Below are 55889 nucleotides of genomic sequence, written 5' to 3'. Positions count from 1 at the left end.
GCGATGTGGGCCCTTGGCGGTGTCTGGCGCGTGCCGGCGCTGTGCCGGTTCCTGCCGGGGCCGCTCAAGCACCCGCTCTATCACCTCATCGCCCGCAACCGCTATCGTATCTTTGGCCGCTACGACGCCTGCATGATCCCCGACGACCACGTGAAATCCCGCTTTCTGCCTACGGGGTGGGGATGACTGCAACGGGCGATCCTTTCCTGCGGGCGGTCGAGGCCCGTGGCTTGACCCTGCCGGGACCGCTTGCCGATTTCCATTCCGGGGCGGCGGCGCGCAGCTTTTCCGGTGAATGCTCCATCACCCGCGGACGGGGCGCGTTGATCGGCTTGCTGCTGCGCCTTGGCGGCTTCCCCCCGGCGGGGGAGGGCGTTGCGATCCACCTCGAATTGCGCACCGGTTCCGCCGGCCAGACGCAATGGCGCCGGAATTTCGGCGGCCATGAGACCGTTTCCAGCCTGCGCTTTGACGCGCGGCGCAGGGCGGTGGTCGAACGCTTCGGTCCGTTCCGCATCACCATGGTGCCGGAAACCGAGGATCAGAGCCTGGACCTGGCGATCAGCCGCATCGCCGTGCTTGGCCTGCCGCTGCCGCGATGGATCGCTCCGAAAAGCAGTACGCGCGAAAGCGTCGACGCGGCGGGCCGTATCCGCTTCGATGTTTCCGCCTCGCTTCCTTTCCTGGGGATGCTGATCCGCTATCAGGGCTGGCTCGTGCCGGAATAGAGGGGCGCGCCCCCTTGCCCCCAACCGCTGCAGCCCGCACACTGGTGCCCGAACGGAACCAACGGGATCACCTTATGTCACTGCTTTCCAAACTCTTCGGCGCCGGACGGTCGGAGCCCAAGACCAAACCCGCACCGCAGCCAGAGGATTACAAAGGCTTCCTCATCTTCCCCGATCCGATGCCGGGCGAGGGCGGGTTTCGCATCGCCGCCCGGATCGAGAAGGAGGTCGGGGGCGAGTTGAAGACCCACAAGATGATCCGCGCCGACACCGTGCAGTCTGAAGACGAGGCGAAGAAAATGAGCCTGCGCAAGGCGCAGGTTTTCATCGACCAGATGGGCGAGGGCGTTTTCCGCTGATCCTCACCTAGGCCCGCCACCCCGTGCGCGGCTGCGCGGGATGGCGGGGGCCGGTTATTCCAGAACGAAGGTCACCAGCATGTTGACCCGGTATTCGCTGATCCCGCCGGCATCGTCGACCGCAACCGATTGCTCCTTGATCCAGGCGCTCTTGACGTTGCGCAGAGTCTTCGTGGCCCGTGCAACACCTTGGTTGATCGCATCCTCGAAGCTCTTCGACGAGGTGGACGAAATTTCACTAACGCGTGCAACTGACATCTTTTCCTCCTATTGATTACTTGAGAATAGAAACACGAGCCTAGCAAGTCGCGCCGATGGCGCCACGATCCAGATCAAAGACGTGCAAATCACCTTCACACTTCAGACCCGCGGCCAGGGGCTTTACGAATTCACCCGGCAGGTGACGTGTTGGGTGTCGGGGCAGGGCGTCGATGCCGGCCTGCTGACGCTTTTCGTGCGCCACACCTCCTGTTCGCTGCTGATCCAGGAAAACGCCGACCCGGAGGTGCAGACCGACCTGCGCAATTTCTTCCACCGGCTGGTGCCGCCCACCAGCGATCCGTCGATGTCCTACCTGACCCACACCTATGAAGGCCCCGACGACATGCCCGCCCATATCAAGGTGGCGATGATGCCGGTGTCGCTGTCGATCCCGATCAGTAATGGCCGGCCCGTGCTGGGCACCTGGCAGGGCATCTACCTGTTCGAACACCGCGACGCGCCGCATCAGCGGCAGGTGGCGGCGCACATTTCGTCCTGACAATTCGGTGAACGCGGGTATCAAGCCCTTCGCGCCTGGCGGATTTGCGCCATATTGACCGGTATCTGACCAAGGAACGTATCATGAAATCGGAACGCCTCACCTTCACCGGACATGACGGCAGCACGCTTGCGGCACGGCTCGACCTGCCCGAGGGCAAGGTCTGCGCCACCGCTTTGTTCGCCCACTGTTTCACCTGCTCCAAGGACATTCCCGCCGCGCGCCGCATATCCTCGCGGCTGGCGGCACAGGGCATCGCTGTCCTGCGCTTCGATTTCACCGGTCTGGGCCATTCCGAGGGCGAATTCGCCAATACCAATTTCACCACCAACGTGGCCGACCTGATCCTCGCCGCGCGGGCGCTGGAGGACAGGCTGATGGCACCGCAATTGCTGATCGGCCATTCGCTGGGTGGCGCGGCTGTGCTGAAGGCGGCGGGTGATATTCCCGGCGCGCGCGCCGTCGCCACCATCGGCGCGCCGTTCGATCCCGCCCACGTGGCGGAAAATTTCGGCGCCAAGGTCGATGAAATCCGCCAGCAGGGCAGGGCGCAGGTAAAACTGGTGGGGCGCGAATTCACCATCTGCGACCATTTCCTCGACGATATCGCGGCGCAGAAGATGGGACCGGCGATCCGGGCGATGAAGAAGGCCCTGCTGGTCATGCATGCGCCGCGCGACACCGTCGTCGGCATCGAAAACGCGGCCGAGATCTTCGCCGCCGCCATGCATCCCAAATCCTTCGTCACGCTGGATGATGCCGATCACCTGATCACCCGCGAAGCGGATGCCGAATATGCCGCCGACACCATCGCGACCTGGGCCGGGCGCTATATCGACATGGTGGAGGAAGATTTCCCCGAACACGCCCCCGACGGCGTGATCCGGGTGTCCGAGGCAGATGCCTCGGGGTTTCTGCAGGACGTCAATATCGCCGGCAAGCATCACATGCTGGCTGACGAACCGCAGGCGATGGGCGGCACCGATCTGGGCCCCAATCCCTATCAGTTTCTCGCCGCCGGTCTGGGCGCCTGTACCGCCATGACGCTCAGGATCTATGCCCGCCACAAGAATCTGCCGCTGGAACATGTGTCGGTCGAGATTACCCACGACAAGCGCCACGGTGAAGAAATCGATCCCGACAAGGGCGCCGGAAAGGTCGATGTCTTCCGCCGTGAAATCCGGCTGGTAGGAGAGCTGAGCGACACTGAACGGCAGTCGCTGTTGCGCATCGCCGACAAGTGCCCGGTGCACAAGACATTGCACAACGCCTCGGTCATCGAAACGGTGCTGCGTCGGAACGACGGCTGATCCCCCATGTCAGCACGCGCAAGGTAGGGGTATCTAGGCGAGACAGTCTGTCGGAATATTCACTCACTGGATGAAAATATACGACTTATTGATGTGACCGCGCTAATCATTGCGCATGACGGGACCGATATAACGGATCGGTTCGGAAAAATACCGTGCGCCCGCGCCGTTGCCTTTCCTGACGCCACAGGTGTTGAGTGATTAGAGTGTATGGGTGATCGTCCGCGTTTTCGATCCGGTGCGCCTCGCAGCGAGGGGGGCGCATTGGCAGGTTTGCACCGGATCTTGCCTCTGATCCTCCCAATCGGAAGCAGGAGGTATTCGATGCGCTTCACATTAAAGACCCGACTGGCCGCGACGTTCGGTGCAGTCTTTATTATTTTCAGCGGCAGCATGTTTATCGCGCTGAAGGAGCTCGATACGGCGCGCCAGAAGCTGGGCCACATTGTGCAGGATGAAGTCGATCACCTGATGGATGCGGAACTTCTGATGCTCCTGTCGCGGGACATGCAGCTGAACGTGGCCAATATCCTGATCGGCTGGGAAGGCGGTGAGGACGATCCCGAGCGAATCCCGAACCTGCAAAAAGCCCTCGCCGAAAACGGGGCACAGTTGACGGAACTCGTCGAGCACATGGAAGCGGAGGCCTATGATCAGGCTAAGGGCAGCCTGCAGGCGATTGGCAGTCACCTGGAAAGCTTCAAGAAGGATACCGAGGCGGCGATCGCCTACGAACTGGCCGGCGACGGGCGCGCGAACGAGGTTTATCATCACAAGGCGAACCCCGCGATGGCGCAGATTTCGGATCTCGCGCAAGAGGTGGAACTCGTCTACGTGGCCAAGATGGAAGAAGCCGTCGAGGTCGCCAACGCGGAATTCCTGGTCACGCGCCGCAATCTGTTCCTGGCGATGGGCGCTGCGGTTGTCCTGATGCTGGTGTCGTCCGTCCTGATCATCCGCAAGCTGTCGTCGGGGCTGAACAGTTCGATCGCGCTGGCGCGGCGAGTGGCGTCGGGTGATCTGCGCGCCACGGCCGAGGTCAAGGGCCGGGATGAAATCAGCGATTTGCAGACCGCGCTGAACGACATGGTGCTGCGGCTGCGCGAAACCGTCGACAACGTGTCGGCGGCGGTGAGCAACCTCGTCGCCGGGGCCAACCAGGTGTCGGGCACATCGGAAACCCTTTCGGAAGGCGCCTCGGTGCAGGCCGGCTCGACCGAGGAAGTGTCTTCGGCTGTGGAACAGATGTCGGCCAATATCAGCGCGACCTCGGACAACGCGATCGAGACCGACGAGATCTCGGCCAAGGCGGCCAAGGATGCGCAGGTGTCGGGTGAAGCGGTGTCCGACGCGGTGGCGGCGATGAAGAATATCGGCGAGCGGATCATGATCCTGCAGGAAATCGCCCGCCAGACCGATCTTCTGGCGCTGAACGCGGCGGTGGAGGCGGCGCGTGCCGGCGACCACGGTCGCGGCTTCGCGGTGGTGGCTGCCGAGGTGCGCAAGCTGGCCGAGAACAGTCAGCAGGCGGCGGCCGAGATCTCGGCGCTGTCGAACAACACGGTGTCGACCGCGACCAAGGCCGGCGAGATGCTGAACGATCTGGTGCCGAATATCCAGCGCACGTCGTCGCTGGTCAGCGACATCACCTCGGCGTCGCGTGAGCTGGCGATCGGGTCGACCCAGATCAACGAGTCGGTACAGCGTCTGGACAGCGTGACCCAGTCGAACACCTCGGCGTCCGAGGAACTGTCGGCGGCGGCGACCGAACTGCTGGGCCAGGCCGAACACCTGGCTGAGGTGATCGGCTTCTTCCGCACCGAGGGCGCGGCGCTCAAGGCGCCGAGCGCGGCCCCGGCCGTGAAGCCAGAGGATGACGAGGCGCCGATGATCGACTTGAACAGCCCCGAGGACGAGGCAGAGGTCGACTTCAAGGCCGCCTGATCCGGCGGGCAAGCTCCGGCAAATTCCAAGGCAGCCGCGGCATCGCCCGCGGCTGCCGTTGTTTCTCACCGCGATGAAAGACATAGTCGCCCGGCGCGGGAAACGGTGCTGCGGACCGAAGGCGACTGATCGGGCTTCGGAAAAGGGGCGTGTCGCGGGGCATCGCGCGGAACTATCTGCGCGATGAAGTGGGTGCGCACATGCCCGGAAAACGCGAAGAAATACCTCCTTTTGGTGTGGTCGCGGATATCATTGCGCATAGAAATCAGGTTTATCAGGCCGTTTTCATAAAATACCGCCTCCCCCGTCGTTCTCTTCTTATGACGCCACAGGTGTTGAGTGATTAGAGTGATTGGGCGAATGCCCACGTTTTGGATCCGGTGCCCGTCCCTGGGGGGCAGCCTCAGGCTGTTGGGGGGAAGTGCCGGACTTTGCCTCTGATCCTCCCAACAGGAAGCAGGAGGATAATCGATGCGCTTCACGTTAAAGACCCGGTTGGTCGCGACCTTCGCGGCAGTATTCCTAATTTTCGCAGGCAGCATGTTCCTGGCAATCACTGCCCTGGAAAAGGCCAACGCGAAGATGGAAGATATCGTGCAGGTGCAAACCGACCATCTGCTGGCTGCCGAAGGGCTTCTGGTCCTGACGCGGGACATGCAGATCGATGCGGCTAACATCCTGATCGGCTGGGCCGGCGGAGCAGAAGATCCCGACCGCATCCCGAAGCTGGAGAAAAGCCTCAAGGCCAACGAGAACGAACTGATCGAGTCCCTCGAGGAGATGAAGTCCTATGCCAGCGAGGAGATGCAGAAGACCTTGAAACGGCTGGGCAGCCAAGTGAAGCGGTTCGCTCAGTACACCCGTGCGGCCGTCGCCTATGAACTGGACGGCGATGGCAGGGCGAACGAGGTGTACCATTACGGCGTCAACCCGACGATGATCAAAGTGAACGAATTGGCCGCCAAGGTCGAAGAATCCTATGCCGCCGAGATGGAACAGGCCGTTCAACAGGCACAGGCGGAATACCTCGAGGTGCGCCGCAATCTGTTCCTGGCGATGGGCGTGGCGGTGGTTCTGATGCTGCTGTCTTCGGCGCTGATCATCCGCAACCTGTCGACCGGCCTGAATCGCGCGATCGAACTGGCACGCCAGGTGGCGTCCGGCGATCTGCGGTCCACCGCGAAAGTGTCGGGCAACAACGAACTCAGCGATCTGCTGAAGGCGCAGAACGACATGGTGGTGCGCCTGCGTGACACCGTCGAAAACGTGTCCTCCGCCGTGAACAACCTCGTTGCCGGGGCCAACCAGGTGTCGGGGACCTCCGAAACCCTGTCCGAAGGCGCCTCGGTGCAGGCTGGATCGACCGAGGAAGTCTCCTCGGCGGTTGAACAGATGTCGGCCAACATCTCGGCCAGCTCGGACAACGCGACCACGACCGACGAAATCGCCACCAAGGCGGCGCAGGATGCCAAGGTTTCCGGCGAAGCGGTCACCGAAGCGGTCGAAGCGATGAAGACGATCGGCGAACGGATCATGATCCTGCAGGAAATCGCCCGTCAGACCGACTTGCTGGCGCTGAACGCGGCAGTCGAAGCGGCGCGCGCCGGCGAACATGGCCGCGGGTTCGCGGTGGTGGCGTCTGAAGTCCGCAAACTGGCCGAAAACAGCCAGCACGCGGCGGCCGAGATTTCGGCGCTGTCATCCAGCACCGTCACCTCGGCAACCAAGGCCGGCGACATGCTGCAGGATCTGGTTCCGAATATCGAAAAGACCTCTGCTCTGGTCAGCGATATCACCGCCGCATCGCGGGAACTGGCCATCGGTTCGACCCAGATCAACGAGTCGGTGCAGCGTCTGGATGGCGTGACCCAGTCGAACACCTCGGCTTCCGAGCAACTGTCGTCTGCCGCGACCGAGCTGTTGGGACAGGCCGAACAGTTGGCCGAGGCGATCGGGTTCTTCCAGCTCGACGACACACCGAGGCGTTCTGACGTGGACGAAGCCAGCGCTGCCGATGACGCGGGCCACGAGAAAGACCTGCCGCCGATGATCGATCTGGAAACCCCGGCTGATGACGACGAAGAGGTCGATTTCAAGGTCGCGTCCTGATCCGGCGCTGCGACTGAAAGAAAGACAGCCGCGGTTGATGCCGCGGCTGTTTCCTTTTCGCCCCGTTTCATCGGCCGTTAATTCAGCCGGGCCGCCTGTACCGCGGCGCCGATCTTGTCCCGGTTCAGGTGCAGCCGGATCGCGCTGATCCGCCCGTCGCGCAGTTCAAGCGACGCCAGGCAGATGGGTTGACCGTTCTGATGAAGCAGCAGCGCGGGCGCGCCGTTGGCCTCGACCGGCGCAGGGGCGAGGCTGCCTTCCAGCTTGCCGACAAGGCCCAGCAGGAACCGGGCGACCGGGGTCCGCGCGAAAATGGGGTTCGGCGCGGTCTTCACGTCGCTGCCACCGTCGCTGGTCAGGACGATATCGGCGGTCAGCAGCGATTCCAGCGCCGGCAGGTCGCCGGTTTCGCAGGTGTCGACCAGGTCCTGCAGCAGCCGCCGATGCGCTGCGCCGTCGACATCGGACCGCCGCCCGGGATCGCCGATCCTGCTGCGCGCCCGGCTGAAGATCTGGCGGCAGGCCGCTTCGTTCTTTTCCACTACCGCGGCGATTTCGCGATAGCTGTAATCGAAGGCCTCGCGCAGGACATAGACGGCCCGTTCGGTCGGCGAAAGCCGTTCCAGCAGGACCAGGAAGGCCATCGACAGCATGTCCCGTGCCTCGGCCCTGCGTTCCGGTGTCGCCAGATCGGCGGTGGGCAGGGGCTCGGGCAGCCACTTGCCCGCATAGGCGCGCCTGACCGTCTGTGCTCGCCGCAGGTGGTCGATGCAAAGCCGGGTCAGCGTCGTCATCAGGTAGGCTTCGGGGCAGTCGATCATCGACGCATCGGCAAGCGATATGCGCAGATAGGTGTCCTGAACCAGGTCCTCCGCATCCGAAACCGATCCCGTCATCCGGTAGGCGGTCAGGAACAGTTTCTCTCTGTGGGATTCGAAATCCATTTCTCGATCTATCCTCCGGGGCGCCGGTCAACGTTGCAACAGGAAGGCGCGGACATCGCGGGCGGTCCGTTCCGGATCCTCTTCCATCGGGGCATGGCCCAGCCCGTCATACAGCCGCAGGGTGCTGTTTTCGATATCCTGCAAAAAGCGGGTTGCGTATTTCGGCAAAATCCAGCTGTCATCGGTTCCCCACAGGATCAGGGTCGGCGCGGTGATGGTGCCGATGCGGGGCAGCAGCCGATCGTTCGACGGCACCGACAACCGTTCCCGTGTCGCTTCGCGATTGCCCGCGCGCAACGTCAGGTCATGGTATTGGGTCACCAGTTCGGCATCGACCTTGTCCGGGTCGCCATAGACCTTGCGCAGGCTTGACGCGATTGCCGCGCGCGGCGTGACACGGGTCAGCAGGTGCCCGACGACCGGCGTGGCATAGGCCTTGAATATGGCCGGCATCGGTTCCTCGCTGGGATAGCCGCGACTGTCGATCAGGATCAGCTTCTCGATCTTGTCGGGATGCATCACGGCATAGTTCCACGCCACCGCGCCGCCCATCGAATTGCCGGCGAGCGAGAAGGTATCGAGCTTCAGCCGCTGGACCAGCTGGTCAACCAGCGTCGCCATGGATATCCAGTCATAGCGCCCCTGGGGATCGGGGCCGGTCAACCCGTGACCGGGAAGGTCCAGCGATATCACCCTGAAGTCTTCCGAAAGCCGCTCCACCCAGCCTTCCCAGGTCTGCAACGAGGCATTCGATCCGTGCACCAGCACCAGCGCCGGCCCCTGTCCCTGGTCGCGGTAGTGCACGCGCAGTCCGTCGATCTCGACGAAGCGCGACTCGGGTGTGGCATATTTCTGTTCCACCTGCGCGGCCGGCAATTCGGGCGTGTAGGCCGCCATGCCTGCGCCCAGTACCAGCGCGAGGCTGATCACTATCGCTCGTTTCGTTTTCTTTCCCATGACGCGGAAATCCTCTGAATGTCTCTTGGCTTCGGGTTCTGAAATGGAGACCGGTTGCGCGGTCTTCGGACAATAAGACGGGGAGCAAGCAGGTTTCGTGACAGGATGTCGGAAAATGCGGTCAATTTTCCGGTTTTCATATGTGTCCCGCCATCATGTTGCGGTGCAAATTCCCCTCTACCCAAACCCTAGAGGCTGTCCTATAGTGCCTGTGGATAAGTGGGGAAAAACCCACAGGATGAGGCGGTAATTTAAAAGGGGGCCGGTGATGCGTTGTCCGTTTTGCGGAAATATAGATACCCAGGTCAAGGATTCACGGCCTGCCGAAGACCACGTGGCGATCCGGCGCCGGCGCTTCTGTCCGGCTTGCGGTGGCCGTTTCACCACCTATGAACGGGTGCAGTTGCGCGATCTGGTGGTGATCAAGTCGAACGGGCGGCGCGAAGATTTCGACCGCGACAAGCTGGAACGCTCGATCCGCATCTCGATGCAGAAACGTCCGGTCGAACCGGAACGGATCGACCAGATGATTTCGGGCATCGTGCGACGGCTGGAAAGCATGGGCGAAAGCGATATCCCGTCGAAAACCATCGGCGAAATCGTGATGGAGGCCCTGGCGCGGATCGACACCGTCGCCTATGTGCGCTTTGCCAGCGTCTACAAGAATTTCCAGGCGGCGGATGATTTCGACAAATTCGTTTCCGAACTGCGCCCAAATCCGGCACCCGACGAAACGTGAACGACGATACCCGTTACATGGCGCTGGGCCTGTCGCTGGGACGGCGCGGCCAGGGCAATACCTGGCCCAACCCGGCGGTGGGCTGCGTCATCGTGCGCGACGGTTGCATCGTCGGGCGCGGCTGGACCGCGCCGGGGGGCAGGCCCCATGCCGAACCCCGCGCGCTGCAACAGGCCGGCGACCTGGCGCGCGGCGCCACCGCCTATGTCAGCCTTGAACCCTGCGCGCATCACGGGGCGACGCCGCCCTGCGCCGAGGCGCTGATCGCGGCGGGGGTCGCCCGCGTGGTGTCGCCGCTGGCCGACAGCGATCCGCGCGTCGCGGGCCGCGGTTTCGCGATGCTGCGCGAGGCCGGGATCGAAGTCACCACCGGCGTGCTGGCCGAGCAAGCCGCGCGCGACCACGCCGGTTTCTTCCTGCGCACCGAACAGGGCCGTCCCTTCTTGACGCTGAAACTGGCCAGCAGCTTCGATGGTCGCATCGCCACCGCCACTGGCGAAAGCAAATGGATCACGGGGCCGCAGGCGCGGCGTTGGGTGCACGGGTTGCGCGCCAGTCACGATGCGGTGATGGTGGGGGCGGGCACGGCGCGGGCCGACGATCCGTCTCTCACCGTGCGCGATTTCGGCGTTGACCGGCAACCGTTGCGCATCGTGGTGTCGCGCCGGCTCGACGTGCCGCTGATGGGCAACCTGGCGAAAACCGCCCGCGAGGTGCCGGTCTGGATCTGCCACGGTCCCGATCCAGACCCGGTGCTGGAACGGACATGGACCGATCTCGGCGCAACGCTCATCCCCTGCGATGTGGCGCGCGGACAGATCGACCCGGGCGCGCTGTTGCGTGCGCTTGGCGACAAGGGGCTGACCCGGGTCTTCTGCGAAGGCGGCGGCGCGCTGGCGGCCTCGCTTCTGTCGCATGACATGGTGGACGAGCTGATCGGCTTCACCGCCGGTCTTGCCATCGGCGCCGAGGGCCTGCCCGCGATCGGCGCGATGGGGCTGGAACGTCTGGCCGATGCGCCGCGTTTCCAGCTCGCGGAAACTCGCGCCCTCGGTCCCGACATCCTGCACCGCTGGACCCGGCGCGCCTGATCTCTTTTTTCTTGGCAGAAATACCCGAAATCCGCCGCAGGCGGTCAGGCTTGAAATTTTCCGCAGGACAATTTCAAGCGAAATATGCGCGCGCCTTGGCGCGCACAGTCGGATCACGCTAGCGCCACAGATGCGCCCAGCCCGCGAAGATGCCCTGCAGCTTCGCCAGCGCCTTCAACTTACGCCCTTGACCGGTCTCGCCTGCCGCTAGCCGCGCGACGATCACCTCGGCGGGGCAGGGCAGGCCGCTCACCGGGTCGCGGTAGCGCGGGTAATCGATCAGGGCGGCATGGACCAGCCCATCAAGGCTCACCCGCGCCTGCCGCCGCTCCGGCACCTGGCCCAAGTCCGTTGTCAGCCCCCAGCCGGCATAGAAGGGCGCGCCGAGAGTGGTGACCTTCACCCCGCGCAGCAGCGCCTCGAAGCCCAGTAGCGAGGTCATGGTCCAGACCTCGTTCACCTCGCCAAGCAGGGCCACCGGGTCCGCATTTTCCAGCACCTGATCGGCCAGTTCCAGAGCCGCCTCGCGCGGCACAGCGCCGGGGCGCAGCCCGGCCTCGACATCCGGGTGCAGCTTGTAGAGCAGCACCGCGTCCGGGTTGGCCGCCCGCGCCGCGCGCAGCAGGTCCAGGTTGGTCCGCACCTCGCCCGCGCCAAGCCGGATCGAGGCGTCGTTTTCGACCTGTCCCGGCACCAGGATGCGGTGGCCTTCGGGCAGGTCGGGCGCGTCGCCGCCGAGGTTGTACTTGCTCAGCCCCGCCCTGATCAGGCTGCGGCGCAGGGTGTCGGCGCGCACCGCCTGATCGGGGCGCAGCGTGGCGCGCGCGGCGATCAGCCGTTCCAGACGGCTTTCGCGGGACGGATCGTAATAGATGCCCAGATCGTCACACACGAGCGACAGCGGCGGCACCAGTTCCGCCCCCAGCCCGCGCGAGCGCAGGAACCCGTCCTCGACCCGTACCAGCCCGTCCATGTCCAGCCCCTCGGCCTTCCCGGCCCAGATCATCTGACGCCGCGCCATGCCTTCAACGGGCGCGTCCCGGAACCGCACCGCCTTTTCGCCGCCGAAGAATCCGTCGATGGCGCGGCGCTTCCAAAGTCGCATGCCGCTCGCATCCCATCCCTTGCGGTCCTCGCGCCAGGCCCGCACCTGCGTCTCGACCCCGTCGATGGCATCCTCCAGCGGACACAGCCGGTCGCGGCAGGGATCGTACCAGACCGGGTAAAGCATCATCGCCCCGGCAAACAATTGCGCCCGCGTCAGGTTGCGGCGGCGGCGCGGCACCGGCCTGTGATCCGTCGTAAGCCCCCACCCGGCATAGAAGGGCAGGCCGAAAACCCGTGGTCTGTGCCCGGCGAGGATCGCTTCGAACCCCAGCTGCGAGGTGACGGTATAGACCGCCGTGGCCCCCTCCAGCAGCGCCCAGGGGCTTACGGGGCGGTCGTAAAACGTGATCCGTCCGGTCGCGTTTTCTTCGCTGAAGTAGCCGCTTCGAAATCCCTGCTGGCTTTCGGGGTGGGTCTTGATCAGGATCCGCGCGCCGGGGTTTTCCTCCTGCGCGTAATAAAGCATTTCGCGGAACGAATTGGCGTCGGCCCCGCCGAGCTTGACCGAAGCGTCGCCGCGGGTCTGGTCGATGACCAGGACATAACCCGGCTCGGGCGGTTCCTCATCGGGATCGAAGCCGGCATATTTCGTCAGCTCCGCCTCCCGCAGCCGCGCCATGCAGCCGCGGGCACGGTTCAAAAGCGCGCTATCGTCGAGCGGGTGATCGCTGAGGATGCATTCCAGATCGGACGGTTTCGACGCGTCGAAATGCATCCCCTCGCGGCAGATCGCCAGCCCCATCGGTGGTTCGCCCGCCCGGCCGGGATGGATCGATCGCAGGAAAGCGTCCTCGACGCGAATGATCCCGGCGCCGGTCTTTTCCGCCATTGCCTCGCCGCGCGCGGCATAGGGCGAATGGCCCCAGACCGCGATCAGGTCCTCGGACCCGGGGCGGAACAGCTTCAGCTCATACCCGGCCAGTTCGCAGATCCGCCGCACCCGGCGCTGGCGCAGGAATCCCGCGTTGAAATAAGCAACCCGCCGGGGCGGGGCCCCGGCGGGTTCATGCCCGATCCAGTCGGGGTTAAGCATCAGCCGCCGGTCAGCGTGCCGATCGAGCTCGCGGTGGTCAGCGATCCGGTCAGCGACGAAATGGTCTTGTTCCACTGGGTGAACGGCGCCTCGGTCACGTAAAGCGTATCCTTGTCGCGCACGGCGAAATCGCGCGCCAGGAACAGCCCGTTCGGCTTGGTCAGGTCAAGCACGTACACCATCCGCTGCGCGCCGATCAGGTCGGTGCGGCCCAGCACCGCGTTGGCGATCTCGGCCGGTTCATTGCGCATGATGAAGACGCCGGTCGGATCGGCCGCGGTGGGGACCAGGCCGCCGACCTGGGCGATCGCCTCGACCGCCGAAACGGTCTTGCTTTCGAACCCGACGCGGGTCTGGGTGCCGGTGGCGCCAAGCGCGGTGAAGGTGCGGGTGTCGCCTTCGACCAGGATCCGGTCGCCGCTGCGCAGCGCGATGTCGAGCTCGGGATTTTCGTACAGGTCCTGCAGCCAGATCTGGCCCTTTTCGCCGCCCCGGAACAGGGTGACCTGGGCGATTTCGGGGTCGATGCTGATGCCGCCGGCCCGCGCCAGCATCGCCGTCAGGGTGCGGGTGGGCCGTTCGATCGCGAACACGCCCTGGGCGCCGACATTGCCGACCAGCGACACGGTCGATCCGTCGCCGGCGGTGCGGCGGACCTCGACCTGCGGATCGGGGGTCTGTTCTTCCAGCTTGCGGGTGATGATGCTGCGCAGCGCCTCGGGGGTGTTGCCCGCGGCGCGGATGCGGCCGGCGTAGGGCACGAAGATGAAACCGGCGCCGTCGACCTGGACCTCGGTCAGGGTGGTGGCCGAACTCGCCGAGCTGGCCAGAAGGCCGTCTTCGACATTTTCCCACACCGTCAGCGACAGCGTGTCGCCGGGGCGGATGATATCGGAACCCAGCTTGCCCGCCTTGGTGAACTTGTCGGGAAAGCCAAGCGCCGGCGTCACCGCGGTGGCCCGCGTCACCCGGTCATTGACCGACACGATGAAGGCGTCGCCCTGACGCTGCACCGATCCGGCGAAAATTTCGCGTTTGGTTGGGCCGGTACGTGGCAGGCCGCACGAGGCGACAATTGCCACGGCGGCCAGAAGGGCGACGGATTTCGCCCGCCGGGATGCTGGGAATTTCACTGCTCGGTCTCCTCGACCTGTTGTTTTCTGCCTCAAGTCTTTGCGGCAACCTAACGGAATCCGGAACAAAAATCCAGCGCTAGAGCTTGTGGCTCTCAGGTCACCACACGCAACTGTTGCCGCGGCGCCGCGGTGCCCGACTTCAGCGCGTCATAGGGGTCTTCGTCGCTCAGCATCATGTCGACCACGTGGCGCAGCAGCTGCTTGCGCCCGCGCGCGGAGTAAAACCCGCCCGGCACCTGGCTGGTTTCCAGCAGGAATCGGCGGTAATCGCGATAGGCGGGCAGGTCGGGGCGCTGCGCCGCCTTGAAAAACGCAGTCAAGGGCTGGTCGGACACGAATTCCGGCTTGGCATAGACCGCGTCGCCGAACACTTTCAACGGGATGCCGCGCCACAGCACCTGCTGCCCGGCGGTGGAATTCACCGTCACCGCGCTGCGGGTGTCGTTGAGCAGTTGCGCCAGCTTGCCGCCGCGCACGAAATGAACCCGATCGGCAACCCCCGCCCGCCGCGCGATGCGGCGGATTTCGCGCCGCAGCGGTACCTGGCCGTTTTCTAGCGGATGCGCCTTGATCACCAGGTGATGATGCCGCGGTGCCCCCTGCGCGAAGCCGTCGATGGCCAGTTCCAGGAATTCGGTCATCGTCGAAAACGGGGAATGTTTCTGGAACGAACTGTCATGCGCCAGCTGCAGCAGCGCTACATGGTAGGGGAAGCCGCCATGCCGGATCCGGTAGGTGGCCAGGCCGCGTTCCGCGATCACCAGCGGCGTCATCAGCAGCCGGGTGAAATACAGGTGGAATTCTCGCGCCACCGACAGGTCGCGATGGGCCCTGAAATTGCGGTATTCGCGGTTCCGGAACAGCACGAACCAATGGTACAGCGCGCCGTAGAACACGTGCTGGCGGGTGTCGCCCCAATGGCCCGGCGGCAACACGGCATCGAGGTCGGAACGTTCCAGCGCCGCGCGCATGTCTTCCACGCTCAGCCGCATCAGCCGCGAATGGCCGTTGGAGCCGTCGCGCTCATAGGTCACCCAGTAGGGGCGCAGGTAGCCTTCCTCGAACACATGCACCCGCAGCCCGGCCTTGCGCGCGCGCGCCACCGCCTCGGCATGGATCGGGCGGGTGTCGCCGTAGAGCACGATATCGGTGATGCCCTTTTCGGCCACCAGCGCCTCGAACCTCTCGGGCCAGTCGTCGCCGGTGCCGCGATAGGGGATATAGCGCGCCGCGTCGAACCAGAACGCCCGGTCGCCGGCATTGAAGCCGACGCGCCAAACCTCGGCCCCGGCCCGGCGCAGCATCTTGCCGAGCTGGTGAAAGAACGGTCCGTGCGGTCCCTGCAGGCACAGGAAGACCCGGTTTTGTCCGCTGTCGCTGCTCATTCCGATAAGGTGATCCTGACGGTCGTTTACATTGTTCTAACCTGTTTCGAGGGCGAAAATAAGGCGCAAATTGAAACCAAATTGGGTTGTTTCCAATAAGTTCAACGGCTAGGTGATGGGGCAGTTTAGAACGCAGGCGCATCAGGGGGCGGACATGTTTACCGGCATCATCACCGATATTGGCGAGGTTCAGGCGCTGGAACAGCGCGGCGATCTGCGCGCGCGGATCGGCACCGGCTATGACATGGACAGTGTCGATCTTGGCGCCTCGATCGCCTGCGACGGGGTCTGCCTGACGGTGGTCGCCAAGGGCGAGGGCTGGTTCGATGTCGATGTGTCAGCCGAAACGGTGTCGAAGACCAACCTCGGTGGCTGGGCGTTGGGCCGCAAGCTGAACCTTGAGCGCGCGTTGAAGGTGGGTGACGAACTGGGCGGCCATATCGTGTCGGGCCATGTCGATGGGCTGGCCGAGATCGTGGCGATGCAGGAAGAGGGCGACAGCACCCGCATCACCCTGCGCGCGCCCGAGGCGCTGGCGCGCTACATCGCGCCGAAAGGATCGGTGGCGCTGAACGGTACCTCGCTGACGGTGAACGAGGTCGAGGGCTGCGATTTCGGCATCAACGTGATCCCGCATACCCAGGAAATGACCACCTGGGGCCGGGCGCGGGTGGGGGACCGGATCAACCTGGAAATCGACACTCTGGCGCGCTACGTCGCCCGGCTGCGCGACTTCGGCTGACCGAATGGTGCGCCCGTGCCGGGCGCGCAGGTTTCGCTTCGCCCTTGGGCGAAGCGGTATGGGGGCGCTGCCCCCGTCGCCGCACGCGGCGACTCCCCCGGGATATTTTCCAAAAGAAGAAGACCTGTTGATTATACGCCTTCTTCTTTTCCCAAATATCCCCGCCGGAGGCGAATCCCGAAAGAAAAGGCCGCAGGCGTTTTCTTGAGATATCAGGCGCGCCCGGCACGGGCGCACCATTTAACAACATATTCGCAATCGATATTGTGTTCTCCGCGCGGGCGACTATCTTTGTCTCAAAAGGGAGACCTGCCATGTCGATCATCAAACCCAGCCGCCGCGACATCCTGAAACTGGCCGCGATCGCCCCCGGTTTCGCGCTGCCCGCCGCCGCGCGGGCGCAGCTTGCCGCGCCCAGCGGGGAACAGCCGGCGCATTTCCGGTTCACCCTGGGCGATATCAAGCTGACCGTGCTGTCGGACGGGTATTTCCAGGTGCCCACAAGCGGTCTGGGGGTGAATGCCGACCCCGAGGACGTGAAAGCCTTCCTGACCCGGTATTTCCTGCCCGCCGAAGCGGGCTATTCCCACACCAATCACCTGCTGATCGAAACCGACGAGGCGGTGGTGCTGGTCGATGTCGGGTCGGGCAACCGCTTCTTCGACACGGTGGGGCGGCTGAACGGCAACATGGAGGCGGCCGGGATCGACCCGTCCTCGATCACCCATGTGGTGGTCACCCATGCCCATCCGGATCACATCTGGGGTATCCGCGACGATTTCGACGAAGCGATTTTCCCCGGCGCCGAATATGTCTTGGGCGAGGCCGAGCATCGCTATTGGATGCAGGACGACCTGGTCAACAAGGTGGCGCCCGAGGATCAGCAATTCGTGCTGGGCGCGGTCAATTCGATCAATTGCGACGGGGTCGAATGGAACTTGGCCAAGGACGGGCACGAGGTGGTGCCGGGGGTCCGGCTGATCGACACGCCGGGGCACACGCCGGGGCACATGAGCGTCGTGCTGGAAAGCGGCGGCGAACAGCTGATCGCGCTTGGCGACAGCATGACCCATGCCTACATGAGCTTCCGTCATCCCGAATGGTACAACGGCACCGATGCCGACGGCGAGACGACAGTGGCCACCCGCAAGCGACTGCTGGACATGGCCGCAGCCGACCGGATGGCGGTGCTGGGCTATCACTTCCCGTTCCCCGGCGTCGGTCACGTGATGCGCGAAGGCGAGCGGTTCAGCTTCGTTCCGGCGCTCTGGCAGTTCTGATCCCCCGTCGGTTCCCTGGTCTGATCCCCGGTCTGATCTCTGGCGCACACGCCCTGTGGAACGCCGCGTTGCCTCTGGCCAACGCGGCGCGCCTGCGGTATCTGCGGGGGGAAACCTGACAGGGGGTCCCATGCCCGAAAGCTCTGCCTTTGAAACACCCGGTCCCGTCGAAGCCGAACTGCGCGACGCGATCAGCCCGATCGAGGACATCATCGAGGACGCCCGCCAGGGCCGGATGTATATCCTGGTCGACCACGAGGACCGTGAAAACGAGGGCGATCTGATCATCGCCGCTGAATTCGCCGATGCCGACGCGGTCAATTTCATGGCCACCCACGGCCGCGGGTTGATCTGCCTGCCGATGACGGCCGACCGGATCGACCGGCTGGGCCTGCCGATGATGGCGGTGAACAATTCCTCGCGGCACGAAACCGCCTTCACCGTGTCGATCGAGGCGCGCGAAGGTGTCACCACCGGGATTTCCGCCGGCGACCGGGCGCTGACCATCGCCACCGCGATCGACGAACGGAATTCCATGGCGGCGCTGGCGACGCCGGGCCACGTGTTCCCGCTGCGCGCCCGGCGCGGCGGCGTCTTGGTGCGCGCCGGCCATACCGAGGCCTCGGTCGACATCTCGCGGCTGGCGGGGCTGCATCCCTCGGCGGTGATCTGCGAGATCATGAAGCCGGACGGCAGCATGGCGCGATTGCCCGATCTGGTGGAGTTTGCCAAGGAACACGGGCTGAAGATCGGCACCATCAGCGACCTGATCAAGTACCGCGCCCGCAACGACAACCTTGTGGTGGAGACCTCGCGCGAAACCGTAACCTCGGAGTTCGGCGGCGACTGGGAATTGCGCATCTTCACCGACCAGACCCACGGGGTTGAACACGTGGTGATGATCAAGGGCGATATCACCACGCCGGAACCGGTGCTGACCCGCACCCATGCGCTGCACGAGGCGACCGACGTTCTGGGCTTGGGGCCGAAATCGGCCAGGCAACTGCCCCGCGCGATGGAAAAGATCGCGGCCGAAGGGCGCGGCGTCGTCTGTCTGTTCAGGCAGCCCCGGAACGCGCTTTATGCCAGCGAAGAGGAAGGCCCCAGGACGATCAAGCAGACCGGGCTCGGGGCGCAGATCCTCAATAAGCTGGGGCTGCACGAACTGATCCTTCTGACCGACTCGCCCTCGACCAAATATGTCGGGCTCGATGCCTTCGGGCTCAGCATCACCGGCACCAGACCGATCCTGAAGGAGGACTGACATGGCCGGACATGAAACCCATTATATCCTGCCGCGCCCCGTCTTCGACAAGCCGGTGAAGATCCTGATCGTGGTTGCGCCCTATTACAAGGATATCGCCGACGACATGGTCGCCGGCGCCAAGGCCGAGATCGAGGCCTGCGGCGGCACTTGGGACCTGGTCGAGGTGCCCGGCGCCCTGGAAGTGCCCACCGCGATCAACATCGCCGAGAGGATGAGCAATTTCGACGGCTATGTCGCGCTTGGCTGCGTGATCCGCGGCGAAACCACCCATTACGATACCGTCTGCAACGACAGTTCGCGCGCATTGCAGCTCTTGGGCCTGCAGGGGCTGTGCATCGGCAACGGCATCCTGACGGTGGAAAACCGCAAACAGGCCGAGGTGCGCGCCGATCCGGCGGATCAGAACAAGGGCGGCGGCGCAGCCGCAGCGGCCTTGCATCTGGTCGCTCTCGGCCGTAAGTGGGGCGGTCAGCGCAACGGCGTGGGATTCGTACCCGACGCCGAGGAATACAAGCTGGCCGGCGAACTCAAGGACAACTCCACCGCATGACCTCTGCCTCCGACGATACACCGCTTTCCAACAACCAGAAGCGCAAGATGAAATCGGCCGCGCGGCTTTACGCGGTGCAGGCGCTGTTTCAGATGGAACAATCGAACCAGACCGTGGAGCAGGTGATTGTCGAATTCCTCGATCACCGCTTCGGCGCGGTCTATGATGGCGACGAGATGGTCGAAGGCGATGCGGACCTGTTCCGCCAGCTGATGCGCGACGCGGTGAACTGGCAGGCGAAGATAGACCAGATGACCGACCGGGCGCTGGTCGCCAAGTGGCCGATCGCGCGGATCGATCCGACGCTCAGGGCGCTGTTCCGCGCCGCCGGGGCGGAACTGACCCAGTCGGACACCCCGGCCAAGGTGGTGATCACCGAATTCGTCGCCGTGGCGCAGGCCTTCTTCCCCGAAGGCAAGGAAGCCAAATTCGTCAACGCGGTGCTTGACCACATGGCGCGCGAGGCGAAGCCGGAAGCGTTCTGAACGTTGAAATCTGCGACATTTCGGCGGATTCACGCGAAACCCCGGTCGCCGAGGGGGCGCGCCGCTTGAAACCTGCGCTCAAAGGGATATCTTTGAGGGGTCACTAGGGGGAGATGTCGAAATGCCGAAACTCATTCGCATGTATATCGTCAATGTGCTGATCGGCTATGCGATCGCGGCGGCTTTCGTGGCGATGCTTCTTTACTTCGACATCGCAAACCTCTGGCACCTTGTGACCCATTCCAGCAGCGGCCTGCTGGCGGTTTTCGTGCTGTGGTTCGCCAACGGTATCGTCTTTGCCGGGGTGCAGTTCGCCATCGCGGTGATGCGGATGAAGGACGACGATGGCGGCAATGGCGGTAAGCGTGCCCCGATCCGCGTCGACATGACCCGCATGGTCCCCGTCCGGCAGGAGGCGAAGGCCAGGAACAACCTGACCCGGCGCTGATCCTTCCAGCGTTTCGAAACCCGAAACCGGCCCGATCCGCGGCCGGTTTTTTCATGTCCGGGTGCAGACGGGCGATCCGTACCGAAACCCGGTACAAAAGCCCCGTATCGCATCGAAGTTCTGTGAAAAGCGGCGGGCCCGCAGCGACCGTGGGGTTATCTCATTCCCGAGGACCTGTATATACAGGTGGGCGCCAGGTAATCAGGCCAGGACCTGAACAGAGCCAGCTCCCTCGGAATTGCTTAAGGCCACCGGAATGCAACCGAATAACGAGAAGAGCAGAACCCGCCAGCCCCCTACTTAGGGGCTTGAGGCCCGCGCGGCAAGGGGCGACGGGGCAGGACGGTTGCAAATAAAGCCCGGAAGGCTGCGTTTCAAGCCATCGCGCCCGTACCGGGCGTGGCGCAAAGGACGTCACGCGGGCCCGAGGCTGGTGCATCCCCCGATAACAATCGCGTTTGAAGTGGCGATCGGGGTTGCATTTGTTCATGATATGTTCATGATTTCGGTATGGAAACACAGAGTCTGATATCGCTTGACAGCCTGCAACCCGGTCAGCTTCTGGCGCGCGGGGTGGCGCGGGCGCTTGGCAGCTATGGCTTCGTGTCGGTGGAGGAATTCGTGCCCGCGCGGGGGCTGCGGGTGGATGTCATGGGGCTGGGCCCGAAAGGCGAAATCTGGGTTATCGAATGCAAGTCAAGCCGCGCCGATTTCCAGTCGGACGGCAAATGGCAGGGGTATCTGGATTGGTGCGACCGCTATTTCTGGGCCGTCGATGCTGAGTTCCCCACAGATCTGCTGCCGCAGGAAACCGGGCTGATGATCGCCGATGCCTATGGGGGCGAAATCATCCGCATGGGACCCGAATCGAAGCTGGCGGCAGCGCGGCGTAAGGTGCTGACCCACAAATTCGCAACCCATGCCGCGCGGCGCTTGCAGGCTTTGCGCGATCCGCGGGTTTAGCTTTTGACGGCGCGCGCGGCCTGGGCGGCGGCGCGGATTTCCTCGGCAATCTCCTCGGCCTCCTCGGGATCGAAATCCATCGGGATCTCTATCCCCTGGCCTTCGATGAACAGCCGCACCATGCCCTGATCGGTCGGCCCGATCTGCAGGTTGGCTTCGATATCGCGTTCGGTGTTGATCCCCATGGTCCGGCACTCCTTTGACAGCGATGAGCTAGCGCTTTCGCCCTTGCATTGCAAGCCGCCGCCCGGTTTGTTGGCGGCATGAGTGATTTGATATTGCGCGATTTGCGGATCGGCGACGCGGGCTGGCTGATCGAACAGCATGGCGTTCTCTATGCCCGCGACGAAGGGTTCGATGAAAGTTTCGAAGCCTTGGTGGCGGAAATCCTGGCCGATTACATCCGCAACCACGATTCGGAATGCGAACGGGCCTAGATCGCCGAACAGGACGGCGAACGCTTAGGCAGCATTTTCTGCGTCCGCCAGGATTCGGAGACCGCCAAGCTGCGGCTGTTTCTGCTGTTGCCGCAGGCGCGCGGCAAAGGGGTGGGGCAGCGCCTGCTGTCTGCCTGCATGGACTATGCGCGCGATAAGGGATACCGGCGCATGGTGCTTTGGACCCATGAAAGCCACCGCGCCGCCTGCGCGCTTTACGCCCGCAACGGCTGGACCCTCACCCGCTCCGAGCCGGTGCACAGCTTCGGAGTCGATCTTGTCGAACAAAGCTGGGAAATTGCGCTTTAACGGGCTTGCAATCCTCGGTCAGGAAGGCTAAATCGCCCGAACAGTGCCGCCTTAGCTCAGTTGGTTAGAGCGCTGGATTGTGGATCCAGAGGTCCCCCGTTCAAGCCGGGGAGGCGGTACCATCACCCCATATCGATGTCCGGCCCGTTGCCCGCCCGTGCGCGGTGTGCCTTGGGGCGTCTTGTCCGATGATAGGTCTGGCCTTTCAGGCCCGTTTGACGGTTAAACTGCTGGTATTGGGAACAAATGAACACCATGCCGGATACCGTCGATCCTCATTCCGATCCTGCCGCGATCCCGCTTTTCGTGGATATGGACGGCACGCTGCTGCGCACAGACGTGGCGCAGGAACTTCTGCTGCGGTCGTTCAAGTCGCCCGCCGCGCTGTGCGCTGTGCTGTCTGGGGGCGTGTCACACGGGGTCAGTGGGGTGAAGCGCGCCCTGTCGGAGAAAACGGGCTTCCGCGCCGACCTTCTGCCCTATGACGCGGATGTTCTGGACTACGTGAAAAAGGCGCGGCGGGACGGGCGGCGGGTGGTGCTGGCGACTGCCGCCGACAGCAAGGTGGCGCGCGCGGTGGCCGATCATACCGGGGTGTTCGACGATGTGGTCGCCACCGAACCGGGGCGCAACATGAAGGGCGCGGCCAAGCTGGCCGCGATCCGCGATGCGGCGGGGCCGGAGGGATTCGAATACCTGGGCGATTCGCGCGCCGACCTGCCGATCTGGCGCGCGGCGCGGTTGCGTGGCTTCGCCGCCATTCCGGCCCGCGCGCGCGACATGGCGGGGGAGGCGACGCTTTTGCCAAGGCGGCGGGCGCCGTTCTGGTCGGCTCTGCTCAGGGCGATGCGGCCGGGGCACTGGGCGCTCAACCTCTTCGTCTTCCTGCCGATTCTGTTCGCCAACCTTTACGCCGATCCCGCCGGCCTGTTGCGAACGTTCGGCGCCTTCGTGGCGTTCTCGCTCTGCGCCTCGGCGATCTGCCTGATCGGCGCCATGCTGGATGTCGAAGCCGATCGCGCCGATGCGGTTCGGCGAAAGGGGCCCTTCGCGGCGGGCGATCTGACGCCAAAAGCCGGGGGCGCGGCGGCTCTGCTGCTGATGCTGGCGGGGCTGGGAACCGGTTTTGGCGTGGCGGGCTGGGTGTTGGGGCTGGTGCTGAGCGCCTACCTGACGGCGGCGCTGGCCCATGCGCTTTGGCTGAAATCCAGCCCTGTCATCGGCGCTTTGGTGCTGGTGCTGCTTTTCGCCCTGCGTATCGTCGCGGGGGCGGTGGCGGTCCAGCTGCTGCCTTAATCGCGCCCGGTCCGTTCAGCCCCGCGCGGCGCGCTGTTCTGCCACGTTTTGCGCCACCAGATTCTTGTAGAGCGCCCGGATGCGTTGGGTCATCGGCCCCGCGCCCCGGCCCGCACCGATCGGCTTACCGTCGATTTCGGCCACCGGGGTCTGCGCCCCGAAGGTGCCGGTCAGGAACGCCTCGTCGGCGCCATAGGCCTCGTAAAGCGAATAGTTCTTCTCGAACACCGGGATGCCGTTGGCGCGGCACAGGTCGATCACCTTCTGACGCGTCACCCCGTTCATGCAGTAATCCCCGGTCGAGGTCCAAACCTCGCCCCCGCGCACGATGAAAAAATTGCAGGCATTGGTGGTGTTCACGAACCCGTTCGGGTCCAGCATCAGCCCCTCGTCGGCCCCCGCCTGTTCCGCCTGCAGGCAGGCGATGACGCAGTTCAGCTTCGAATGGCTGTTGAATTTCGGATTCTGGCTGTGCGGCAGCCCGCGCACCTGTGGCACGGTGGCAAGCCGGATACCCCGGTCCAGAAGGCCGGTGGCGGGGCGGGAATGTTCCACGATCGCGACAACGGTCGGCCCCCATTTCGACAACGCCGGGTGCTGGAATGGTTTCGCCTTGCGCCCGCGCGTGATCATCAGCCGGCAATGGGCGTCGGTGATCATCCCATTGGCCGCCGCCGTCCGATTGAGGATGTCGCGAATCTCCTCGCGCCCGTGCCCGATATCGAGCGACACCGCTTTGCAGGAATTGAACAGCCGATCCATGTGATCGTCGAAAAAGGCCCATTCCGCGTCGTAAAGACGCATGCCTTCCCACATCCCGTCGCCCAGCATGAACCCCGAGGCATAGACCGACACCACCGCCTGGTCCTTGGGCACGATATCGCCGTTGACGTAGAACTTGATGTCATCGTTGCGCGGATCGGCCTCGGCATCGTGGGTGGACTGGTTCTCTGGGCTGGTCATGTCTGTCTCGGACTGGGTGCGGGGCGCTTGTCGGCGCCACTTTCGGCAATCGCCGCGCCGCGTGCAAGATGCGCCGGATGGCCGGGGAAGGGCGGGCGATAGGTCTTGCTTCGGAAGGTCCGGTGGTCTTTGTTCGAAGGAACCGGCGGCAAAAGGGGGGATGCCATGCCAAGCAGTTTCGACAATCCGTATCTGGGGCAGGGCATCGCCATCGACACGCCGCTGGCGCGCGCCGACGCGACTCGGGTTGGCAGGCTTCTGGCGCAATGCCCGCACCATGCCGCGACGCCGCTGCGCGATCTGCCCGGGCTCGCCCAGCAATGTGGCGTGGCGGCGATCCACCTGAAGGATGAAAGCGCCCGCATGGGGCTGGGCAGTTTCAAGGCGCTTGGCGCCGCCTTCGTCATCGCCTGCGATGCCGCCGATCACGCGGCAGGGGAAGAAATCGCCGCCGATGAACTGTCGGACCGGACCTATGTCGCGGCGAGCGCGGGCAATCACGGCCTGTCGGTGGCGGCGGGCGCGGCGGTGTTCGGCGCGCGGGCGGTGATCTACCTTGCCGATACCGTGCCCGAAGCCTTCGCCGAGCGCCTGCGCTCCAAGGGCGCCGAGGTGGTGCGGGCGGGAGAGACCTACGAGGAAAGCATGGCGGCAGCCGAACGGGCGGCGGCGGAGAGGGGCTGGACCCTGCTGTCGGACAGCAGCTGGCCGGGCTATACGGAAATCCCGCTGGGGGTGATGGAAGGTTATCTGCAAATGGCCCGCGAAGCGGTCGACCAGATGCCGGAACCGCCCAGCCACATCCTGCTGCAGGCCGGTGTCGGCGGGCTGGCCGCCGCGGTGGCGCGTTATGCGCGGGCGCAATGGGGTGATGGGCCGGAGATCATCGTGGTCGAGCCCGCCTATGCCCCGGCGCTGATCGAAAGCGTGCGGGCGGGCCGGCTGGTGACCACCGAGGGGCCGGTGTCGGAAATGGGACGGCTGGATTGCAAGACGCCGTCGATGATCGCGCTCGCCTCGCTGTCTCGCGACGCCAACCGCTTCGTCACGATCAGTGAGGAAGAGGCGGCGCAGGGCGTTGAAATCCTGAAGGCGCATGGCTTCGCCACCACCCCTTCTGGTGGGGCGGGGATGGCGGCGCTGATCGCGGGGCTGGAAGGGCTGGGGGCGGAGGCGCGGGTGCTGGCCATCCTCAGTGAAGGGCCCGAAGATGGGTGAGGGATCATTGGTTTTTCCCGCCGGCGAATACGTCCGGCGCACCCGCGCGCTGCAAGCCGAAATGGCCGCGCGCGGCAACGATGCGCTGATGCTGACTTCCCAGGCCGACATCTTCTACGTCACCGGCTTCTTGACCCGGTTCTGGGAAAGCCCGGCACGGCCGTGGTTCGTGGTGGTGCCGTCACGCGGCGCCCCGATCGCGGTGATCCCCTCTATCGGGCAGGACCTGATGGCGCGCTGCTGGATCAGCGATATCCGGACATGGGATGCGCCCGACCCGTTCGACGACGGGGTCGGGTTGCTGAGCGAGGTGCTGAAGGAAGTGGTGCCGGCAACCGGCTGCATCGGCATCCCGATGGGGTTGGAAACCAGCCTGCGGATGCCGCTGGGCGATTACGCCCGAGTCGCCGAACGCATCGCGCCGCGCCGCATTGCCGATGCGACCGAGGTCATCCATCGGGTGCGCGAGGTCAAGTCCGGGGCCGAGATCGACCGCATCCGCGACATCTGTGCCATCGCCGACGCGGCCTTCGACAAGGTGCCGGATATCGTGCGCGATGGCCCGGCGCTGGACCGGGTGTTCCGGCAGTTCCAGATGGCGCTGCTGGCGGCGGGGGCCGATTGGGTCAGCTATACCGCCGGCGGGGCCGGGCAGGGCGGTTACGGCGACGTGATTTCCCCGGCGGCGGCGGCGCCCCTGCGCGCGGGCGATATCCTGATGCTGGATACCGGTGCGGTGAGGGACGGCTATTTCTGCGATTTCGACCGTAACTTTTCCATCGGCACGCCAAGCGACGATGCAAGGCGCGCCCATGACGTTCTGTTCAAAGCGACCGAGGCGGCACTGGCGCAATTGCGCCCCGGCATGCGGGCCTGCGACGCCCATCGCATCCTGTCCGGCGCCATCGCGGCCGAGGGGGCAATCCCGGGCGGCGGGAGGTTGGGCCACGGGCTGGGCGTCACGCTGACCGAATGGCCCTCTTTCACCACCAAGGACCTGACGGTGCTGCGCGAAGGCATGGTGTTGACGCTGGAACCCGCTGTGGTTCTCGCACCGGGGCGGATCATGGTGCATGAGGAAAACATCGTGCTGCGCGAAGACGGGCCCGAATTGCTGTCGCGCCGCGCGTCGGCCGAATTGCCGGTGATCGAACTATGACGGGTTTTCCCTACGATCTGACCGGGCCGATCGGCAGCGCCGCGACGCTGGGTCTGATCGTGTTGCAGGTGGATGAAACGATCGAGCAGGATTTTCGCCGCTTGCTGCCGGGACGCGAGGTGGCGCTTTACGTGACGCGCATCCCGTCTGGGGCCGACCTGACGCCTGACACCATCGCGCAGATGGAACGCGATCTGCCCGGCGCGGCGGGGCTGTTGCCGCCGGCGGCGCGTTTCGACGCGGTCGGTTACGCCTGTACCTCGGGCACCACGCTGATCGGTGCGGATCGGGTCGAAGCGCTGGTTCATCGGAGCTGCACGACCACCCATGTCTGCAATCCGCTGAGTGCCGCGCAGGCGGCCCTGTGCCATGTCGGTGTGCGTCGGATCGGGTTGGTATCGCCCTATTCGGCATCGATCGCGGCCGATCTGCAGCGGGCCTTCGAGGCTGCGGGCTTCGCGGTGCCGCGGGCGATCAGTTTCGGGGAAGAGGTCGAGGCCAATGTCGCCCGGATCGATCCGCGGTCCATCGACGCCGCCGCCCGCGCGGTTGCCGCCGAGGGCGAGATCGATGCGGTGTTCCTGTCCTGTACCAACCTGCGGACGCTCGACATTGTCGAAGGTCTCGAGCAGGAACTCGGCCTGCCGGTCATCAGCAGCAACCTTGCCCTGGCCTGGCGCATGGCGGTGGTCGCGGGCGCCGGGGGCGCGCTCAGCGGCGGTTTCAGATTACTGCAGGAAGGCGGACAAGCGGCGTAGCGCATTCGCCGAAAGGGTTTCGGTCCTTGAAGCGTTTTCGGCCACTCGTGTTCCGCCTGCCCGGACGTCACCCGGATAGCGGTCGCGTGTTCAATCGGCCTGCGCCGGTGCCCGACCCGTCCCATTGCGGTCGCGGCTTCAGATTTCTTCGAGAACCGGTTTTTCGTTCTTCTCGATGCGCCGCATCATGTGCCGGCCCCGTTTGCCCCGGACATCCGGGCGGCACAGACGCCCTGCGCTCTGATCCGACAGCAGTTGCGGGAACAGGCTGCGTATTTCCTCGAGCGCCTCGGGACAAATCGATTTCAAGGCTTCCGGCCCCGTGTGCAGGGATTCCGAGGGCACCCCGTCAGCATAGATGATTTCGTGGTGATCGAACAGGATGTGCCAATATTCGACCGGCGTGGGGCAATCGTAGAGCTTGGCGTGCCCCAGAAGTTTCAGTTTCCTGGCCGGAACCAGAACCTCGCGATGGCAGAACATGCGCTCGGCGACCTTGGAACGGACCAGAACCCTGTGTTGGCGGGTCAGGTACAGATCCCGGACGGGAAGCCCCGCCCCGAGGCTGCCAGCCGGGATGCGGACAGGGCGAAGGTTCTGGTTCTGCTGCATCTCATGGGCCGAAAGTTCCCGTCTTCCGATCCATCGAATGGGTTGGAAACCGTGGTCCATGGTCTGGACAAGGTCACCGGGGGCGAGCGCTTCGACATTGATTTCGCCCTTGCTTGTCGCGATCCGGGTGCCGGTCATGAAGCAAAGGACAAACGTGTTTTCCACGCTCAGCTGGTCGCCGCCGACCGACGTGCCGCCGTTCTGAATCCGCAGGTCGCCGGCGTTTTGCAGAATGCCGTCGTCATTGATGTCGTCGCGCAGCCATTGCAGCGGATTTTTGTATTGCTCGTCGGGGTTAGTGTCGTTCCATTCGGCGAGCGTCACCTCATTGTAGAAGTCCGACAGATCGACAACGTCGTTGTTGCTGCTGTCGCTGTCGCCGATGCCCGTCGTCGTGTCGAAATCCTGAATGGTATCGCCGGTGCCGTCTGCCACGAACACGTCAGAGCCGTCGCCGCCAATCAGCGTGTCGACCTCGCTGCCACCGTCGAGCGTATCATTGCCGCTGCTGCCCTTGAGGAGGTCATCACCGCTGCCGCCGTCGATACTGTCACTGCCGCCTTCGCCATTGATGGTATCGTTGCCGCCGAAGCCCAGGATGGTATCGTCGCTTTCGGTGATCTGGTCGCCCTGAACGTCGGTGTAGCCGCCTTCCATGATTTCCGCGGCATCCAGGCCATGCACGATCCCGTCGGGCGCCCCCGGAAGGTCGTAGGCCGCGTTTGCGTCGATATCGAGGCTGATCGACACCCCAGACAGCAGTGGCAGCCCGTCGGGGGCATGAAGGTAGATCTGACCGCCGATCGAGAATGCCGCGACCGGCCGTTCATCAATGTTGATGCCCAACAGGCCGATCGTCGAAATCGTTCCCGATCCGAGATATTCGATGGTATGGGGGGCACCGCCGTCGAATGTGAATGTGGTTTTGCCACTGTCCTCGGCGCTTAACTGACCGTTGTTGTCTTCAAAAGTGCCGCTGTAAGAGCCGCTGCCGGAGTTGATCAGCGAGGCGGACAGAAGGCCGCCGGCATAGATTGACGCAAGGCTGCCGTCGTAAGCAAATATGTTCGTGACATCATAGGTCGTGTTCATTCGACAAACCCGCTTTCTCATGTATGACCGACAATTTGCGCGGTCATGCCAATGTCGCTGGCTTTGGGTGAGACACTGGTCCTATACCTATACTAACGGCAGGAAATTGGGGTCGTTTAGTGGCAAATTTCGGAAAAATTAGGTTCTTTTCCAACACATCTTTGCGACGACGATCGTGCTGGCCTTGGAAAACACGCCAAGCGACCGGGTCGGTCAGGCCGCGTCCAGAACGATCCAGACGACACCACCTGCTGGATGGCTTTGGTCAATGCCCACCTCGCCGCCCATCGCGCTGACATATGCATGGACCAGCGCCAGGCCGATGCCGGCGCCCGATTGGGTGCCGTTGGTAAATTCCAGCCGTTCGAACGGGTCAAACGCGCGCGTCGAAGCTTCCTTTGGGAAGCCCGGGCCGGTGTCGCGGAAGGTGAGTTTCACCCGCTGACCCGAAACCGCTTCGGCCGTGACGGTGATGTTACCGCAGGCAGGGGTGTACTTGGCGGCATTGTCCAGCAGCTGCGCGATCGCCGCGTATAACAGCGCGGGATCGGCCGAGACCTTCAACCCGGTAGGGGCCTTCAAATTGAGCGTCAATTTCTTTGCCGCAATCAGCTGGCCATTGCGTTGCAGGACTTTTTCGACCTTTTCGCTTAGCGCCACCGCGGTCAGTTTCGTAAGGATTTCCGTTCCGGCGATTGATGCGAAAGCCAGCATATTATCCATCATCGACAGCAGATCGCTGCTTGCGTTCAGAATGAGATCCATGCGCTGCCTGACCTCTGCGGGGTCGAGGGGGGTATCCCCGCGGGCCTCCTCGCGGACCAGTTCGGAATACCCGGTGATGGCATTCAGCGGGGTGCGGATTTCGTGGCTCATGCTCTTGAGCAGGACCGACTTGGCTTCGTTCGCCACTTCGGCGAGTTGCTGCGCCTTGTGGAGGTTGAAGGCATAGCGAGATGAGACGCTCACGAAGTAAGCGAATTCGAACAGAACCACCCCGAACACGGTCACCGCCGAGCCGGGGGCGACGATATGCGTTGCCGTCTGTTCACCGATATCGAAGGGTTGCAGGAAGCTGTAATCGGACCCCCAGCCGATGAACCACAGCATGACCGGCAGACCCACGAAGCCAAGAACCAGAGGCAGATTCTTGTGAAGCGGGAATATCAGAAACGGTATTCCGGCGGCGGCCAGCAGGATGAAGGACATATAGCCGGACGGATGCACGACCAGCGAGGCGAGGAAAACGGCAACGTTCGCCGCCAGGATCCACGTCACCCGGGCAACGTTGTCCCGGCCAAGCCAATGCAACACGATCCCGAAAAGAAACCCGATCGTGGCGATCGCAGCGGCGATTTCCAGCCGCGGTGCCTCCAGAAGCAGGGCGACAATATACCAGCCTATGGCGAATGGGGTCACGTAGCGGACAAGCGTCTTGGAGTTTGCGATACACCGCTCTTTTCGGCTTTTTTGAAATTCAGAGAAATCGCTCTGAGGGTTTGAAAAATCGCTCTGCATAACAAATCCGAGCCCAAGGAACATAATCTTACGGACTAATTATGTCCTCTGGTATTGTTAACGACATGGAAAGCTATCCTTTGAGATGCAAATTCCTGAACTTGAATAAATGGTAACATCACAATGTTCCAGATGAATGTTTGAATTTGTTTCAAGTTGTCGTCCATGCATCTGGAGATTTTCGATGACGTTGATCTCAAATATGGGCGAGTTTTGAGCCGTCTAGCTCTGAATCGATCGATTTCGCTTGCAGGTCGCGGATTTGAAGAAAAGGAAAGCCGAAGAGGAGCTTCACCGGCGAACAGATCATTTGGAGGATCAAGGAAGAGGGGGGAAGGTCTTGGTCTTTGACCGGCGTCCGGTCCAAGGTTGCGAAGAGGCGGTGGGACCGGACTGGTCGGTCCGTCACCACGATTGCGGGCATGAGCCTTGATACGCGCGCGGCAAACCTTGCGACCGCATGAATGGGTCGGGAAATTCAGCACGGGCGGACGTATATCAATTCGGAATAGCTGGTTGATTTTCTCACATTTCAGGAAAACGGCTAGTCTTCGATTGCGGCCAGAAATGGCGCAGCTGAACATAACAGACCCGTCGGCGGCCCGGCACGATCAATGCAATTGAACCTTGGAAGCCGCCGAGAGACCAACAGAGAGAGCTATGCAATGACTAATCGAAAAATACTGACTCAGACCGGTGCGGTGATCGCCATCATGGCGGCGACGGTCGCGTCGGCGGAGATCCCGAAGGTCGACCTGAACGTCCTGGGATCGGTTTCCTTCCTGTCCTCCTATGAAAACTACGAGGAACACTTCTGGAACGAACATCTGCCCGAGGCGTCCGGCGGCAAGATACGGGCGACGGTACGGGGCTTTGACGAAATGGGCCTGAAGGGCGGCGAAATCCTGCGCCTGACCGGGCAGGGCGTGGTCGATGTCAGCACCGCCGTGCTTGGCTATACCGCGTCCGACGATCCCCGCAACGAAGCGGCCGACCTGGCCGGGCTGGCCCCGACGGTCGAGGATGCGCACGCGATTGCCGAAGCCTACGAACCGGTTTTGGATTCCTATTTTGCCGACAAATACGGGGTGAAGGTGCTGGCGACCTGGCCCTATCCGGCGCAGGTTTTCTATTGCAACACCGAGATCAAGGACCTGTCCGACATCGCGGGCAAGAAGGTGCGTACCGGTAACCGCACGCTGTCGGAATTCGTTTCGGCCCTGGGCGGCACCGGCGTGACGATGGCCTTCGCCGACGTGATCCCGGCGCTGCAGACCGGGGTTGTCGACTGTGCCATCACCGGCACCCTGTCGGGCAATTCGGCCAAGTGGTTCGAGGTGTCGAGCCACCTCTATGCCCTTCCGGTCGGCTGGAGCACCATGGTGACGACGGCAAACCTGTCGTTCTGGAACCGGCTTAACCCCGAAGCGCAGTCTTTCCTGCAGTCCGAACTGCAGGCGCTGGAAGACGAAATCTGGGTCGGGGCCGGACAGGAAACCCAGGACGGGATCAACTGCAATGTCGGTGCCGATCCCTGCACGGTGGGCGTCAAGGCCGATATGACCCTTGTTCCGGTCAGCGATGCCGACCGGGAACTGCTGGCTGGTATCACCCGCGACGTTATCCTGCCCAAGTGGGCGGAACGCTGCGGCCCCGACTGTGTCGAGGAATTCAACCAGACCATCGGTTCGGTCATCGGCGTCACGATGGAAGTGAACTGACATGCCCCGCCGCATGAGTAATATCACCGAAAAACCGGGGGCGTTCGCGCCCCTGGATCGGGTCCTGGCATGTGCCGGCAAGGTTGGCCGTGTATCGACCTGGATTTCCGGCTTAGGCCTGATCGCAGTCTGCATCCTTGTCACCATCGAGGTGCTGCTGCGCAAGTTCGTGGGCGTGACGTTGGGCGGCATGGACGAAGTCACCGGTTACGTGCTTGCCGTTTCGGTATCCTGGGCGCTGACCTTCGCGCTGATGGAGCAGGCCCATATCCGCATCGACGTGCTGTACAACCTCGCCAACCGGCGGCCACGGGCGCTGCTTGACCTGCTGGGGCTGCTTTGCCTGGGCGGCTTCATGTCGCTGATGACCTACTGGGCCGGCCGGTTGCTGCTGACCTCCATTCAGTTCGGGTCGACCTCGAACAGTGCGCTGCAGACGCCGCTGTGGCTGCCGCAATCTCTGTGGCTGGCTGGACTGGTGTTCTTCTGCCTGACCCTTCTGGCACTGATCCTGCGGTCCGTCGGATACCTGCTGAGCGGCGACATGACGGGGATTTCGCGCATCGCCGGCATCAAGGCGGTCGAGGACGAGATCGACGAACAGGCCGTGCTGTCTGAGCCGCGCCAGCCCGAACCCGCCATACAAGGATAAGTTCCATGCTTGCCACCGCACTTTCCACGCTGATCGTCCTGATCCTTCTCAGCCTTCCGGTTGCGGCCGTGATGGGCGTCCTGGGGCTGATCCTGGCCGAGCTTTATTCGCCGATGCCGCTGGTGCGAACGCTGGGCGATATCGCCTGGTCCACCAGCACCAACGGTCTTCTGGTCGCGATCCCGATGTTCGTGCTGCTGGGCGAAATCCTGCTGCGGACCGGCGTGTCGTCGCGCATGTACATGGCGCTGTCGCACTGGCTGGGCTGGCTGCCGGGCGGATTGATGCATTCCAATATCGGTACCTCGGCCATGTTCGCGGCGACCTCCGGGTCGTCGGTCGCCACCGCCGCCACGGTGGGCACCGTCGCTTTGCCCGAGGTCCCGGTCTATGGCTATAACGAACGGCTGTTCCTGGGCACGCTGGCTGCCGGCGGCACGCTGGGTATCCTGATCCCGCCGTCGATCAACATGATCATCTTCGCGGTGATGACCAACACCTCGCTGCCCAAGCTGTATCTGGCGGGCATCCTTCCGGGGCTGGTCCTGGCCGGCCTGTTCATGGCGCTGATCGCCGCCGCCTGCGTGATCAATCCCAAGTGGGGCGGCAAGCGGATCGTAACGACATGGCGGTCGCGGCTGGGCAGCCTGCCGAATCTGCTGCCGCCGGCCGCGATCTTCGCGGTGGTCGTGGGGTCGATCTATGCCGGTTTCGCAACCCCGACCGAAGCGGCGGCCCTGGGCGTGATCGCGGCGCTGATCCTCGCGGCACTGTTCCGGGCACTCAGCATCCCGGTGCTGCTGGCCGCGTTCGAAGGAACGATGCGCACCACCGCGATGATCTTGCTGATCGTCATCGCCGCCTATTTCCTCAACTTGGTCTTTTCCGCGATCGGGCTGGCCGACGCGATGGAAAGCTTCATCTCCACGCTTGGCCTCGGGCCCTATCAGACCATTCTCGTCATTGCTGGTTTCTACATCATCCTGGGCTGTTTCATGGAAACGCTGTCGATGATGATCGCCACCGTGCCGATCGTCACCCCGATCGTGGTGTCGCTGGGCTTCGACCCGGTCTGGTTCGGCATCATCTTGATGTTGCTCCTGGAAACCGCGCTGGTGACGCCGCCGATCGGGCTGAACCTGTTCGTGGTGCAGAGCATCCGCCCGGCACGGGGGTCGATGAACGACGTGATGGTGGGAACGATGCCCTTTGTCGGCGTGATGCTGTTGATGATCGGCCTCGTGATCGCCTTTCCGTCGATCGCGCTCTGGCTGCCCGAAATGGCCCGTTAAACGGTAGAAGACAGGAGACAGACCATGGATGCAGCCGGGTATTTTGCCGCCCACGTCCTGGCGACGCGGTACGAGGATCTTTCCGAGGAAACCATTTCGGCCGCCGGGCGGCTGATCCTCGACTCGATCGGGGTGGGGCTTGCGGGGAGTTCGGGCCAATGGGCGGCGGAACTGTCCGGGGCCGCCTCGGGCTGGGGGCAGGGCGCGCAATGCCGGGTTTTTGGCCGCGAAGGCCGGTTTCCGCCCGGGCTGGCGGCTTTCCACAACGCATACTGCATCCACAATTCCGAGTTCGACTGCCTGCACGAAGACGCCGTGGTGCACGCGCTGACGGCGATCCTGCCCGCCGCTTTGGCCGTGGCCGAACAGCAGGGCGGCGTGTTAGGCCGGACGCTGGTCGAGGCGGTGGTGGCGGGGGTCGATATCGCCGCCGCGATCGGCCTTGCCGGTACCGCGCCGATGAAATTCTTCCGCCCGGCGGTGGTTGGCGGTCTCGGCGCGGTTGCCGCCGCCGGCAAGGTTGCCGGGCTTGACCGCGACCAGTTGATCAACGCTTTCGGGGCACAATACGCCCAGTCGGGCGGGTCGATGCAGGCGCATGAGGAAGGCACGATGCTGCTGGCGCTCCAGATTGGCTTCAATGCCCGCGCGGCGGTGGAGGCGGTCGATCTCGCCCGGGCCGGGCTGGCGGCGACAAAGGATACGTTCGAGGGCCGGTTCGGCTATTTCAAACTGTTCGAGGACGCCGTCGATCTGGCGCCGGTTCTGGACGACCTGCGCAAGCAAAGGCGGATCGAAGAGGTGGTGGAAAAACCCTTCCCCACAGGTCGCGCAACCCATGGCGCGATCGAGGCGGTGATGCGCCTGCAGGTCCGCCGTGCCGCCGATCCCGAGATGCTTCACGGCATCGTGGTGACGGTATCCCCCGTTGCCCACTCCCTGGTCGGCCGGCCGGCACAGATCGGCATGCCGGCCAACTATGCCCGGCTGTGCCTGTCCTACTGCGTGGCCCGCTGCCTGCTGGAAGGAAACGTCGGCGTGGATCATTTCACCCCCGAAGCGCTGGCCGACACGGCCGCCCTGATACTGGCCGAGCGGATCGAGGTGCAGACCTTCGACATGGCCGAACCAAGCGCCTTCGGTCCCAGCCGCGTCACCTTGGAATATGCCGACGGCACCACCGAGACCGAAACCATCGGGCAGGCCCTGGGGCATCCTTCGAACCCGGTATCGACCGCGCAGCGGCTGGCGAAGTTCGGGGCCAATTGCCGGGCGGCGGCACTGCCCTTGTCGGCGGATGAGGCCGCGGCACTTTCCGGCCGGATTTCGGATATCGAAACCCTCGGGGATGTCCGCGACCTGATGGACCTGGCCTGCCCGCGCGCGGATTGATTTCGGCGCGCCGGGTCAGGTTTTCGGGATGATGCCCTGCCACTTCCCGTCCGCCACCAGGTCGCGCACGATATCCGAACAGAGCTGGGCGACGATGCGCATGGCAGTGCGAACGGGATGGTGGGTGGTGGTGGCCAGCACCAGAACCCGGCGGAGCTGCAACGGATCGATCTGCGTCGCCACGATGCGCCCTTCTTCGATTTCCCTTTGCACGGCGTTGTAGGGCAGCACTGTCGCTGCGGTGCCGTCTTCGACCATTCGGACGAGCGGCATCAGCGAGTCGATCTCGTATTCCACGTTAAGGTCGACCCCGACATCGTTGCACATCTGTTCCAGCAGCGCGCGCAACCCGTGACGGCGGCTGGGCAGCACCATCGGCCAATCGGCGAGGTCGGCAATGCTCAGCGTTTCCTGCTCGGGTTGAGAAGAGGCGCCGGACTGCAACAGGTACAGGCTTTCATGCAGCAATTCGTCGGCGACGTAATGTTTCGTGCGCGGCGCCTTGTAGAACAGCGCGACGTCGATATGCCCGGTGGTCAGAAGTTCGCTGACATCGCCGCTGAACGCCTCGACTATGCGCAGGTCGACACCGGGATGGCTGGCGCGCAGCGCCCTGAGCAGCGGCGGCACCAGGATGTGGCTTTCGGTCGGCGGCAGCCCCAGTGTCACCTTGCCCTCGATGACGCCCTTCAACTGGCGCACGTCATGTTCCAGTTCGCCCAGGTCGTTCAGGATCTGGCGCACCCGGCCCTCGAAGAAACTGCCGGCGCTGGTTAGCTTCATGCCGCGCCCGGTGCGATGGAACAGGGTGACGCCCAGTTCCTCTTCCAGCATCCTGATCTGGCGGCTGATCGCCGGTTGCGCCACGGACAGTTTGACCGCGGCGCGCGACACGCTGGATTCTTCTGCAAGCGCGACGAAATAGTGAAGCTGACGCATTTCCATGGGGAATGTGTTCCGGCGGTTGACGTTAACCTGTTCACAGTAGAACAGAAAAACGTCCGAGAAAAGAAACCGCCGGAACTGGGGTCAGCCGTTCACCCGGTCGAGCAGCACGCGGGCATCGGCCTGATCTTCGATCGACCAGATCGTGTCGAGCACGGCGCGCGCCTGGGCGTCGGTCAGGATACCGGCCACGCAGTCCATGAACTTGTCCTCGACCTCTGCATCGGACAGCGGGTTCTGCGGTCCGCCGCGATAGCGGTCATCCGAGAATTTCTGCAGGGTCTGGCCGGATTTGGTGACCACCTCGATGCGCGACAGGATCTTGTCGTGGCCCATCGCCGCGATGTCGGGATCGAACTGGGTTTCGACCCGCTGCTGCATCGCCTGGCATTCGGGGCTTTGCACGAAGGCGTCGGTGAATTCAGCCTTGCCGGCGCGGCCGGTCAGGATGATCGCCGACAGCAGGAAGGCCATGCAGAACTTGCCCTCCAGTTCGGTCTGCGCGGTGCGGAACCGGATCGGGTGCAGAATGTTGTTGGAAGCGAACAGCGTCACTTTCTCGATGTCATCCGGCGTCAGGCCGTGTTCGTCCATCAGCGCCTTCATCGTGTCCATCGACGGGTGGGTGAGCACACCGCAGGGGTAGGGCTTGATGCTGACCCCGGGTTCCGACAGCGAAAACGGGTTGCCGAACCGGCCCAGAACCAGATCGGGTTCGCCGCCCCGCCCGGCGACCGACAGATACCCCCATTGCCCGTCCAGAGCGGCGTCATTGAAGGTGAAGCCTTCGCGCGCCAGCAGGGCGCTGGTGACACCGTTTTCCGACGACCGGCCGACATGCATCGGTTTGCCCATCGTGCCGAAATTCGCCCGGATACCGGCGGCCATCGACGCCGCCCCGCCCAGAACCTGCGCGGTGCGGTCCGCGTCGAAGCCGAGGAGATTGGCGGAGGCAGCAGCGGACCCGAAAGTGCCGATCGTGCCGCTGGTATGGAAGCCGAGGTTGTAGTGGTCGGGATTGATCGCCTCGGCGATCTTGCTTTCGACCTCGACGCCGGCGACGAAACCGGTGAGGAAATCCTTGCCGGTGATGCCGTCCTCGGCCTCGGTCAGGGCCAGAACCGCCGACAGCGGCGGCACGGTGGGATGGGTCAGCAACCCATAGGGGCGGTCCGGTCCTTCGGCGACCTGGGTGTCATCCCAATCCATCGCGTGGCCCGCCAGACCGTTCCAGAACGCCGCCTGCTGCGGCGACACCTTCAGGGCCCGGTTCCCCACCGGTCGCGCAACGGGCGTTGAACCGGTCGCGCCGAGATAGCGTTCCGCGACCTTCAGGGCCTCCTGTTCGGTCCCGGCCAGCATGACGCCGAGGCCGTCGATGATGCAGCGCTTGGCGATATGGCGGGTATGCTGCGGGATGTCGTCATAGGACAGCGATGCGGCAAAGCCGGCGGCGTCCTCGGTCAGGCTGCGGGTTGGGGTATTGGCGTCTTTCATTGTGGTTCTCCAGTCCATGCTTTGATCAGGTCGGCGCTGTCGCAGACCAGACCGAAGCGGGCATTTGCGGTTTTCAGGGTGGCGTTATGCAGGTCCATGTCCCATGACGCGCAGGCATCGCGGGGCAAGGCGGTGTAATGGCCGGTTTCGAAGGCGTCGCGCAGGGTGCTTTCGACGCAGACATTGGTCGACACGCCGGTCGGCACCACCGACCGGATGCCGCGCGACCGCAGCACCATGTCCAGGTCGGTGCCCTTGAAGGCGCTGTAGCGGTGCTTGCGGATCACCGGTTCGCCCGGCTGCGGCGACAGCGGTTCGATGAAATCGGCGCCCTCGCTGCCCTCCATCGCGATCCGGTCCGACGCATAGGTGGCGCGGCGGCGCTGCGCCAGCCAGGGCGCGGTGTCGCTGAGGTGCTGTTCCAGCGTCCAGAACCCCACGTGACAGACCAGAACGCCCGACCTGCGCGCTGCATCGAGCAGGGTTTCCAGCGTCGGGATGATCGCGCGCGCCGCGTCCAGCGGCCGGCCGGCGCGGCTGGTTGCGAAACCGTCGAGGCAGAAATCCTTCTGCATGTCGATGATCAGCAGCGCGGTGTGTTCCGGCGCGAAGCGATCGGCGAAATCGCTCAGGATATCGGGTTCATTTGCCGTCATGCCGCCGTCTCCTTGGTGAACCAGTCGGCGACCTGCGCCCCGGTCATGAAGATCACGTCGTCGCGGGCTTGCAGCAGGTCGAGCATGCGAACCAGGTAGGGGAAACGATGCGGTACGCCGATCAGGTGCGGATGCAGCCCGATGCCCATCACCTTGGCGCCTGCCGGTTCGGTTTCGCCCGCGAAACATTCCAGCGTCGTTTGCAGGCGCTGGAACATTTCGTCCGAGCTGTGCTTTTCCACCGCGTAGACGACCGAGTCGTTCAGTTCGAGCGTATAGGGCATCGCGATCAGGTCGCGCGGGGCCGCCCGCATCCGGTGCGGTACGTCGTCAACGCTCCAGTCGCACAGGTATTCGACCCCTTCGGCGGCGAGGATATCGGGCGTGTCAGCGGTTTCGCGCAGCCCCGGGCTGAGCCAGCCGCGCACCGGTTTTCCGGTGAAGGCGCGCAGCTTCTCCAGCGTCTCGCGGATCACACCGGCTTCGCCGCTTTGCGCGCTCAGCCCGGTCTGGTGCATGCCGTGTCCGACGAATTCCCACTCCGCGTCGCGGATCGCTTCGGCGCAGTCTGCATAGGTGTCGATCGCCGTGGCGTTGATGCTGGCCGATACCGGCAGGTCGCGCGCGTCAAACAGCGACAGCAGCCGCGCCATGCCTGCCCGCATGCCGTAATCGGCCCAGCAGAAATTGGGCACGTCGGGCACTTGGTCGCGCCCGTGTGGCGGGGTCAGCAGTTTGCGCGGCATTTCCCGGTCGAACGGCCAGTGTTCGATATTCACGACCAGGTTCACGATCAGGCGCTTGCCCTCGGGGCCGGTCAGCGGGCGCTGCTGGCTCGCCAACCTGTACGGAATGCGCGGATTGGCTTGCATCGCGTCCTCGCGGGGCGCACCGGATGACGAGAAATCGTCCATTGTTACTCCTGACTTCTTACGGCTTGGTCTTTGGTGTTCGTACGCGGCCGCATTCGCGAAAAACCGCGCGGCATCCCCGCAGAGATGCTGCCGTAAAAGATGTCAGGAGGGGCTTGCGCTTTCCAATCCCGATGGGTGCAAGCCGTTATAACAAGCTGAGATAGCGCGGATTTGGCCTAGCCCGCGACGTCGCCGCCAATGCCGGATTGCACCAGCGCATCGACCAGCGCGCGGGCGCTGCGGGGCAGGGCCGAACGGCTGCGCACCGCGACGCAGCGGTCGCGGGTGGCCCAGCTGTCGGACAGGCGAAGCAGCGACAGCTGCATGGTGCGGGCGTGGCGGCGGGCGGCGCTTTCGGGCACCACGCCGATACCGACACCGGCCTCGACCAGCCGGCACATCGCCTCGAAGCTGCGGACCTGAATGCGCAGCGCGCGTTCATAGCCGTTCTTTTCCATCAGCCCGCGCAGGAAGGCGAGCAGCGTGCTGCCTTCGTGCAGGCCGATATGTTCGTGCTCCAGCGTGTCGGCGAAGCGCAGTTCGCGGCAATCGGCCAGCGGATGATCCTGTGGCGTCGCCAGCACCAGCCGGTCGGTGGAAAAGCGGATCACCTCGAGGTCGCCGGCGTCCACCTCGCCCGAGAAAATGCCCAGATCCGCCGTGCCGTCCTGAATGGAGCGCAGGATGTCGTGGGTCAGCCGTTCCTGCAGGTCGACGGTCAGGTGCGGATGTTCTGCCATGAAACCGGCAAGGAATTCCGGCAGGAACTCGGTCACCGCCGTGGTGTTGGCGAAGATCCGGACATGGCCGCCGAATTCGTCCCCGGCGAAGTCGTCTTTCAGGAAATCGACCTGCCGCAGGATCAGCCGGGCATGCTGTAACAGGGTTTCGCCGGCCTGTGTCAGGCTGATCCCCTTGTTGCTGCGATACAGGACCTGCGCGCCCAGCTGGTCCTCCAGCGCGCGGATGCGGGCGCTTGCGGCGGGGGGCGACAGGAAGGCCCGCTGCGCGCCGCGGGTCAGGTTCCCGGCCTCGGCGACCTGAACGAAAAGCTGAAGATCCTGAAGCTGAATATGCATTCCGTTGCCTCCGTGTTCGGAAAACCCGAACGCAGCCTTGATAAATGGCGAATTTGGAAAACGCAAACCGCATGGCATCACAGCGGCAAAACACGACCGCAGGAGGACCCGGTGGATATCGCGCATCTTCAGACATGGATCGGCCGCAGCGAAGAGGTCGCGGAACGGGTCGGCCCGTTTGCCTCCAACGCGCTGGGCGCGACGCTGGACAGGGACGAGCCGCCCTATACCGATGGTGGCGAGTTGCCGCTTCTGTGGCACTGGCTACATTTCCACACCCCCTGTCCCCAGGGCCAATTGGGCCCTGACGGCCATCCGGCGCGCGGCGGGTTTATCCCCCCGATCCCGCTGCCGCGCCGGATGTGGGCGGGCAGCCGGCTGACATCGCTAGCCCCGATGCGGATCGGCCGGCAACTGCGCCGGGTGTCGACGATCAAGGACGTGGCGCACAAGTCGGGGCGCAGCGGCGAATTGGTCTTCGTCACGGTGCGGCACCGCATTCTGGATGGCGATACTCCCTGCGTCGAGGAAGAACAGGATATCGTGTACCGCGAGGCGCCTGCCGCCGGCGCCCCGGTGCCGACGCCGAAATCCGCGCCCGAGGGATCCGCCTTTTCACGCGCAATCGATCCCGATCCGGTGTTGCTGCAACGCTATTCGGCGCTGACCTTCAACGGCCACCGGATCCATTACGACCGCGATTTCTGCAAGCAGGACGAAGGTTATCCCGGCCTCGTCGTACATGGCCCGTTGCTGGCGACGCTGCTCTTGGACCTGCTGCGGCGGCAATATCCGGGGGCGCGGATCGCGGACTTTTCGTTCCGCGCCGTCGCTCCGGTTTTCGACATCAACGACTTCTCGGTTCATGGCGCACCGGACAAGGCGGAACGGACGTTCCGTCTGTGGGTGCGGCGCCACGACGGCGCGCTTGCCATGACCGCAATTGCCACACTCGCCGAAGGATGAAAGACATGACCGAAACCTATCAGGATATCCGCGATGCGGTTCGCGCGCTCTGCGCGACCTTCCCGCCCGAATACCACCGCGAGGTGGACGAAAACCGCGCCTACCCCGAGGCCTTCGTCGACGCGCTGACCGAAGCGGGATGGCTCGCCGCGCTGATCCCCGAGGAATACGGCGGGTCGGGGCTGGGCCTGACCGAAGCGTCGGTGATCATGGAGGAAATCAACCGCGCGGGGGGCAATTCGGGCGCCTGCCACGGTCAGATGTACAACATGGGCACGCTGCTGCGGCACGGCTCGGATGCGCAGAAACAGCAATACCTGCCCAAGATCGCCAGCGGCGAGCTGCGGCTGCAATCGATGGGCGTGACCGAACCCACCACCGGTACCGACACCACCAAGATCAAGACCACGGCGGTACGCAAGGGCGACCGTTACGTGGTGAACGGGCAAAAGGTGTGGATCAGCCGGGTGCAGCATTCCGACCTGATGATCCTGCTGGCCCGCACCACCCCCCTGGCCGAGGTCAAGAAGAAGTCGCAGGGCATGTCGATCTTCATCGTCGATCTGAAGGATGCGATCGGCAATGGCATGGAGGTCAATCCGATCCCCAACATGGTCAACCATGAGACCAACGAATTGTTCTTCGACAACCTCGAAATCCCAGCCGAGAACCTGATCGGCGAAGAAGGCATGGGGTTCAAGTACATCCTCGACGGGCTGAACGCCGAACGTACGCTGATCGCGGCGGAATGCATCGGCGACGGGTACTGGTTCATCGACAAGGTGTCGGAATACGTGAAGGACCGCACCGTTTTCGGCCGTCCCATCGGCCAGAACCAGGGCGTGCAGTTCCCCATCGCCGAGGCCCATATCGAGGTCGAGGCCGCCAATCTGATGCGGTTCGAGGCCTGCCGCCTTTTCGACGCGCAGCAACCGTGCGGCGCGCAGGCCAACATGGCCAAGTACCTCGCCGCCAAGGCCAGTTGGGAAGCGGCCAATGCCTGCCTGCAGTTCCACGGCGGTTTCGGCTTTGCCAATGAATACGACGTCGAGCGCAAGTTCCGCGAAACCCGGCTGTACCAGGTGGCGCCGATTTCGACCAACCTGATCCTGTCCTATGTCGCCGAACACGTTCTCGGCCTGCCGAGGTCGTTCTGATGGGACCGCTGGATGGATTGACGGTCGTCACGCTGGAACATGCCGTGGCCGGCCCCTTCGCCACCCGGCAGCTCGCCGATCTGGGCGCGCGGGTGATCAAGGTCGAACGCCCCGGCGTCGGCGATTTCGCCCGCAAATACGACGACCGGGTCGATGGGCTTGCGTCCTATTTCGTCTGGGCCAACCGGTCGAAGGAAAGCCTGACGCTGAACGTCAAGCATCCCCAGGCGGACGAGGTGCTGACCCGGCTCCTGGCCGAGGCCGACGTGCTGGTGCAGAATCTCGCGCCCGGTGCTGCGGAACGGCTGGGCCTGACCTATGATGCGCTGTCGGAGGCGAACCCCGGCCTGATCGTGTGCAATATCTCGGGCTATGGCCCCGACGGGCCCGATTGCGGCCGCAAGGCTTATGACCTTCTTGTGCAGGCCGAGGCTGGATTCCTGTCGGTGACCGGCACCCCGGAAGAGGCCTGCAAATCGGGCATTTCCATCGCCGATATCGCCGCCGGCATGTATGCTTATTCCAACATCCTCGCCGCGCTGATCCGGCGCGGCCAGACCGGGAAGGGCGGCACTATCGACATTTCGATGCTCGAGGCGCTGGCCGAATGGATGAGCTACCCGCTCTATTACGCCTATGACGGCGCGCCGCAGCCGGGCCGGGCCGGGGCGATGCATGCGACGATCTTCCCCTATGGTCCGTTCCCGGCCGGGGACGGCGCGGTCGTGATGATGGGATTGCAGAACGAACGTGAATGGAAAACCTTCTGCGAAAAGGTGATGCGCAATCCCGAACTGCTGACCGATCCGCGCTTTGACAGCAACGCGCGGCGGGCCGAAAACAAGGAGGCGCTGACCGCCCTGATCATCGCCGCCTTCGCCGGGCTGACCGGGACCGAGGTGATCGCGCGGCTTGACGATGCGGGCATCGCCAATGCGCGGATGAACGACATGAAAGGGCTGTGGGATCATCCGCAGTTGAAGGCCCGTGATCGCTGGCGCGAAGTCGGCAGCCCGTCCGGCCTGATCCCCGCCTTGCTGCCGCCCGGCGGTTTCGACGGCTACACGCCGCGCATGGACCCGGTGCCGGATCTGGGCGAACACAACGATGCGGTGCTGGAACGTCTCGGCTATGGCGCCGACGAGATTGCGCAGATGAAAGCGGGGGGCGTGCTGTGACGGTGCCGTTCCTCGATGCGAAAAGCTTGCTGTTCGTGCCGGGCGACCGGGGCGATCGCATCCCGAAGGCGCTGGCCAGTGCCGCCGATGCGGTCATCGTCGATCTGGAGGATGCCGTTGCGCTTGACGCCAAGGATGCCGCGCGCCGCGCGGTGGGGGCTTTCATTGACGCAACCCCGTCGGCCCGCGTGCTGTTGCGTGTCAACGCCGTCGACAGTCCCTGGTACGCTGGCGATATCGCCCTTGCCGCCTGTCCCGGCGTCATCGGCGTGGTGTTGCCGAAGGCCAGCAGCGATGCGGTTGCATGTGCGGCGGGTGACACGGATGTCCCGATCTGGCCGCTGATCGAAACGGCGCTGGGGCTGCAGGACCTTGCCGCCCTTGCCGCCGACAAAGCGGTTGCGCGCATGCTGCTCGGCACCATCGACCTTGCGCTTGATCTCGGCATCGACGCCGCGCAGCCGGATGGTCGGGCGATGCTGGACATGGCGCGGTACCAGGTGGTGACCGCCTGTGCCGCCGCTGGCCTGCGGCCGCCCGTCGACGGGGTGTTCGCTGATCTTGCGGATGAAACCGGGCTTGCTGCTGCCGCCGCCCATGCCCGTGCCTGCGGGCTGAGCGGCATGATGTGCATTCATCCCGGTCAGTTGGCCACGGTCAATGCCGGTTTCGCCCCCTCTCAGGCGCAGACCGATTGGGCGCGCCGCGTCCTGCGGGCTGCGGACGGTCAGAACGGTGCGTTCCGTTTTGAGGGGCAGATGATCGACAAGCCGGTGCTGGAAAGGGCGGTACGCCTGCTGGCGCCCTGAACCAGGCGACAAGTCCCTGCATGACCGGCTCAGCCGATCCGGATCGGCTGCCGCTTGCGGCCCCAGTCGCCCGGCGGGCCGTCGATCACGCCGGGGAAGGCGGTGCCGCAGCTGCCGCAGTGGCCGTCATCGGTCAGGTTCCAGTCCGACAGCCGGTACCAGTCCCGGCCGACCACCATCTCGCCGCAACCGGCGCAATAGCTCGACTGCCCATCCTTGTGATGGGTGTTGCCGATATAGACGTGATTCACGCCCGCCGCCTTGGCGATCGCCCGCGCCCTGAGCAGGGTTTCCTGCGGGGTGGCCGGGACGTCTGGCATCCGGTGGTCGGGATGGAAGGCGGAAAAATGCATCGGCACGTCCGGCCCCAGCCGATCCATCACCCATTCCGACATCTCGGTCAGTTCGCGGTCGCTGTCGTTCCAGCCCGGGATCAGGAGCGTCGTCAGTTCGACCCAGCAATCGGTTTCGGTCACCGCGTATTCGATCGTGTCCAACACCGGCGCCAGATGCGAGGCGGTGAGCTTGTGATAGAACTCTTCGGAAAACGCCTTCAGGTCGATATTTGCCGCATCCATATGGGAGAAGAATTCCGCGCGCGGTTCCGGCGTGATGTAGCCGGCGGTCACCGCCACGCTGCGGATGCCCTGTTCATGGCAGGCCTGCGCGATGTCGACCGCGTATTCGTGGAAGATCACCGGGTCGTTATAGGTAAACGCGACCGAGGCCGCCCCGGCATCCGCCGCCGCCCCGGCGATCATTTCGGGCGTGGCGTAATCGGTCAGGTTGTCGACCTGCCGGCTGGTGGAAATTTCGTGGTTTTGGCAGAACTTGCAGGCCAGGTTGCAGCCCGCCGTACCGAAACTCAGCACCGGGGTGCCGGGTAGGAAGTGGTTCAGCGGTTTCTTTTCGATCGGGTCGATGCAGAAGCCCGACGACCGGTTGTAGGTGTCGAGAACGATGCGCTGGCCCTCGGCCTTGCGGACGAAGCACAGGCCCCGCTGCCCCGGTTTCAGGGCGCAGTAGCGCGGGCATAATTCGCACACGAGCCGCCCGTCTTCGGGGCGGGATGACCAGAAACGTGCCGTGTTCAAGCTGACCTCTCCAAAATTTGTGATCACAAACTATATAGGGGTTAATTGCCCCCGCGGTAGGGGGCTTGCGAACGTTAGGTGAACCATGTCCGAACGCAGCTGCCAATTCGCCGGTCTGTTCTTTCCCGCCGACAGCGGGGAACTCGCCTCCGAGGTTGGGGCCTTCCTGCGCTCTGCCGATGCCCCGGCCGGGGCGGCGCAAGCGCGCGCCATCGTTTCGGCCCATGCCGGTTATCCCTATTCCGGGGGCTTCGCCGGGCAGTCGTTCGGCGCGGTCGGTTGGACGCCCGCCCGCGTGGTGGTGCTGTCGCCGTCGCACCGGCACCCGTTCCGGGGGGTGGCTTTCCCGTCGCAGGACGTTTTCGCGACCCCGCTCGGCCCGCTGCGGATCGACCGGGCTGCCTGTACGGCGCTGGCCGAGGCCGGGTTCGCGCACGAAGAAGACGCCGCCCATGACAGCGAACACGGGATCGAGACCCAGCTGCCCTTCATTCGTACGCTTTGGTCCGAGGCGCGGATCGTGCCGCTGGTCTGTGGCGATGTGCCCGCCGAACAGGTCGCCGCGACGATCGACGCATTGGACGGGCCGGAAACGCTGTTCGTATTGTCGTCGGATCTCAGCCATTTCCTGACACGATCCGACGCACGCAAAAGGGACGCCGAAACCGCGCATCTGCTGGAAACCGGAAAGTGGGATGAGATGACCCCGTCGCATGCCTGCGGCGCCAAGGCGATTCAGGGCTGGCTGCTGTCGCGGGCCGGGCAGGGCGCCAAGGCGCTGCGGCTTGGCATGGGGGACAGCGCCGAGGTGACCGGCGACCGGTCCCGCGTCGTCGGCTACGGCGCCTGGGCATTCTATCCGATCGACGCGGCGATGTTGAATGACGATGCGCAGGCCGATCTGCTTGGCCTTGCCCGCGACGCGATCGCCGGGCGGATGGCGGGCTGCCCCGCAGCGGCCCCCGATCCAGGCCGCACCGCCATGCCGTTGCAGACCCGGGCGGCCAGTTTCGTGACGCTGACCCAGAACGGCGCATTGCGCGGCTGCATCGGGTCGGTCGCGGCGCGCCGGGCGCTGGCGCAGGACGTGGCCGAAAATGCCGTCGGCGCGGCGTTCCGCGACCCGCGTTTCATGCCGGTTTCGGCCGGGGAATTGCCCGAACTGCGGATCAAGGTGGCGGTGCTCAGCAAGGCGCAGGAAATGCAGTTCGACAGCGAGGAAGACGCGCTGTCGCGGATCGAACCGGGGCTTGACGGGTTGTTCCTGTCATCGGCCGGGCGCCGCGGCCTGTTCCTGCCGGCGGTGTGGGACAGTATTCCCGACCCCCGTGACTTTCTCGACGCACTGAAACGAAAGGCGGGCCTGCCGCTGCATCATTGGGCCGGGGACGTGACCTTGCACCGGTTCCGGGTGGAAAGCTTCGGGGACGCCGCCGACTGAGCAAGAGAGGCCGTCGATGTCGCGCGTGCGGACGACAGCCGGCCCGGAGCAGGCAAACCTCAGCGCAGCGCGGCGCGCAATGTTTCCACCGGCGTGCAGCCGAATTTCTTGCGATACTGTTCGGCAAACCGGCCCAGGTGAAAGAAGCCAAGATCGGTGGCCACATTGGTAACGGACGTTTGCTGGGACGGGTTGGACAGTTCTTCCCATGCGCGTTCCAGGCGAAGATCGCGCAGGAACGCCATCGGAGATCGGCCATACCGATCCCGAAACGCGGTTTGAACGGCGCGGGTGCTCGTCCCGGCGGCGCGGGCAATGTCTTCGATCATGATCGGGCTGCGCAGGTTTTCCCGCATGAAGCCTTCGGCGCGGCGCACGGTCCGGGTCATTGGCCCGCGCCCCTCGCACGCAATGGGCAAACCGTGTGACTGGGTTTGCAGAAGCCCCGCCATCAGGGTGCGTTCCAGTTGCTTTCCCAAAAGCGAACCATCGCCCAGAACGATACCGCCGCGCGCGGCTTCTGCCATCACGTATTGCAGTAAACCGAGGAAAGACCGCCCTTGGGCACCGCGCATGTCGTTCGATCCGGAGAATCGCAAAGGCGCGCCGGAGGGCAATCCGAGCTCTGCGCGTGCCGTTTCCATCAAGGCGCGTTTTTCGATCTGGAGCATCACCTGGACGCAATCCTCGCTCCAGATCATGCAGGTTTCGGCGTCGGGATTGAGAACGCCGCTCGACCCTCCGCCGATTTCGTATCGGGTTTCGCCATTGCTGATCGAGGCATGCCCGCGAATGGGAAGCTGAAACAGGTAGAACCGTTCCAGCGCGCCCGGCGCGATCAGGGTTTTTGCGTTATAGGTCATGACGTTGATCGACAGGGCGCTGCCCGACAGACGATTGTGACGCGCCATGAAACGGTGTTTCCCCATGACCTCCAGACGGTGGTCACAATAGACCCGTGCCACCGAATCGCGCGCCTCATCGAGGTCGTCACTGCTAAAAAGCGGATGCCCGGCAAGGGGCAGGGAATCTCCGCCTTGCGCGGTCTGAAACATCTCCATTTCCGCTCTCCTTTCATCGATATGCTTCATGCCTAAAGTAACTATTTGCGCAAACCGGATAGGGGCTGCGCAAATAGGATAGCCCGTTAACCCCTAGGCTCGGCAAGCTTTCATTACAGAAAAATGACAGACAGGGAGCGCATAATGCGTGGATTGACAGACAAAGTGGCGATTGTTCCCGGCGGGGCCACCAAAATCGGCGTTGCCGTGGTCGAGGCGTTTCGGGCCCGCGGAACCAAGGTGATCGTTGCCGATATCGACGCGGAGAACGGGGCGAAGCTCGAAACCGACGGTGTGCATTTCATTAAGGCGGATCTGCGGTCGGACGACGACATCGCGCGGATCGTCAAGGAAGCCAAGGATACCTACGGCCGTATCGATTTCCTGGTGAACGTCGCTGCGACCTATCTCGACAACGGTGCGGAAAGCACGCGGGCGGAATGGCTGGAAGCTTTGGATGTAAACCTTGTCGGGTCCGCCATGTTGATGCAGGCGGCGCGCGAGGAGCTGAAGAAGAACAAGGGCGCAATCGTCAATTTCGGATCGATTTCGGCACGGGTCGCGCAAACGGGCCGCTGGCTATACCCGGTGTCGAAGGCCGCGATCCTGCAGCTAACCCGCAACCAGGCGATGGATCTGGCCCCCGACGGTATCCGCGTGAATGCGGTGTCGCCGGGCTGGACCTGGTCGAACATCATGGACAGCCTCACCAATGGCGATCGTGAAAAGACCGACAAGGTGGGGGCTGATTTCCACCTGATGCCCCGCGTCGGCGACCCGGAAGAGGTGGCCGAGGCGATCATATTCCTGTGTTCCGACAACGCCAGCTTCGTCACCGGCACCGATATCCGTGTCGATGGCGGTTACACCGCGATGGGTCCCGAAGGGATGACGCCCGCGATCCCCCGGCTCATGGACTGAAAAACCAAATCAGGCGGAACACCCGCCAAACTGACCCCAACAGGAGAAACAAAATGAAACGCATTTCCATTGTCGGCGGCGGCCAGTCCGGCCTTCAGCTGGGTATCGGGCTTTTGCAAAAAGGCTATGACGTCAAGGTCATCCAGGACCGCACGCCGGACCAGATCGCAGCCGGTCGCGTGCTGTCTTCGCAGTGCCAATTCGACGCCTCGCTCGATCACGAACGCGCGCTTGGCATCAATTTCTGGGAAGATGAGTGCCCGCCGGTCGAGGGGATTTCCTTTTCGGTTCCCAATCCCGATGGGCCGGGCAAGGCGGTGGACTGGGCGGCGAAGCTCGATGCCAAGGCGCAGTCGGTCGACCAGCGGGTGAAGATGCCGCGCTGGCTGGAAGAATTCGAACGCCTCGGCGGCAAGCTCGACATCGCGCTGGCCGACATCCCGATGCTGGAATCTGAGGCCCGCACCGCGGATCTGGTGATCGTCGCATCCGGCAAGGGCGACATCGGCAAACTGTTCGAACGTGACGCCGCCCGTTCGCCGTTCGACGCGCCGCAGCGCGCGCTGGCGCTGACCTATGTGCACGGCATGACCCCGCGCGAAAAGCATTCGGCGGTGAATTTCAACCTGATCCCCGGTGTCGGCGAATATTTCGTATTCCCGGCGCTGACCAAATCCGGCCCGTGCGAGATCATGGTGTTCGAAGGCGTGCCGAACGGCCCGATGGATTGCTGGCGTGACGTTAAGACCCCGGCAGAGCACCTGGCGAAGTCGAAGGAGATCCTCGACACGTTCGTGCCGTGGGAAGCCGACCGCTGCCGCAATATCGAACTTACCGACGATAACGGCATTCTGGCCGGCCGCTTCCCGCCGACCGTGCGCAAGCCGGTGGGCACGCTGCCCTCGGGTGCCAAGGTGATGGGGCTGGGCGACGCGGTGTGCCTGAACGATCCGATCACCGGGCAGGGCGCCAACAATGCTGCCAAGGCGGCGGCGGTCTATCTCGACGCGATCCTGGAAAGAGGCGATGCAGCCTTTGACGAGGCATGGATGACCGCCACCTTCGAACGGTTCTGGGATTACGCGCAGTGGGTGGTGCAGTGGACCAACATGATGCTGCTGCCGCCGCCGCCCTTCGTTCTCAACATCATGGGATCGGCGCAGGTTCTTCCGGGGCTGGCGCATCGGATTGCCAACGGCTTCGACGACCCGCGCGATTTCTTCCCGTGGTTTGCCGATCCATCCGCGGCGGACGAGTATCTCAACAGCTTGCAGGCGGCCTGAAATGGTTGACCTTCAGACCTTTCGTCAGACGATGGGCCTGTTTCCCGGCGCGGTCACCCTGATCACCACCGGTCAGGGGGATCTGCGCCGGGGCATCACCGCCACCGCCGTCTGTTCCGTCTCAGATACGCCGCCGAGCCTGCTGGTTTGCGTCAACCGCAAGACCGGTACCTGCATGGAAATCATGCGCTCGGGCCTGTTTTCCGTACAGTTGCTTGGCCAGTGCCATGCTGACGTCGCGATGGCTTTTGCCGGAGCCAAGGGTCAGAGCGGGGAAGAGAAGTTCACCATGGGCGATTGGGTCGCCTGCCCGAACGGGCAGCCGCGCCTGGTGGATGCCCTTGCCAGCATTTCCTGCGAGGTGATCATGGCGACCGAAGCAGGCAGCCACATGGTGTTCATCGGTCGGATGGAGGACGTCGCCTTTGCCGATGGCGAGGCGCTGATCTACGCCCAATCCGGATTCCACCGGCTGGCCGCCGTCGCTTGATGGCTCCGGCAGAAAAGGAAAGGCCCCCGATTTCGGGGGCCTTTTTCGTCACTTGGCGAGTTCCGGATGCAGGTACCGTTCAAGCCCCGCCCGGCAATCGTCCGGCCACGGGTGGGATTTGTGATCCTTGGTCGAGGTCATGACGATGAGCTGTTCGATGGTCCAGATCACTTCGCCGTCGACGGTCACCACGGTATAGAGGTCAAGCGATGCCCTGCCGATCTTGCGCACATGGACGTTGAATTCCAGCGTGTCACCGTAGATGGCGGGTTTCTTGAATTCGATGTTCATCTTGACGCTGGGCAGGCCAAGGTGGCGTTCGAACATCAGTTCCTTCCAGGTCACGCCGAACGAGGCGAACATCGCCTCGTTAACGTCGACGAGCATGGAAAGATATGCGGGGTGATAGGCGATGCCGGTAAGGTCGCAATCGCCGAACCGCATTGGTTTGGATATCGTGAAGGGCATGTCCGGTCCTTTTGTTTGGTTCCGATCGAAGAGAGGTCAACTCGTTTTCATATAATTTATGCTTAAAGGTTCTGGGGAAGTCAAACGATAGAAATCCGGAGCGCGAGAAACCGTGGCGTCACGGCCGGGCGCGGCCCGGAATTTCGAGGTAATTTGGAGGTATATTGGCATATATCCCTAGATTTGCTGGGGATTTCGTTGAATTGCAGCAGTTTGCAAAATTCACGCAACTTAAAGCAATTGGCGTTGACAGCGGCAGATTCTCGATTTAGCTTCATGCTTAAAGTAAATGATGCGGCGGAGGCGTGGTTTCCGTCAGACCAGCAAAGGATGAGACCATGAAAATTGCGATTCTCGGCGGTGGGCCGTCCGGACTTTACTTTGCCATCTCGATGAAGCTTCGGGACGCCAGCCATGACATCACCGTCTACGAGCGTAACCGCGCGGACGATACCTTCGGCTGGGGCGTGGTGCTGTCGGACGAAACCATGTCCAACTTCGAAGGCAACGACCCGGTTTCCGAAAAGATGATCCGCGATAACTTCGCCTATTGGGACGATGTTAAAACGATCCGCGGCGACGAGGCGATGACTTCGAGCGGGCACGGGTTCTGCGGTATCGGGCGCAAGAAGATGCTGTTGCTGCTTCAGCAGCGCGCGCGTGAACTGGGCGTCAAGCTGGAATTCGAATCCGACATGTCGGAAGAAAAGATCGCGGCGCTGAAAACGTCCCACGATCTACTGGTGGCGGCCGACGGGTTGAATTCCAAGACCCGCAGCATCTACGCGGACGAGTTCAAGCCCGAAATCGACATGCGCAAGAACCATTTTGTCTGGCTCGGCACGCATCAGAAATTCGACGACGCCTTCACCTTCATTTTTGAAAAGACCGAACACGGATGGATCTGGGCGCACGCCTATCAGTTCGACGATGACACCGCGACCTTCATCGTGGAATGCGGCCCCGAGGTATTCAAGGCGTTCGGCTTCGATAAGCTGAATCAGCAAGAAAGCATCGCGCTGTGCGAAAAGATCTTCGCCAAGCACCTTGGCGGTCACGCGCTGATGACCAACGCCAACCACATCCGCGGCTCGGCCTGGATCCAGTTCCCGCGCGTCACCTGTGAAAACTGGTATTTCGACAACGTGGTTCTGCTCGGCGACGCGTCGGCAACGGCTCATTTTTCCATCGGATCCGGGTCGAAGCTCGGGATGGAAAGCGCGATCATGTTGGCCGACGAACTGAGCTCGGGCAAGCCGCTCGAGGATGCGCTGCAAAGCTATCAGGACGAACGCAAGCTGCAGGTGATCCGCGTCACTTCGGCGGCGCGCAATTCGACCACCTGGTTCGAAGAGGTCGAGCGTTACCTCGATCTGGACATGATGCAGTTCAACTATGCGCTGCTGACCCGGTCGCAGCGGATCAGCCACGAAAACCTGCGCCTGCGCGATCCCGAATGGTTGGCGTCTGCGGAAAGCTGGTTCCAGAAACAGGCCGGCAGCAATTCCACCCGCCGTCCGATGTTCGCACCGTTCAAGCTGCGTGACATGGAGCTGGTGAACCGCGTCGTGGTGTCCCCGATGGCGCAGTACAAGGCCAAGGACGGCATGCCGAACGATTGGCATTTCGTGCATTACGCCGAACGCGCCAAGGGCGGGGCCGGGTTGGTGTTCACCGAAATGCTGTGCGTGTCGCACGAAGGCCGGATCACCCCCGGTTGCCCCCGCATCGGCGAAGAACAGCTGCCTGTTTGGTCGCGCCTGGTGGATTTCGTCCACGCGGAAACCCCCGCGAAGATCTGCGCCCAGATCGGTCATGCCGGTCGCAAGGGATCGACCCGCCTGGCGTGGGACGGGATCGACATGCCGCTGCCCGAGGGCGAGAACTGGCCGCTGCTGTCGGCCTCCGCGATCCCGCTGATGGAAGGCAATGTCGTGCCCAAGGCAATGGACCCGGCCGACATGGACATGGTCAAGGCGCAGTTCATCGAAGCGGTGAAATCCGCGAACGCGGCCGGTTTCGACATGATCGAAATGCACGCCGCCCACGGCTACCTGCTGGCGTCCTTCATCTCCCCGGTGACCAATATCCGCGATGACGAATATGGCGGCAGCCTTGAAAACCGGATGCGTTTCCCGCTGGAAATCTTCCACGCCATGCGCGCCGAATGGCCCGAGGAAAAACCGATGACGGTTCGTATCTCGGCGCATGACTGGATGGGCGACGAAGGCGTGACGCCGGAAGAGGCGGTGCAGATCTCGGCCATGTTCAAGGCCGCCGGCGCCGATGCGATCAACACCTCTTCGGGACAGACCGACAAGGCCGAAAAACCGGTATATGGCCGCATGTTCCAGGTGCCGTTCGCCGACCGCGTTCGCAACGAAATCGACCTGCCGACCCTGGTCGCGGGCAACATCTATGAACCCGACCACGTCAATTCGATCCTGATGGCGGGGCGCGCCGACCTGGTGCTGCTGGCCCGTCCGCATCTGGCCGATCCCTATTGGACGCTGCACGCGGCGGTCGAGCTGGGCGATGCCGAACAGGACTGGCCCGCGCCCTATGAGGGCGGCCGTCGACAGGCCAACCTGCTGGCGGAACGCGCCAGGGCGATGGCGACATGACCCTTGCAGGCAAGAAAGCCTTCGTGACGGGGGGCGGTTCCGGGGTCGGGGCCGTCATCGCCACCATGCTGGCCGAAGCGGGCGCCGAGGTCACGATATGCGGGCGCCGGCTTGCGCCGCTTGAAGCGGTGGCTTCCGGGCACGCCAATATCTCGGCCGTGGTTGCCGACATCACCGACGAGGCGGCGATTTCCGCCGCCATCGCGGCGGCGGCGCCCGACATCGTCGTGGCCAATGCGGGTGCGTCGGAAAGCGCGCCTTTCGTGAAAACCGAACTGGCGGCGTTCGAACGGATGATGACGGTGAACCTGACCGGCACCTTTTTGACCCTGCGCGAGGGCGTCAAGGCGATGAAGGGAAAGCCCTGGGGCCGCCTGATCGCCATCGCGTCCACCGCCGGGCTCAAGGGCTATCCCTATGTCGCGCCCTACGCGGCGGCGAAACACGGCGTCGTCGGCATGGTCAAATCCATCGCCCTTGAGCTGGCGCGCAAGGGGATCACCGCCAACGCGATCTGTCCCGGGTTCCTCGATACCGAAATGACCGAACGCTCGATCGCCAATATCGTCGAAAAAACCGGCCGCAGCCCGGAAGAGGCGCGCGCCTCGCTGGAGGCCACCAACCCGATGCACCGGCTGGTCCCGCCCGAGGACGTCGCGCGCGCGGTTCTGTGGCTGTGCCGGGACGGATCGGACATGGTTACCGGACAAAGCATTTCGATTTCGGGCGGTGAGACGTGAGCGAGATCTTTACCCTCAGACGGCAGGTCGAATTCAATCACTGCGATCCTGCAGGGATGGTGTTTTACCCGCGCTATTTCGAAATGATTTCGTCGCTGGTCGAACGGTTCTTCGCCGACTGCGTGTCCTTCAGCTGGATCGAGATGGGTGCGCTCGGCGGTGGCATGGGCACGCCGACGGGTAATATCGAGGTGCGTTTTCACAAGCCGTCGCGCCTTGGCGATTGGCTTGATTTTTCCTTGTCGATCAAACGCCTTGGCCGGTCGTCCGCGACCTTCGCGATCATCTGTGCCAGCGACGGGGAAATCCGTTTCAGCTGCACCTCCACGGTGGTTTACGCCGACACAACAGAAGGGGCTTCCGCGCCCTGGCCCGATGCCGTGCGCGAACGGATGTCCCGTTACATGACTTCCAAAGTAATAGAGAAAGAGGCGCTATGACTGTGCTCAGCCCCCACACGTTCCTCCAGCCCGACGGCTGGGTCCCCGCAAAAGGGTATGCCAACGGCGTTCTGGCCGAAGGTCGCACGGTATACACCGGCGGGCTGGTCGGGTGGAATGCCGAACAGAAATGGGAACATGAAGACATGGTGGGCCAGTTCCGCCAGACGCTCGAAAACATCGTCGCCGTTCTGGATAAGGCCGGGGCGAAGCCTGAACACCTGGTGCGCCTGACCTGGTACATCACCGACAAGTCGGAATACCTTGATAACCTGCGTGGTATCGGCGCGGCGTATCGCGATGTGATCGGGCGCCATTTCCCGGCGATGGCTGTCGTGCAGGTGGTCGCGCTGATGGAAGACGAGGCCAA

55 protein-coding genes, 1 tRNA gene, 1 other RNA gene and 1 pseudogene (2 of these 58 cut by a window edge) are annotated in these 55889 nt (G+C 63.7%); 39 read left to right on the top strand and 19 right to left on the bottom strand.

The genetic code is table 11. The features are described from left to right. From IT775_RS10860 to IT775_RS10850, 3 genes and pseudogenes are all read left to right on the top strand, one after another. Window positions 1-186: pseudogene (locus IT775_RS10860) on the top strand (thiol-disulfide oxidoreductase DCC family protein); it begins 270 nt to the left of the window's first position. After that, window positions 183-728: a DUF4166 domain-containing protein gene (locus tag IT775_RS10855; RefSeq protein WP_212701132.1), complete on the top strand. Its 546-nt coding sequence runs from the start codon at window positions 183-185 to the stop codon at window positions 726-728. The pseudogene IT775_RS10860 and the gene IT775_RS10855 overlap by 4 nt, the downstream one beginning before the upstream one ends. A gap of 74 nt (window positions 729-802) precedes the next feature. Beyond that, complete coding sequence (locus tag IT775_RS10850; RefSeq protein ID WP_212701131.1) at window positions 803-1087, top strand: HlyU family transcriptional regulator; 285 nt, start codon at window positions 803-805, stop codon at window positions 1085-1087. Between the two features lie 54 nt (window positions 1088-1141). Here IT775_RS10850 and IT775_RS10845 read toward each other — a convergent pair whose 3' ends face one another. Further along, entirely contained in the window at window positions 1142-1345 is a 204-nt protein-coding gene (locus IT775_RS10845) for a dodecin family protein (protein WP_212701130.1), read from the bottom strand. 82 nt (window positions 1346-1427) lie between these two features. Between IT775_RS10845 and IT775_RS10840 the strand changes: the two genes are divergently transcribed. The 4 genes from IT775_RS10840 (at window position 1428) to IT775_RS10825 (ending at window position 7210) form a co-directional block, all read left to right on the top strand. After that, a complete protein-coding gene (locus IT775_RS10840) occupies window positions 1428-1847 on the top strand; it encodes a secondary thiamine-phosphate synthase enzyme YjbQ (RefSeq protein WP_212701129.1) in 420 nt (139 codons plus the stop codon). Window positions 1848-1930: 83 nt separating this feature from the next. After that, window positions 1931-3157, top strand: coding sequence for a bifunctional alpha/beta hydrolase/OsmC family protein (locus IT775_RS10835; protein WP_212701128.1), 1227 nt, complete (start codon window positions 1931-1933; stop codon window positions 3155-3157). A 324-nt stretch (window positions 3158-3481) separates the two neighbouring features. Beyond that, on the top strand, window positions 3482-5101 hold the full coding sequence (locus IT775_RS10830) for a methyl-accepting chemotaxis protein (protein WP_212701127.1): 1620 nt from the start codon (window positions 3482-3484) through the stop codon (window positions 5099-5101). 471 nt (window positions 5102-5572) lie between these two features. Further along, window positions 5573-7210, top strand: a complete 1638-nt coding sequence (locus IT775_RS10825) for a methyl-accepting chemotaxis protein (RefSeq protein ID WP_212701126.1) — start codon at window positions 5573-5575, stop codon at window positions 7208-7210. Window positions 7211-7287: 77 nt separating this feature from the next. Here IT775_RS10825 and sigJ read toward each other — a convergent pair whose 3' ends face one another. Then, a complete protein-coding gene (sigJ, locus tag IT775_RS10820; protein ID WP_212701125.1) occupies window positions 7288-8154 on the bottom strand; it encodes an RNA polymerase sigma factor SigJ in 867 nt (288 codons plus the stop codon). A gap of 27 nt (window positions 8155-8181) precedes the next feature. Next, the gene (locus tag IT775_RS10815) at window positions 8182-9111 is read right to left on the bottom strand and encodes an alpha/beta fold hydrolase (RefSeq protein WP_212701124.1); all 930 of its coding nucleotides are present in this window, start codon (window positions 9109-9111) and stop codon (window positions 8182-8184) included. A 268-nt stretch (window positions 9112-9379) separates the two neighbouring features. Here IT775_RS10815 and nrdR point away from each other — a divergent pair, with 268 nt between their 5' ends. Together nrdR and ribD are read left to right on the top strand one after the other, a co-directional pair. Continuing rightward, window positions 9380-9850, top strand: coding sequence for a transcriptional regulator NrdR (gene nrdR / locus IT775_RS10810; protein ID WP_212701123.1), 471 nt, complete (start codon window positions 9380-9382; stop codon window positions 9848-9850). After that, window positions 9847-10941 (top strand): bifunctional diaminohydroxyphosphoribosylaminopyrimidine deaminase/5-amino-6-(5-phosphoribosylamino)uracil reductase RibD, encoded by a 1095-nt coding sequence (gene ribD / locus IT775_RS10805; protein WP_343231134.1) that lies wholly within the window; start codon window positions 9847-9849, stop codon window positions 10939-10941. The genes nrdR and ribD overlap by 4 nt, the downstream gene beginning before the upstream one ends. A 118-nt stretch (window positions 10942-11059) precedes the next feature. Here the strand turns inward: ribD and IT775_RS10800 are convergent, their stop codons facing one another. The 3 genes from IT775_RS10800 to IT775_RS10790 all read right to left on the bottom strand — a co-directional run bounded on the left by IT775_RS10800 (window position 11060) and on the right by IT775_RS10790 (window position 15602). After that, window positions 11060-13081 (bottom strand): capsular polysaccharide biosynthesis protein, encoded by a 2022-nt coding sequence (locus tag IT775_RS10800; protein WP_212701189.1) that lies wholly within the window; start codon window positions 13079-13081, stop codon window positions 11060-11062. Next, window positions 13081-14214 (bottom strand): polysaccharide biosynthesis/export family protein, encoded by a 1134-nt coding sequence (locus IT775_RS10795; RefSeq protein ID WP_212701122.1) that lies wholly within the window; start codon window positions 14212-14214, stop codon window positions 13081-13083. The genes IT775_RS10800 and IT775_RS10795 overlap by 1 nt, the downstream gene beginning before the upstream one ends. Window positions 14215-14309: 95 nt before the next feature. Then, window positions 14310-15602, bottom strand: a complete 1293-nt coding sequence (locus tag IT775_RS10790; RefSeq protein ID WP_212701121.1) for a capsule biosynthesis protein — start codon at window positions 15600-15602, stop codon at window positions 14310-14312. Window positions 15603-15756: 154 nt separating this feature from the next. Between IT775_RS10790 and IT775_RS10785 the strand changes: the two genes are divergently transcribed. From IT775_RS10785 to IT775_RS10760, 6 genes are all read left to right on the top strand, one after another. After that, the gene (locus IT775_RS10785) at window positions 15757-16344 is read left to right on the top strand and encodes a riboflavin synthase (protein WP_212701120.1); all 588 of its coding nucleotides are present in this window, start codon (window positions 15757-15759) and stop codon (window positions 16342-16344) included. 314 nt (window positions 16345-16658) lie between these two features. Continuing rightward, window positions 16659-17624: an MBL fold metallo-hydrolase gene (locus tag IT775_RS10780; RefSeq protein ID WP_212701119.1), complete on the top strand. Its 966-nt coding sequence runs from the start codon at window positions 16659-16661 to the stop codon at window positions 17622-17624. Between the two features lie 130 nt (window positions 17625-17754). Continuing rightward, complete coding sequence (gene ribB, locus IT775_RS10775) at window positions 17755-18888, top strand: 3,4-dihydroxy-2-butanone-4-phosphate synthase (protein WP_212701118.1); 1134 nt, start codon at window positions 17755-17757, stop codon at window positions 18886-18888. A 1-nt stretch (window position 18889) separates the two neighbouring features. Continuing rightward, entirely contained in the window at window positions 18890-19441 is a 552-nt protein-coding gene (locus IT775_RS10770; RefSeq protein WP_212701117.1) for a 6,7-dimethyl-8-ribityllumazine synthase, read from the top strand. Continuing rightward, window positions 19438-19926: a transcription antitermination factor NusB gene (nusB, locus tag IT775_RS10765; RefSeq protein WP_212701116.1), complete on the top strand. Its 489-nt coding sequence runs from the start codon at window positions 19438-19440 to the stop codon at window positions 19924-19926. The genes IT775_RS10770 and nusB overlap by 4 nt, the downstream gene beginning before the upstream one ends. A 121-nt stretch (window positions 19927-20047) precedes the next feature. Then, on the top strand, window positions 20048-20374 hold the full coding sequence (locus IT775_RS10760) for a hypothetical protein (RefSeq protein ID WP_212701115.1): 327 nt from the start codon (window positions 20048-20050) through the stop codon (window positions 20372-20374). Window positions 20375-20505: 131 nt separating this feature from the next. Here IT775_RS10760 and ssrS read toward each other — a convergent pair. Next, a non-coding RNA gene (ssrS, locus tag IT775_RS21660) (6S RNA) lies at window positions 20506-20662 on the bottom strand. A 222-nt stretch (window positions 20663-20884) separates the two neighbouring features. Between ssrS and IT775_RS10755 the strand changes: the two genes are divergently transcribed. After that, complete coding sequence (locus IT775_RS10755) at window positions 20885-21337, top strand: MmcB family DNA repair protein (RefSeq protein WP_212701114.1); 453 nt, start codon at window positions 20885-20887, stop codon at window positions 21335-21337. On the opposite strand, the gene IT775_RS10750 is transcribed toward IT775_RS10755, so the two are convergent. Continuing rightward, on the bottom strand, window positions 21334-21522 hold the full coding sequence (locus tag IT775_RS10750) for a DUF6324 family protein (protein WP_212701113.1): 189 nt from the start codon (window positions 21520-21522) through the stop codon (window positions 21334-21336). The genes IT775_RS10755 and IT775_RS10750 overlap by 4 nt on opposite strands. 78 nt (window positions 21523-21600) lie before the next feature. Here IT775_RS10750 and IT775_RS21585 point away from each other — a divergent pair, with 78 nt between their 5' ends. From IT775_RS21585 to IT775_RS10735, 4 genes are all read left to right on the top strand, one after another. Next, window positions 21601-21774, top strand: a complete 174-nt coding sequence (locus IT775_RS21585) for a hypothetical protein (protein ID WP_343231133.1) — start codon at window positions 21601-21603, stop codon at window positions 21772-21774. Continuing rightward, window positions 21775-22083, top strand: coding sequence for a GNAT family N-acetyltransferase (locus IT775_RS21580; protein WP_343231137.1), 309 nt, complete (start codon window positions 21775-21777; stop codon window positions 22081-22083). It begins immediately after the preceding gene. A gap of 45 nt (window positions 22084-22128) precedes the next feature. Beyond that, a tRNA-His gene (locus tag IT775_RS10740) sits at window positions 22129-22205 on the top strand. A gap of 133 nt (window positions 22206-22338) precedes the next feature. Next, entirely contained in the window at window positions 22339-23379 is a 1041-nt protein-coding gene (locus tag IT775_RS10735; protein ID WP_212701112.1) for a UbiA family prenyltransferase, read from the top strand. Between the two features lie 15 nt (window positions 23380-23394). On the opposite strand, the gene IT775_RS10730 is transcribed toward IT775_RS10735, so the two are convergent. Beyond that, window positions 23395-24342 carry an aminotransferase class IV gene (locus tag IT775_RS10730; protein ID WP_212701111.1) on the bottom strand — a complete coding sequence of 316 codons (948 nt, stop codon included), beginning with the start codon at window positions 24340-24342 and terminating at the stop codon, window positions 23395-23397. A gap of 165 nt (window positions 24343-24507) precedes the next feature. On the opposite strand from IT775_RS10730, the gene IT775_RS10725 reads away from it, so the two are divergent. The 3 genes from IT775_RS10725 to IT775_RS10715 are packed head-to-tail and all read left to right on the top strand — an operon-like array spanning window position 24508 to window position 27477. Beyond that, window positions 24508-25560: a pyridoxal-phosphate dependent enzyme gene (locus IT775_RS10725; RefSeq protein ID WP_212701110.1), complete on the top strand. Its 1053-nt coding sequence runs from the start codon at window positions 24508-24510 to the stop codon at window positions 25558-25560. Continuing rightward, complete coding sequence (locus IT775_RS10720; RefSeq protein ID WP_212701109.1) at window positions 25553-26719, top strand: M24 family metallopeptidase; 1167 nt, start codon at window positions 25553-25555, stop codon at window positions 26717-26719. The genes IT775_RS10725 and IT775_RS10720 overlap by 8 nt, the downstream gene beginning before the upstream one ends. Continuing rightward, window positions 26716-27477 carry a maleate cis-trans isomerase family protein gene (locus IT775_RS10715; RefSeq protein ID WP_212701108.1) on the top strand — a complete coding sequence of 254 codons (762 nt, stop codon included), beginning with the start codon at window positions 26716-26718 and terminating at the stop codon, window positions 27475-27477. The genes IT775_RS10720 and IT775_RS10715 overlap by 4 nt, the downstream gene beginning before the upstream one ends. Before the next feature lie 138 nt (window positions 27478-27615). On the opposite strand, the gene IT775_RS10710 is transcribed toward IT775_RS10715, so the two are convergent. Both IT775_RS10710 and IT775_RS21280 read right to left on the bottom strand, forming a co-directional pair. Beyond that, window positions 27616-29181, bottom strand: a complete 1566-nt coding sequence (locus tag IT775_RS10710) for a Hint domain-containing protein (protein ID WP_212701107.1) — start codon at window positions 29179-29181, stop codon at window positions 27616-27618. 213 nt (window positions 29182-29394) lie between these two features. Then, a complete protein-coding gene (locus tag IT775_RS21280) occupies window positions 29395-30600 on the bottom strand; it encodes a sensor histidine kinase (RefSeq protein WP_212701106.1) in 1206 nt (401 codons plus the stop codon). A 764-nt stretch (window positions 30601-31364) separates the two neighbouring features. On the opposite strand from IT775_RS21280, the gene IT775_RS10700 reads away from it, so the two are divergent. The 4 genes from IT775_RS10700 to IT775_RS10685 are packed head-to-tail and all read left to right on the top strand — an operon-like array spanning window position 31365 to window position 35756. Beyond that, a complete protein-coding gene (locus IT775_RS10700; RefSeq protein WP_212701105.1) occupies window positions 31365-32420 on the top strand; it encodes a TRAP transporter substrate-binding protein in 1056 nt (351 codons plus the stop codon). 13 nt (window positions 32421-32433) lie between these two features. Continuing rightward, window positions 32434-33072 carry a TRAP transporter small permease subunit gene (locus IT775_RS10695; RefSeq protein ID WP_212701104.1) on the top strand — a complete coding sequence of 213 codons (639 nt, stop codon included), beginning with the start codon at window positions 32434-32436 and terminating at the stop codon, window positions 33070-33072. A gap of 5 nt (window positions 33073-33077) precedes the next feature. Further along, window positions 33078-34364, top strand: coding sequence for a TRAP transporter large permease (locus tag IT775_RS10690; protein WP_212701103.1), 1287 nt, complete (start codon window positions 33078-33080; stop codon window positions 34362-34364). 24 nt (window positions 34365-34388) lie between these two features. After that, window positions 34389-35756, top strand: coding sequence for an MmgE/PrpD family protein (locus tag IT775_RS10685; RefSeq protein WP_212701102.1), 1368 nt, complete (start codon window positions 34389-34391; stop codon window positions 35754-35756). Between the two features lie 15 nt (window positions 35757-35771). Here IT775_RS10685 and IT775_RS10680 read toward each other — a convergent pair whose 3' ends face one another. The 5 genes from IT775_RS10680 to IT775_RS10660 form a co-directional block, all read right to left on the bottom strand. Continuing rightward, window positions 35772-36695 carry a LysR family transcriptional regulator gene (locus IT775_RS10680; RefSeq protein WP_212701101.1) on the bottom strand — a complete coding sequence of 308 codons (924 nt, stop codon included), beginning with the start codon at window positions 36693-36695 and terminating at the stop codon, window positions 35772-35774. Between the two features lie 90 nt (window positions 36696-36785). After that, window positions 36786-38198, bottom strand: a complete 1413-nt coding sequence (locus tag IT775_RS10675; RefSeq protein ID WP_212701100.1) for an MmgE/PrpD family protein — start codon at window positions 38196-38198, stop codon at window positions 36786-36788. Continuing rightward, window positions 38195-38854 (bottom strand): cysteine hydrolase family protein, encoded by a 660-nt coding sequence (locus IT775_RS10670; RefSeq protein WP_212701099.1) that lies wholly within the window; start codon window positions 38852-38854, stop codon window positions 38195-38197. Before IT775_RS10670 ends, IT775_RS10675 begins: the two co-directional genes overlap by 4 nt. Further along, entirely contained in the window at window positions 38851-39768 is a 918-nt protein-coding gene (locus IT775_RS10665; protein ID WP_212701098.1) for a polysaccharide deacetylase family protein, read from the bottom strand. Before IT775_RS10665 ends, IT775_RS10670 begins: the two co-directional genes overlap by 4 nt. A gap of 176 nt (window positions 39769-39944) precedes the next feature. Then, window positions 39945-40847, bottom strand: coding sequence for a LysR family transcriptional regulator (locus tag IT775_RS10660; RefSeq protein ID WP_212701097.1), 903 nt, complete (start codon window positions 40845-40847; stop codon window positions 39945-39947). A 111-nt stretch (window positions 40848-40958) separates the two neighbouring features. Here IT775_RS10660 and IT775_RS21425 point away from each other — a divergent pair, with 111 nt between their 5' ends. From IT775_RS21425 to IT775_RS10640, 4 genes are read left to right on the top strand one after another with little or no spacing between them, the layout of a single operon-like run. Further along, on the top strand, window positions 40959-41813 hold the full coding sequence (locus IT775_RS21425) for an HTD2 family dehydratase (RefSeq protein ID WP_343231132.1): 855 nt from the start codon (window positions 40959-40961) through the stop codon (window positions 41811-41813). 5 nt (window positions 41814-41818) lie between these two features. Beyond that, complete coding sequence (locus IT775_RS10650) at window positions 41819-42970, top strand: acyl-CoA dehydrogenase family protein (protein WP_212701095.1); 1152 nt, start codon at window positions 41819-41821, stop codon at window positions 42968-42970. After that, a complete protein-coding gene (locus IT775_RS10645) occupies window positions 42970-44148 on the top strand; it encodes a CaiB/BaiF CoA transferase family protein (RefSeq protein ID WP_212701094.1) in 1179 nt (392 codons plus the stop codon). Before IT775_RS10650 ends, IT775_RS10645 begins: the two co-directional genes overlap by 1 nt. Next, entirely contained in the window at window positions 44145-44957 is an 813-nt protein-coding gene (locus IT775_RS10640) for an HpcH/HpaI aldolase/citrate lyase family protein (RefSeq protein WP_212701093.1), read from the top strand. The genes IT775_RS10645 and IT775_RS10640 overlap by 4 nt, the downstream gene beginning before the upstream one ends. A 29-nt stretch (window positions 44958-44986) precedes the next feature. On the opposite strand, the gene amrS is transcribed toward IT775_RS10640, so the two are convergent. Continuing rightward, window positions 44987-46051 (bottom strand): AmmeMemoRadiSam system radical SAM enzyme, encoded by a 1065-nt coding sequence (gene amrS, locus IT775_RS10635; RefSeq protein WP_212701092.1) that lies wholly within the window; start codon window positions 46049-46051, stop codon window positions 44987-44989. A gap of 85 nt (window positions 46052-46136) precedes the next feature. Between amrS and amrB the strand changes: the two genes are divergently transcribed. After that, complete coding sequence (gene amrB / locus IT775_RS10630; protein WP_212701091.1) at window positions 46137-47492, top strand: AmmeMemoRadiSam system protein B; 1356 nt, start codon at window positions 46137-46139, stop codon at window positions 47490-47492. A 59-nt stretch (window positions 47493-47551) separates the two neighbouring features. Here the strand turns inward: amrB and IT775_RS10625 are convergent, their stop codons facing one another. After that, window positions 47552-48553 (bottom strand): AraC family transcriptional regulator, encoded by a 1002-nt coding sequence (locus tag IT775_RS10625; protein WP_212701090.1) that lies wholly within the window; start codon window positions 48551-48553, stop codon window positions 47552-47554. A 144-nt stretch (window positions 48554-48697) separates the two neighbouring features. Between IT775_RS10625 and IT775_RS10620 the strand changes: the two genes are divergently transcribed. Genes IT775_RS10620 through IT775_RS10610 form a run of 3 tightly spaced genes read left to right on the top strand, consistent with a single transcriptional unit; the run spans window position 48698 to window position 51247 of the window. Further along, entirely contained in the window at window positions 48698-49474 is a 777-nt protein-coding gene (locus IT775_RS10620) for an SDR family oxidoreductase (RefSeq protein WP_212701089.1), read from the top strand. 53 nt (window positions 49475-49527) lie between these two features. Continuing rightward, complete coding sequence (locus IT775_RS10615) at window positions 49528-50757, top strand: styrene monooxygenase/indole monooxygenase family protein (protein WP_212701088.1); 1230 nt, start codon at window positions 49528-49530, stop codon at window positions 50755-50757. 1 nt (window position 50758) lies between these two features. Continuing rightward, on the top strand, window positions 50759-51247 hold the full coding sequence (locus IT775_RS10610) for a flavin reductase family protein (protein ID WP_212701087.1): 489 nt from the start codon (window positions 50759-50761) through the stop codon (window positions 51245-51247). A 48-nt stretch (window positions 51248-51295) separates the two neighbouring features. Here IT775_RS10610 and IT775_RS10605 read toward each other — a convergent pair whose 3' ends face one another. Continuing rightward, window positions 51296-51715, bottom strand: a complete 420-nt coding sequence (locus IT775_RS10605; RefSeq protein ID WP_212701086.1) for an acyl-CoA thioesterase — start codon at window positions 51713-51715, stop codon at window positions 51296-51298. Window positions 51716-52053: 338 nt separating this feature from the next. Between IT775_RS10605 and IT775_RS10600 the strand changes: the two genes are divergently transcribed. The 4 genes in view from IT775_RS10600 to IT775_RS10585 are tightly spaced (each overlapping or abutting the next) and all read left to right on the top strand, a layout consistent with a single transcriptional unit that may run on beyond the window. Next, window positions 52054-54339, top strand: coding sequence for a bifunctional salicylyl-CoA 5-hydroxylase/oxidoreductase (locus IT775_RS10600; RefSeq protein ID WP_212701085.1), 2286 nt, complete (start codon window positions 52054-52056; stop codon window positions 54337-54339). Next, window positions 54336-55079 (top strand): SDR family NAD(P)-dependent oxidoreductase, encoded by a 744-nt coding sequence (locus IT775_RS10595; protein WP_212701084.1) that lies wholly within the window; start codon window positions 54336-54338, stop codon window positions 55077-55079. Before IT775_RS10600 ends, IT775_RS10595 begins: the two co-directional genes overlap by 4 nt. Further along, window positions 55076-55519 carry an acyl-CoA thioesterase gene (locus IT775_RS10590; protein WP_212701083.1) on the top strand — a complete coding sequence of 148 codons (444 nt, stop codon included), beginning with the start codon at window positions 55076-55078 and terminating at the stop codon, window positions 55517-55519. The genes IT775_RS10595 and IT775_RS10590 overlap by 4 nt, the downstream gene beginning before the upstream one ends. Beyond that, a protein-coding gene (locus tag IT775_RS10585) for a RidA family protein (protein WP_212701082.1) crosses the window boundary here: on the top strand, window positions 55516-55889 show its 5' portion. Its footprint extends 40 nt past the window's final position; only the first 374 of its 414 coding nucleotides appear in the window; its start codon is at window positions 55516-55518; its stop codon lies off the right edge, out of view. Before IT775_RS10590 ends, IT775_RS10585 begins: the two co-directional genes overlap by 4 nt.

The organism is Thalassovita aquimarina (genome assembly GCF_018219815.1).
Lineage (GTDB): Bacteria > Pseudomonadota > Alphaproteobacteria > Rhodobacterales > Rhodobacteraceae > Thalassobius > Thalassobius aquimarinus.
This window is presented reverse-complemented; position numbering and strand designations above follow the sequence as displayed.

Bases quoted from the DNA above. Each gene is read 5' to 3' on its own strand.
- IT775_RS10625 (WP_212701090.1), bottom strand. From the start codon at position 48,553: ATGGAGATGTTTCAGACCGCGCAAGGCGGAGATTCCCTGCCCCTTGCC.
- nrdR (WP_212701123.1), top strand. From the start codon at position 9,380: ATGCGTTGTCCGTTTTGCGGAAATATAGATACCCAGGTCAAGGATTCA.
- IT775_RS10780 (WP_212701119.1), top strand. From the start codon at position 16,659: ATGTCGATCATCAAACCCAGCCGCCGCGACATCCTGAAACTGGCCGCG.
- IT775_RS10660 (WP_212701097.1), bottom strand. From the start codon at position 40,847: ATGCATATTCAGCTTCAGGATCTTCAGCTTTTCGTTCAGGTCGCCGAG.
- IT775_RS10605 (WP_212701086.1), bottom strand. From the start codon at position 51,715: ATGCCCTTCACGATATCCAAACCAATGCGGTTCGGCGATTGCGACCTT.
- IT775_RS10725 (WP_212701110.1), top strand. From the start codon at position 24,508: ATGCCAAGCAGTTTCGACAATCCGTATCTGGGGCAGGGCATCGCCATC.
- IT775_RS10720 (WP_212701109.1), top strand. From the start codon at position 25,553: ATGGGTGAGGGATCATTGGTTTTTCCCGCCGGCGAATACGTCCGGCGC.
- IT775_RS10695 (WP_212701104.1), top strand. From the start codon at position 32,434: ATGAGTAATATCACCGAAAAACCGGGGGCGTTCGCGCCCCTGGATCGG.
- IT775_RS10735 (WP_212701112.1), top strand. From the start codon at position 22,339: ATGCCGGATACCGTCGATCCTCATTCCGATCCTGCCGCGATCCCGCTT.
- IT775_RS10700 (WP_212701105.1), top strand. From the start codon at position 31,365: ATGACTAATCGAAAAATACTGACTCAGACCGGTGCGGTGATCGCCATC.
- IT775_RS10665 (WP_212701098.1), bottom strand. From the start codon at position 39,768: ATGGACGATTTCTCGTCATCCGGTGCGCCCCGCGAGGACGCGATGCAA.
- IT775_RS10825 (WP_212701126.1), top strand. From the start codon at position 5,573: ATGCGCTTCACGTTAAAGACCCGGTTGGTCGCGACCTTCGCGGCAGTA.
- IT775_RS10800 (WP_212701189.1), bottom strand. From the start codon at position 13,081: ATGCTTAACCCCGACTGGATCGGGCATGAACCCGCCGGGGCCCCGCCC.
- IT775_RS10615 (WP_212701088.1), top strand. From the start codon at position 49,528: ATGAAACGCATTTCCATTGTCGGCGGCGGCCAGTCCGGCCTTCAGCTG.
- IT775_RS10750 (WP_212701113.1), bottom strand. From the start codon at position 21,522: ATGGGGATCAACACCGAACGCGATATCGAAGCCAACCTGCAGATCGGG.
- IT775_RS10680 (WP_212701101.1), bottom strand. From the start codon at position 36,695: ATGCGTCAGCTTCACTATTTCGTCGCGCTTGCAGAAGAATCCAGCGTG.
- IT775_RS10815 (WP_212701124.1), bottom strand. From the start codon at position 9,111: ATGGGAAAGAAAACGAAACGAGCGATAGTGATCAGCCTCGCGCTGGTA.
- IT775_RS10645 (WP_212701094.1), top strand. From the start codon at position 42,970: ATGGGACCGCTGGATGGATTGACGGTCGTCACGCTGGAACATGCCGTG.
- IT775_RS10685 (WP_212701102.1), top strand. From the start codon at position 34,389: ATGGATGCAGCCGGGTATTTTGCCGCCCACGTCCTGGCGACGCGGTAC.
- IT775_RS10670 (WP_212701099.1), bottom strand. From the start codon at position 38,854: ATGACGGCAAATGAACCCGATATCCTGAGCGATTTCGCCGATCGCTTC.
- IT775_RS10855 (WP_212701132.1), top strand. From the start codon at position 183: ATGACTGCAACGGGCGATCCTTTCCTGCGGGCGGTCGAGGCCCGTGGC.
- sigJ (WP_212701125.1), bottom strand. From the start codon at position 8,154: ATGGATTTCGAATCCCACAGAGAGAAACTGTTCCTGACCGCCTACCGG.
- IT775_RS21585 (WP_343231133.1), top strand. From the start codon at position 21,601: ATGAGTGATTTGATATTGCGCGATTTGCGGATCGGCGACGCGGGCTGG.
- IT775_RS10650 (WP_212701095.1), top strand. From the start codon at position 41,819: ATGACCGAAACCTATCAGGATATCCGCGATGCGGTTCGCGCGCTCTGC.
- IT775_RS10730 (WP_212701111.1), bottom strand. From the start codon at position 24,342: ATGACCAGCCCAGAGAACCAGTCCACCCACGATGCCGAGGCCGATCCG.
- IT775_RS10770 (WP_212701117.1), top strand. From the start codon at position 18,890: ATGGCCGGACATGAAACCCATTATATCCTGCCGCGCCCCGTCTTCGAC.
- IT775_RS10715 (WP_212701108.1), top strand. From the start codon at position 26,716: ATGACGGGTTTTCCCTACGATCTGACCGGGCCGATCGGCAGCGCCGCG.
- IT775_RS10610 (WP_212701087.1), top strand. From the start codon at position 50,759: ATGGTTGACCTTCAGACCTTTCGTCAGACGATGGGCCTGTTTCCCGGC.
- ribB (WP_212701118.1), top strand. From the start codon at position 17,755: ATGCCCGAAAGCTCTGCCTTTGAAACACCCGGTCCCGTCGAAGCCGAA.
- IT775_RS10675 (WP_212701100.1), bottom strand. From the start codon at position 38,198: ATGAAAGACGCCAATACCCCAACCCGCAGCCTGACCGAGGACGCCGCC.
- IT775_RS10595 (WP_212701084.1), top strand. From the start codon at position 54,336: ATGACCCTTGCAGGCAAGAAAGCCTTCGTGACGGGGGGCGGTTCCGGG.
- IT775_RS10790 (WP_212701121.1), bottom strand. From the start codon at position 15,602: ATGAGCAGCGACAGCGGACAAAACCGGGTCTTCCTGTGCCTGCAGGGA.
- IT775_RS10785 (WP_212701120.1), top strand. From the start codon at position 15,757: ATGTTTACCGGCATCATCACCGATATTGGCGAGGTTCAGGCGCTGGAA.
- IT775_RS10830 (WP_212701127.1), top strand. From the start codon at position 3,482: ATGCGCTTCACATTAAAGACCCGACTGGCCGCGACGTTCGGTGCAGTC.
- IT775_RS10755 (WP_212701114.1), top strand. From the start codon at position 20,885: ATGGAAACACAGAGTCTGATATCGCTTGACAGCCTGCAACCCGGTCAG.
- IT775_RS10600 (WP_212701085.1), top strand. From the start codon at position 52,054: ATGAAAATTGCGATTCTCGGCGGTGGGCCGTCCGGACTTTACTTTGCC.
- IT775_RS10835 (WP_212701128.1), top strand. From the start codon at position 1,931: ATGAAATCGGAACGCCTCACCTTCACCGGACATGACGGCAGCACGCTT.
- nusB (WP_212701116.1), top strand. From the start codon at position 19,438: ATGACCTCTGCCTCCGACGATACACCGCTTTCCAACAACCAGAAGCGC.
- amrB (WP_212701091.1), top strand. From the start codon at position 46,137: ATGTCCGAACGCAGCTGCCAATTCGCCGGTCTGTTCTTTCCCGCCGAC.
- IT775_RS10850 (WP_212701131.1), top strand. From the start codon at position 803: ATGTCACTGCTTTCCAAACTCTTCGGCGCCGGACGGTCGGAGCCCAAG.
- IT775_RS10620 (WP_212701089.1), top strand. From the start codon at position 48,698: ATGCGTGGATTGACAGACAAAGTGGCGATTGTTCCCGGCGGGGCCACC.
- IT775_RS10760 (WP_212701115.1), top strand. From the start codon at position 20,048: ATGCCGAAACTCATTCGCATGTATATCGTCAATGTGCTGATCGGCTAT.
- IT775_RS10690 (WP_212701103.1), top strand. From the start codon at position 33,078: ATGCTTGCCACCGCACTTTCCACGCTGATCGTCCTGATCCTTCTCAGC.
- IT775_RS10845 (WP_212701130.1), bottom strand. From the start codon at position 1,345: ATGTCAGTTGCACGCGTTAGTGAAATTTCGTCCACCTCGTCGAAGAGC.
- IT775_RS10710 (WP_212701107.1), bottom strand. From the start codon at position 29,181: ATGAACACGACCTATGATGTCACGAACATATTTGCTTACGACGGCAGC.